The organism is Hespellia stercorisuis DSM 15480 (assembly GCF_900142165.1).
Lineage (GTDB): Bacteria > Bacillota > Clostridia > Lachnospirales > Lachnospiraceae > Hespellia > Hespellia stercorisuis.
In genome coordinates this window covers 1-57,671 of the sequence record NZ_FQZY01000015.1, presented here as the reverse complement: position 1 = coordinate 57,671, position 57,671 = coordinate 1, and the positions used below count along the sequence as shown (strand labels likewise).

57 protein-coding genes and 1 pseudogene (1 of these 58 running past the window's edge) are annotated in these 57,671 nt (G+C 38.8%); 50 read left to right on the top strand and 8 right to left on the bottom strand.

Going from position 1 to position 57,671, the window contains the following annotated elements; translation table 11 throughout:
* The 17 genes and pseudogenes from BUB85_RS06255 to BUB85_RS06160 all read left to right on the top strand — a co-directional run.
* On the top strand, window positions 1-2,569 hold the final stretch of the coding sequence (locus BUB85_RS06255) for a DEAD/DEAH box helicase family protein (RefSeq protein WP_028086449.1). It extends 4,763 nt beyond the left edge of the window; only the last 2,569 of its 7,332 coding nucleotides appear in the window; the start codon falls outside the window, past its left edge; the stop codon is at window positions 2,567-2,569.
* A gap of 81 nt (window positions 2,570-2,650) precedes the next feature.
* Window positions 2,651-5,401 carry a YodL domain-containing protein gene (locus tag BUB85_RS06250; RefSeq protein ID WP_028086450.1) on the top strand — a complete coding sequence of 917 codons (2,751 nt, stop codon included), beginning with the start codon at window positions 2,651-2,653 and terminating at the stop codon, window positions 5,399-5,401.
* 300 nt (window positions 5,402-5,701) lie between these two features.
* Window positions 5,702-5,917, top strand: a complete 216-nt coding sequence (locus tag BUB85_RS06245; protein WP_028086451.1) for a helix-turn-helix domain-containing protein — start codon at window positions 5,702-5,704, stop codon at window positions 5,915-5,917.
* Window positions 5,918-5,941: 24 nt separating this feature from the next.
* On the top strand, window positions 5,942-7,675 hold the full coding sequence (locus tag BUB85_RS06240) for a type I restriction-modification system subunit M (RefSeq protein WP_073106993.1): 1,734 nt from the start codon (window positions 5,942-5,944) through the stop codon (window positions 7,673-7,675).
* On the top strand, window positions 7,672-8,949 hold the full coding sequence (locus BUB85_RS06235) for a restriction endonuclease subunit S (RefSeq protein ID WP_073106989.1): 1,278 nt from the start codon (window positions 7,672-7,674) through the stop codon (window positions 8,947-8,949). The genes BUB85_RS06240 and BUB85_RS06235 overlap by 4 nt, the downstream gene beginning before the upstream one ends.
* A 3-nt stretch (window positions 8,950-8,952) precedes the next feature.
* Window positions 8,953-12,030 carry a type I restriction endonuclease subunit R gene (locus BUB85_RS06230; RefSeq protein WP_073106987.1) on the top strand — a complete coding sequence of 1,026 codons (3,078 nt, stop codon included), beginning with the start codon at window positions 8,953-8,955 and terminating at the stop codon, window positions 12,028-12,030.
* 12 nt (window positions 12,031-12,042) lie between these two features.
* Window positions 12,043-13,245: a DUF6361 family protein gene (locus tag BUB85_RS06225; protein WP_073106984.1), complete on the top strand. Its 1,203-nt coding sequence runs from the start codon at window positions 12,043-12,045 to the stop codon at window positions 13,243-13,245.
* A complete protein-coding gene (locus BUB85_RS06220) occupies window positions 13,238-15,085 on the top strand; it encodes a phospholipase D family protein (RefSeq protein WP_073106981.1) in 1,848 nt (615 codons plus the stop codon). The genes BUB85_RS06225 and BUB85_RS06220 overlap by 8 nt, the downstream gene beginning before the upstream one ends.
* A 12-nt stretch (window positions 15,086-15,097) precedes the next feature.
* Complete coding sequence (locus BUB85_RS06215) at window positions 15,098-18,019, top strand: DEAD/DEAH box helicase family protein (protein WP_231301769.1); 2,922 nt, start codon at window positions 15,098-15,100, stop codon at window positions 18,017-18,019.
* On the top strand, window positions 18,000-18,374 hold the full coding sequence (locus BUB85_RS06210; protein ID WP_001129922.1) for a TnpV protein: 375 nt from the start codon (window positions 18,000-18,002) through the stop codon (window positions 18,372-18,374). The genes BUB85_RS06215 and BUB85_RS06210 overlap by 20 nt, the downstream gene beginning before the upstream one ends.
* A 366-nt stretch (window positions 18,375-18,740) precedes the next feature.
* Window positions 18,741-20,660: a tetracycline resistance ribosomal protection protein Tet(O) gene (tet(O), locus tag BUB85_RS06205; protein ID WP_055159350.1), complete on the top strand. Its 1,920-nt coding sequence runs from the start codon at window positions 18,741-18,743 to the stop codon at window positions 20,658-20,660.
* A 51-nt stretch (window positions 20,661-20,711) separates the two neighbouring features.
* On the top strand, window positions 20,712-20,885 hold the full coding sequence (locus BUB85_RS06200) for a cysteine-rich KTR domain-containing protein (protein ID WP_002779755.1): 174 nt from the start codon (window positions 20,712-20,714) through the stop codon (window positions 20,883-20,885).
* A 490-nt stretch (window positions 20,886-21,375) separates the two neighbouring features.
* A complete protein-coding gene (locus BUB85_RS06185) occupies window positions 21,376-21,885 on the top strand; it encodes a sigma-70 family RNA polymerase sigma factor (RefSeq protein ID WP_105116765.1) in 510 nt (169 codons plus the stop codon).
* A 94-nt stretch (window positions 21,886-21,979) separates the two neighbouring features.
* Window positions 21,980-22,405 carry an RNA polymerase sigma factor gene (locus BUB85_RS06180; protein WP_000323895.1) on the top strand — a complete coding sequence of 142 codons (426 nt, stop codon included), beginning with the start codon at window positions 21,980-21,982 and terminating at the stop codon, window positions 22,403-22,405.
* A gap of 83 nt (window positions 22,406-22,488) precedes the next feature.
* Window positions 22,489-22,963 (top strand): annotated as a pseudogene (locus BUB85_RS21985) (RNA polymerase sigma factor).
* Between the two features lie 248 nt (window positions 22,964-23,211).
* Entirely contained in the window at window positions 23,212-23,781 is a 570-nt protein-coding gene (locus BUB85_RS21980; protein WP_081017131.1) for an SseB family protein, read from the top strand.
* A complete protein-coding gene (locus BUB85_RS06160) occupies window positions 23,765-24,433 on the top strand; it encodes an SIMPL domain-containing protein (RefSeq protein ID WP_026648895.1) in 669 nt (222 codons plus the stop codon). The genes BUB85_RS21980 and BUB85_RS06160 overlap by 17 nt, the downstream gene beginning before the upstream one ends.
* 66 nt (window positions 24,434-24,499) lie before the next feature.
* Here the strand turns inward: BUB85_RS06160 and BUB85_RS06155 are convergent, their stop codons facing one another.
* Both BUB85_RS06155 and BUB85_RS06150 read right to left on the bottom strand, forming a co-directional pair.
* Window positions 24,500-25,858 (bottom strand): relaxase/mobilization nuclease domain-containing protein, encoded by a 1,359-nt coding sequence (locus BUB85_RS06155; protein ID WP_073106977.1) that lies wholly within the window; start codon window positions 25,856-25,858, stop codon window positions 24,500-24,502.
* Window positions 25,825-26,148, bottom strand: a complete 324-nt coding sequence (locus BUB85_RS06150) for a MobC family plasmid mobilization relaxosome protein (protein WP_026650133.1) — start codon at window positions 26,146-26,148, stop codon at window positions 25,825-25,827. Before BUB85_RS06150 ends, BUB85_RS06155 begins: the two co-directional genes overlap by 34 nt.
* 282 nt (window positions 26,149-26,430) lie before the next feature.
* Between BUB85_RS06150 and BUB85_RS20960 the strand changes: the two genes are divergently transcribed.
* Window positions 26,431-27,186, top strand: a complete 756-nt coding sequence (locus BUB85_RS20960; protein WP_049946956.1) for an 8-oxo-dGTP diphosphatase — start codon at window positions 26,431-26,433, stop codon at window positions 27,184-27,186.
* A 72-nt stretch (window positions 27,187-27,258) separates the two neighbouring features.
* Here the strand turns inward: BUB85_RS20960 and BUB85_RS06135 are convergent, their stop codons facing one another.
* From BUB85_RS06135 to BUB85_RS06125, 3 genes are all read right to left on the bottom strand, one after another.
* Window positions 27,259-27,552 (bottom strand): hypothetical protein, encoded by a 294-nt coding sequence (locus tag BUB85_RS06135; RefSeq protein WP_026650130.1) that lies wholly within the window; start codon window positions 27,550-27,552, stop codon window positions 27,259-27,261.
* A 33-nt stretch (window positions 27,553-27,585) separates the two neighbouring features.
* Window positions 27,586-28,140 carry an ImmA/IrrE family metallo-endopeptidase gene (locus BUB85_RS06130; protein ID WP_026650129.1) on the bottom strand — a complete coding sequence of 185 codons (555 nt, stop codon included), beginning with the start codon at window positions 28,138-28,140 and terminating at the stop codon, window positions 27,586-27,588.
* A 77-nt stretch (window positions 28,141-28,217) separates the two neighbouring features.
* Entirely contained in the window at window positions 28,218-28,670 is a 453-nt protein-coding gene (locus BUB85_RS06125; RefSeq protein ID WP_026650128.1) for a helix-turn-helix domain-containing protein, read from the bottom strand.
* 194 nt (window positions 28,671-28,864) lie between these two features.
* Here BUB85_RS06125 and dinB point away from each other — a divergent pair, with 194 nt between their 5' ends.
* From dinB to BUB85_RS06090, 7 genes are all read left to right on the top strand, one after another.
* A complete protein-coding gene (dinB, locus tag BUB85_RS06120) occupies window positions 28,865-30,109 on the top strand; it encodes a DNA polymerase IV (protein WP_073106973.1) in 1,245 nt (414 codons plus the stop codon).
* Window positions 30,110-30,129: 20 nt separating this feature from the next.
* Window positions 30,130-30,369, top strand: a complete 240-nt coding sequence (locus BUB85_RS06115; protein ID WP_026650126.1) for a hypothetical protein — start codon at window positions 30,130-30,132, stop codon at window positions 30,367-30,369.
* Between the two features lie 275 nt (window positions 30,370-30,644).
* Window positions 30,645-31,190 (top strand): hypothetical protein, encoded by a 546-nt coding sequence (locus tag BUB85_RS06110; RefSeq protein ID WP_026650125.1) that lies wholly within the window; start codon window positions 30,645-30,647, stop codon window positions 31,188-31,190.
* Between the two features lie 331 nt (window positions 31,191-31,521).
* Window positions 31,522-32,082, top strand: a complete 561-nt coding sequence (locus BUB85_RS06105) for a sigma factor-like helix-turn-helix DNA-binding protein (protein WP_026650124.1) — start codon at window positions 31,522-31,524, stop codon at window positions 32,080-32,082.
* A 105-nt stretch (window positions 32,083-32,187) separates the two neighbouring features.
* Window positions 32,188-32,493 (top strand): thioredoxin, encoded by a 306-nt coding sequence (gene trxA, locus BUB85_RS06100; protein ID WP_028086464.1) that lies wholly within the window; start codon window positions 32,188-32,190, stop codon window positions 32,491-32,493.
* A 12-nt stretch (window positions 32,494-32,505) separates the two neighbouring features.
* Window positions 32,506-32,826: a rhodanese-like domain-containing protein gene (locus BUB85_RS06095; protein ID WP_028086465.1), complete on the top strand. Its 321-nt coding sequence runs from the start codon at window positions 32,506-32,508 to the stop codon at window positions 32,824-32,826.
* 1 nt (window position 32,827) lies between these two features.
* Entirely contained in the window at window positions 32,828-34,519 is a 1,692-nt protein-coding gene (locus BUB85_RS06090; protein WP_073106970.1) for an FAD-dependent oxidoreductase, read from the top strand.
* Window positions 34,520-34,637: 118 nt separating this feature from the next.
* On the opposite strand, the gene BUB85_RS06085 is transcribed toward BUB85_RS06090, so the two are convergent.
* A complete protein-coding gene (locus tag BUB85_RS06085; RefSeq protein WP_044924472.1) occupies window positions 34,638-35,321 on the bottom strand; it encodes a Crp/Fnr family transcriptional regulator in 684 nt (227 codons plus the stop codon).
* Between the two features lie 110 nt (window positions 35,322-35,431).
* Between BUB85_RS06085 and BUB85_RS06080 the strand changes: the two genes are divergently transcribed.
* From BUB85_RS06080 to BUB85_RS06045, 8 genes are all read left to right on the top strand, one after another.
* Window positions 35,432-36,352 (top strand): response regulator, encoded by a 921-nt coding sequence (locus BUB85_RS06080; protein ID WP_028086467.1) that lies wholly within the window; start codon window positions 35,432-35,434, stop codon window positions 36,350-36,352.
* Between the two features lie 91 nt (window positions 36,353-36,443).
* Entirely contained in the window at window positions 36,444-36,770 is a 327-nt protein-coding gene (locus tag BUB85_RS06075) for a hypothetical protein (protein WP_222891074.1), read from the top strand.
* A 119-nt stretch (window positions 36,771-36,889) separates the two neighbouring features.
* Entirely contained in the window at window positions 36,890-37,090 is a 201-nt protein-coding gene (locus BUB85_RS06070) for a 4Fe-4S binding protein (RefSeq protein WP_222891075.1), read from the top strand.
* Complete coding sequence (locus tag BUB85_RS06065; protein ID WP_055195153.1) at window positions 37,087-37,671, top strand: 4Fe-4S binding protein; 585 nt, start codon at window positions 37,087-37,089, stop codon at window positions 37,669-37,671. The genes BUB85_RS06070 and BUB85_RS06065 overlap by 4 nt, the downstream gene beginning before the upstream one ends.
* A 98-nt stretch (window positions 37,672-37,769) precedes the next feature.
* Window positions 37,770-38,543: a NifB/NifX family molybdenum-iron cluster-binding protein gene (locus BUB85_RS06060; RefSeq protein WP_073106964.1), complete on the top strand. Its 774-nt coding sequence runs from the start codon at window positions 37,770-37,772 to the stop codon at window positions 38,541-38,543.
* A 189-nt stretch (window positions 38,544-38,732) separates the two neighbouring features.
* Entirely contained in the window at window positions 38,733-39,119 is a 387-nt protein-coding gene (locus BUB85_RS06055; RefSeq protein ID WP_044924454.1) for a helix-turn-helix domain-containing protein, read from the top strand.
* A gap of 139 nt (window positions 39,120-39,258) precedes the next feature.
* The gene (locus BUB85_RS06050; RefSeq protein WP_073106959.1) at window positions 39,259-40,695 is read left to right on the top strand and encodes an AlbA family DNA-binding domain-containing protein; all 1,437 of its coding nucleotides are present in this window, start codon (window positions 39,259-39,261) and stop codon (window positions 40,693-40,695) included.
* Between the two features lie 49 nt (window positions 40,696-40,744).
* Window positions 40,745-40,924 carry a hypothetical protein gene (locus tag BUB85_RS06045; RefSeq protein ID WP_008705291.1) on the top strand — a complete coding sequence of 60 codons (180 nt, stop codon included), beginning with the start codon at window positions 40,745-40,747 and terminating at the stop codon, window positions 40,922-40,924.
* Window positions 40,925-41,237: 313 nt separating this feature from the next.
* Here BUB85_RS06045 and BUB85_RS06040 read toward each other — a convergent pair whose 3' ends face one another.
* Window positions 41,238-41,795, bottom strand: a complete 558-nt coding sequence (locus tag BUB85_RS06040; protein WP_073106955.1) for a helix-turn-helix domain-containing protein — start codon at window positions 41,793-41,795, stop codon at window positions 41,238-41,240.
* A 196-nt stretch (window positions 41,796-41,991) separates the two neighbouring features.
* Between BUB85_RS06040 and BUB85_RS06035 the strand changes: the two genes are divergently transcribed.
* The 16 genes from BUB85_RS06035 (at window position 41,992) to BUB85_RS05965 (ending at window position 56,409) form a co-directional block, all read left to right on the top strand.
* Window positions 41,992-42,171, top strand: a complete 180-nt coding sequence (locus BUB85_RS06035; protein ID WP_073106951.1) for a helix-turn-helix domain-containing protein — start codon at window positions 41,992-41,994, stop codon at window positions 42,169-42,171.
* A 15-nt stretch (window positions 42,172-42,186) separates the two neighbouring features.
* A complete protein-coding gene (locus BUB85_RS06030; protein WP_073106948.1) occupies window positions 42,187-43,272 on the top strand; it encodes a site-specific integrase in 1,086 nt (361 codons plus the stop codon).
* Window positions 43,265-43,594, top strand: coding sequence for a plasmid mobilization protein (locus BUB85_RS06025; RefSeq protein ID WP_073106945.1), 330 nt, complete (start codon window positions 43,265-43,267; stop codon window positions 43,592-43,594). Before BUB85_RS06030 ends, BUB85_RS06025 begins: the two co-directional genes overlap by 8 nt.
* Window positions 43,585-44,721 (top strand): AAA family ATPase, encoded by a 1,137-nt coding sequence (locus BUB85_RS06020; RefSeq protein WP_073106941.1) that lies wholly within the window; start codon window positions 43,585-43,587, stop codon window positions 44,719-44,721. Before BUB85_RS06025 ends, BUB85_RS06020 begins: the two co-directional genes overlap by 10 nt.
* Before the next feature lie 9 nt (window positions 44,722-44,730).
* Window positions 44,731-44,904, top strand: a complete 174-nt coding sequence (locus tag BUB85_RS21420; protein ID WP_159434619.1) for a hypothetical protein — start codon at window positions 44,731-44,733, stop codon at window positions 44,902-44,904.
* Between the two features lie 129 nt (window positions 44,905-45,033).
* Window positions 45,034-45,267 (top strand): complexin-2, encoded by a 234-nt coding sequence (locus BUB85_RS06015; protein ID WP_073106937.1) that lies wholly within the window; start codon window positions 45,034-45,036, stop codon window positions 45,265-45,267.
* Between the two features lie 104 nt (window positions 45,268-45,371).
* Entirely contained in the window at window positions 45,372-45,596 is a 225-nt protein-coding gene (locus tag BUB85_RS21700; protein WP_073107010.1) for a hypothetical protein, read from the top strand.
* A 279-nt stretch (window positions 45,597-45,875) separates the two neighbouring features.
* On the top strand, window positions 45,876-47,432 hold the full coding sequence (locus tag BUB85_RS06005; protein WP_073106933.1) for a MobA/MobL family protein: 1,557 nt from the start codon (window positions 45,876-45,878) through the stop codon (window positions 47,430-47,432).
* Window positions 47,422-47,838: a TnpV protein gene (locus BUB85_RS06000; RefSeq protein WP_330392244.1), complete on the top strand. Its 417-nt coding sequence runs from the start codon at window positions 47,422-47,424 to the stop codon at window positions 47,836-47,838. The genes BUB85_RS06005 and BUB85_RS06000 overlap by 11 nt, the downstream gene beginning before the upstream one ends.
* Before the next feature lie 195 nt (window positions 47,839-48,033).
* Window positions 48,034-49,896 (top strand): HsdM family class I SAM-dependent methyltransferase, encoded by a 1,863-nt coding sequence (locus BUB85_RS05995; RefSeq protein WP_073106925.1) that lies wholly within the window; start codon window positions 48,034-48,036, stop codon window positions 49,894-49,896.
* Window positions 49,886-50,968, top strand: a complete 1,083-nt coding sequence (locus BUB85_RS05990) for a restriction endonuclease subunit S (protein WP_073106922.1) — start codon at window positions 49,886-49,888, stop codon at window positions 50,966-50,968. The genes BUB85_RS05995 and BUB85_RS05990 overlap by 11 nt, the downstream gene beginning before the upstream one ends.
* A gap of 62 nt (window positions 50,969-51,030) precedes the next feature.
* The gene (locus BUB85_RS05985; protein WP_073106919.1) at window positions 51,031-52,998 is read left to right on the top strand and encodes an ATP-dependent nuclease; all 1,968 of its coding nucleotides are present in this window, start codon (window positions 51,031-51,033) and stop codon (window positions 52,996-52,998) included.
* A 14-nt stretch (window positions 52,999-53,012) separates the two neighbouring features.
* Window positions 53,013-54,758, top strand: coding sequence for a UvrD-helicase domain-containing protein (locus BUB85_RS05980; RefSeq protein ID WP_073106915.1), 1,746 nt, complete (start codon window positions 53,013-53,015; stop codon window positions 54,756-54,758).
* Window positions 54,759-55,080: 322 nt separating this feature from the next.
* Window positions 55,081-55,647, top strand: a complete 567-nt coding sequence (locus BUB85_RS05975; protein WP_073106910.1) for a hypothetical protein — start codon at window positions 55,081-55,083, stop codon at window positions 55,645-55,647.
* Between the two features lie 18 nt (window positions 55,648-55,665).
* A complete protein-coding gene (locus BUB85_RS05970) occupies window positions 55,666-56,061 on the top strand; it encodes a hypothetical protein (protein WP_073106906.1) in 396 nt (131 codons plus the stop codon).
* Window positions 56,062-56,409, top strand: a complete 348-nt coding sequence (locus BUB85_RS05965; RefSeq protein ID WP_073106900.1) for a hypothetical protein — start codon at window positions 56,062-56,064, stop codon at window positions 56,407-56,409.
* A 44-nt stretch (window positions 56,410-56,453) separates the two neighbouring features.
* On the opposite strand, the gene BUB85_RS05960 is transcribed toward BUB85_RS05965, so the two are convergent.
* Window positions 56,454-57,440 (bottom strand): hypothetical protein, encoded by a 987-nt coding sequence (locus tag BUB85_RS05960; RefSeq protein ID WP_073106895.1) that lies wholly within the window; start codon window positions 57,438-57,440, stop codon window positions 56,454-56,456.
* A 74-nt stretch (window positions 57,441-57,514) separates the two neighbouring features.
* Between BUB85_RS05960 and tnpA the strand changes: the two genes are divergently transcribed.
* Window positions 57,515-57,671 (top strand): IS66 family insertion sequence element accessory protein TnpA (gene tnpA / locus BUB85_RS22420; RefSeq protein ID WP_143160666.1); only part of this gene is annotated, 157 nt, incomplete at its 3' end.

Genomic DNA, 57,671 nt, shown 5'->3' with positions numbered 1-57,671 from the left:
GAACCCGGAAATTGAACTTCGCCCACATCAGAAAAATGCTGTCGCACATCAGCTTTACGGGGATAATGTGCTTCTGGCTCATGTAGTAGGAGCTGGGAAGACCTACGAGATGGTAGCGGCTGCAATGGAGAGCAAACGTCTGGGATTATCACAAAAGAATCTATTTGTCGTGCCGAACCATCTGACAGAGCAGTGGGGAGCCGAGTTCCTGCAGTTATATCCGGGAGCCAATATCCTGGTGGCAACCAAGAAAGATTTTGAACCGGCGAACCGGAAAAAGTTCTGTGCCAGAATCGCTATGGGAAACTATGATGCGATTATCATCGGTCATTCCCAGTTTGAGCGTATCCCAATCTCTGATGAGAGGCAGGAAGCCATGCTGCGGAAGCAGATTGACGATCTGGAAATCGCAATCCAGAGTGCAAGATATGAGCAGGATGGCGGCCGCTATACGGTAAAGCAGATTGAAAAGACCAGAAAAACGCTGATGACAAGACTGGAGAAGCTGAATCAGAAAGAGAAAAAGGATAATGTAGTTACCTTTGAAGAACTGGGAGTGGATCATCTGTATGTAGACGAGGCACACAGTTATAAAAATGCGTTCCTTTATACAAAAATGAGAAATGTAGCCGGAATTGCCCAGAACGAAGCACAGAAATCAGCAGATATGTTTAATAAATGTCAGTATCTGGATGAGATTACCGGTGGAAAAGGCATTACCTTTGCAACGGGCACACCGATCAGCAACAGCATGACGGAACTTTATGTCATGCAGAGATATCTGCAGAACAGCAAATTACAGAATATGGGCTTGGGATTATTTGATTCCTGGGCATCCACGTTTGGAGAGGTTGTGACCAGCATTGAACTTGCACCGGAAGGAACCGGATACCGAGCAAAATCCAGATTCGCCAGATTCTATAATATCCCGGAACTGATGAATATGTTCAAGGAGATTGCAGATATCAAGACTTCGGATCAGTTGAATCTTCCAGTACCGGAAGCGGAATACGAAACTGTAGTATTGAAACCAACAGAACAGCAGAAAGAAATCGTAGCAAGCCTAGGAGAGCGTGCGGAAGTGGTAAGAAACGGTGGCGTAGATGCTAGTGTAGACAATATGCTGAAAATTACCAATGACGGAAGAAAACTGGCACTGGATCAGCGATTGGTCAATGAACTATTGCCAGACGATCCGGGCAGTAAAGTGTCGGTCTGTGCAGAAAAAAGCTATGAAATCTGGAAAGATACAGTTGTACAGAAATCGGCGCAGATCATTTTTTGTGACTTGAGCACACCGAAAGGCGATGGCAGTTTCAATGTTTACGATGACTTGAAACAGAAGCTGATGGCGAAAGGTGTACCGGAAAAAGAAATTGCATTCATTCATGATGCAAATACCGAAGCAAAGAAGACGGAGCTGTTTGGAAAAGTAAAATCTGGGCAGGTTCGTTTTTTGATTGGTTCAACAGCAAAGATGGGTGCCGGTACCAACGTGCAGGATCGTCTGATTGCTCTGCATCATCTGGATATTGGCTGGAAACCGTCTGATCTGGAGCAGAGGGAAGGACGTATCATCCGGCAGGGAAATCACAATAAAAAGGTTCATATCTTTCGGTATGTGACAGAATCCACCTTCGACAGCTACATGTGGCAGTTGATCGAAAATAAACAGAAGTTCATCTCCCAGATTATGACGAGCAAAGCACCGGTCAGAAGCTGCGAAGATGTGGACGAAGCGGCACTGTCCTATGCAGAGGTTAAGGCACTGGCAACTGGAAATCCGGCAGTAAAAGAAAAGATGGCACTGGACGTGGATGTGGCAAAACTGAAACTTTTAAAAGCCAATCACATGAATAACCAGTACCGTCTGGAAGATGATATTGCAAGAAATTTTCCACAGCAGATTGCAAAATTGACCGAGACTATTGATAGCTACAAAGCGGATATTGCCCATTATCAGGAGCATAAAATCACAGATCCAGAACAGTTTTCCATGGAGATCAGCGGCAAAGTATTTACAGAAAAGAAAGAAGCAGGAGCGGCACTACTGGCAGTCTGCAAGGACATGAAAGCAGTCGATGCAGCAATGGATATCGGAAACTATCAGGGATTCAACATGAGAATCCAGTTCGACAGCTGGAGTAAGGAGTTTATCCTGTCTGTGAAGCATGAATCGGTATCGAAAGTTCATCTGGGAGCAGATGCCCTGGGAAATATCACCCGTATCAATAATCTTCTGGAAAGCTATCCGGAGAAACTGGCAGAAGCGGAGCAACGATTGGAAACGGTACAGGAGCAGCTTACAAATGCCAAAGAGGAAGTTGGAAAGCCATTCACAAAAGAAGAGGAACTGAACCAGAAACTGGAGCGACTGTCAGAACTAAATGCCCTTCTTAATATGGATGAACGGGAAGACACAGAAGCAGAGCAGTCAGAATCGAAAGAGAAAGAAGAACGACCGGCACGTGGTTCTATCCATGAGAAATTGCAGATTTATAAAGAAAAAAGCCAGCGGGAAAGCGAGAATGGCAGGGAAGATAGAAAAAGGGACTTCGGTCTGGAATAAGAAAACAGGAAAGATGGCATAATTTGGTAGAAAGAATGTTCTGCCGGTTATGCCACTTTTGGGAATACAGGAGGAACTTATATGGCGAGAAACATGATAACAGGAATAGAAACGCAGAAAATGCAGGAATATACACAGGAACAAATAGACCGTGCAGAACACATGGGAATAGCAATTCCAGCGGACGTAAAAGAACAGATTTTTGAATATGCAAATCTGGTTGGCGAAGAAGAGAAAGTAAGGACGCTGGTAAGAAATCTGGCAGATGCAGTCAATCGGTCAGATGAAGATAGAGTAGAGGAACTTCTGGATGATGCCCAAATGGATATTCAGGACTTACCAGATCCAACCATAGGCAAGCTGGAACTTCGGGATTATGGATATACAGCAGAGGATATGGTGCCGCTTAGAAAAGCAGCAGCCCTGGATTATCACAGAATGGGTTCTAAAATCTATTGCCTGGGTAGTGATGGCAGCAAGGGAGAGTATGCAAGTAAAGAAATGATACAGGCACATGAAGGGCTGTTTGGCATGGAATCACAGATGTGGGAACGGATAAGGGATCAGGATCTGGATTATGCAGATGAAGATTTTGGAGCATTTCAGGAGCCGATGAATGTGATTGGACAGGAAGAAGCTCTGAAATTATATGATGCCGGAGCAGATATCTATCTGATTACCAATTTTTCATCACCAATCTATGTTACAGAGCGAATGGAGATTGAACGAGGTCCGGAGCATTATCAGATGTCTACAGAAGAACTGGAACGATTCCGCAATTTGGAATGGGAGATGCAGAAATATCCGCAGATTCAGTCTTTGAAAGAGGCAAATCTGCTATTAGGGACAAGACGAACATTCGGTATTTATCAAATAAGAGATGGTTTGCCAGGTGAAAACTATGCGTTTATGAATATGAGCTTCATTGAAAGTCACGGGATGCAGATTAAAAAAGAAGACTATGAACTGGTCTATGTGGGAGAATTATTTGGAAATATGTCGCTAGATGATATATTTGAACGATTCAACATCGACAGACCAGAAGACTTTCGAGGACATTCCCTGTCTGTCAGTGATATCGTAGTTCTGAATGAGGGGGGAAAGGTAACCGCTCATTTTGTAGACAGTATCAGTTTTGAACAGCTAGATTCTTTCCTGAATCTGGAAGAACAGGTTCTTAGTGAACTGGCATATGAGGTAGGAGAACGTTACTTTGCTATTCAGAGAACAGAAGGAGGATATGATTATTCCTTTTACGATGAAGATTTCCGCCTGATGGATGGTGGCGTCTATGAAAATGGTGAAATTTCTATTGAAGAAGCGGCAGAGGAACTTTTGGAAGACGAAGGATGGACTGGAGAACGCATCCGTGGGGATTATGATCAGTTGATGGAAAAGGTAGAAGAAATGGATGAGGTTGTAATGGCAGAGATTCAGAAAAGCCAGGGCGAATATAAGCCATTGGCAAAGGTAGAAGAACTGGAAGAGGCAAATTATAACATGATTGATAATGTCCTCAATAATATGCCACCGAAGAAAGAACCGTATCTGGAATACTTTGCCGCAGAATGTGATGAGTTCCATGATATGGGAGCTTATGAAAAAAGTACCGATGTTAATCAGATTGCTGCGGTTTATGAAAAATATAGGGAGAATCCTGAGAATGCCTATCGAGTATGCAGTATGGGGATTATCTATCGTGATCCGGAAGACAGTTACTATGATGATGCTGAATTTGCAATCGTAAAAGGAAATACAGTACTTGGAAATCTGATGGACGATGTTCGATTTTATGGAGAACTTGCACTGATACGGGAAGGGATTGAGAAAATTCATGATGCATTGCCGGACTATAAGTATGTACCAATGCGGGATGTTCGGGAAGCAATGTATCCAGAGAAGATGACCACAGAACAGTTGGCAGAGGCATTGGATGAGATTGCAGAAGCTTTTGATCCGTATGAGTATCGAGATAATGTGGAGACGGGAGAAAATACGGTACAAGAGGTGATGTTGGATTTGCAGAGTGGCAATACACATTCTTATATTTCTTATCTGAAGGATATTGTAGACGAAGAATGTGACCAGTCTGTGCGTGCAGGTGTATTGATTGAAAGACTGAAAGTCTATGAGCCGGAGTTTCCAAAGAATCTGGAACCAATGGTGTATGTAAACTATTGTGAAGAAAGTGCTCTCATGAATCCAAGATGTCAGAAGTTATCCGAGCTGGATGCAAAAACAGCAGAAATGGATAAAGAATGGTATGCAAAACGTGATTCGAAGACAGAGGAACCTACAAAAATCACAAAGATATATGTGACTGTATATTATGCGGAAAAAGGTGAACAGATGCTGCATCATTTCAAGAAGTCAATAGATATTGGAAATGGACATGGCGGTATTGTGAGTCAGTTGAAGTATGATAATGAAATGAAGCTTACAGATGAGTATTGGATCAATTACCAGAAAGGTAAAGGAAGTGAAGAGTTCCAAAAATATATGGAAGATCTGACAGACATGCAGAATCATGTGCTTCCGTATCTGCAGAGCTTTTGCAATCTGGAAGAAAAAGGTGTGAAAGAGAGACGAGAACAGCAGATAACGGAAAGAAATGAAGGAAGAGCAGATGAGCGGGGAACAAGTACCGAAGCGAATGCAGTGGTCAAGGATGCAGGAAAAGCAGATAGGAAACAGGTACAACAGAAGCAGGCGGTAGTTGGAAAAGATAAGAAATTATCCATTCATGAACGGCTTGAGATTAATAAGAGGATTATTCAAGAAAAGCAGGGAAAAGATAAGCCGGAGAGAGGGGCTGATCGGGGTGTGAGATAAGTATAATATTATAATTCTAATGAAGGATGTAGGGAGTCAATCCCTGCATCCTTTTTTAATGCGTAAATATGGATTGAACGTTATAATGAAAGCAGATTGGAGATGTTTTTCTTCTAACCACATCAATTAGGAAAAGAGTATCTGTAGCAGATAAATTCAAAAGGTTTGTGAATAAATTAAAAAAGATATTCAATATTTGAAAAAAGATATGTGATATTTGTAAATGCGAATTGTACAAGGAGTTTTTTGTGTGATAAAATAATTTTGATATTGATTGCACATTAAACGGAGGAAAAGAGGATGGCAATTAGTTATAATGGATTATGGAAACAGTTAATTGACCACGGAATGAAAAAAGGAGATTTGTGTGCCAAGACTGGTCTTAGCTCCAGTACAATAGCAAAGATGACAAACTGCGAGTCGGTGAAACTATCTGTTTTGGAAAAAATCTGCAAAGAGTTGGATTGTAACTTTGGAGATTTGATTGACTATGTACCAGATAACAAAGAAAAGTAAATTACCTTATGGAGGAAAATGTAAATGGCTACGAGAAGTGCAAAAATAGATCAGAAAGCAGACCTAATATGGGCAATAGCAGATAAGCTTACCGGTGTATATAAACCACATGAATATGGAGATGTTATATTACCACTTACAGTAATCAGACGTTTTGACTGTATTCTCTCAGATACGAAGGATGCGGTATTACAGAAATACGATGAAGTAAAGAATCTTCCAATGAAAGATATTTTACTTCGTAAGGCTTCAAAAAAGGATTTTTACAATACAAGTAAATATACATTTGAAAGACTTATGGATGATCCTGACCACATTGAGGAGAATTTTAGAGAGTATCTGAATAAATTTTCAGCAAATGTGCGGGATATTCTGGAAAAATTTAAGTTTGATGGACACATCACAACGATGGCAAATAAGGGGATTCTGTATATTGTTTTAAAGGAATATACAACAGACAGAGGAAATCTTCATCCGAATGAAATCTCTAACCTTGAAATGGGATATATTTTTGAAGAAATTATAAGAAGATTCTCTGAGTCTCATAATGAAGATGCAGGACAGCATTACACTCCAAGAGAAGTTATCCAACTTATGGTTAATATTCTCTTCTATGATGATAATGACATCCTTTCTGGCAATAATGTGGCAAAGACGATTTATGATCCTGCCTGTGGAACCGGAGGTATGCTTTCTGTAGCAGAGGAATATTTACATAGTCTGAATGCATCTACAGAGCTTGTATCGTTCGGTCAGGAAATCAATGACCAGACATTTGCAATCTGTAAGGCTGATATGCTGATTAAGGGTAACAATGCTGATTACATTAAGGATGGCAACACATTATCGGATGACCAGTTTGCAGGCAGTACATTTGACTATATCCTTTCAAATCCTCCGTTTGGACGTGAGTGGAAGAATGAAAAGGCAAAAGTAGAGGAAGAGGCAAAGCTTGGCTTCGGAGGAAGATTTGGAGCAGGACTTCCGGCTACAAGTGACGGACAGATGCTTTTTCTTATGACAGCAATATCAAAGATGAAAGATATTGATAAAGGTGGAAGCAGAATTGCAATCATTCATAATGGTTCCCCACTTTTTACAGGAGATGCAGGAAGCGGACCTTCTGAAATCAGAAGATATATTCTTGAAAATGATCTGCTTGAGGCAATCATTGCTTTACCGAATGATATTTTCTATAACACAGGAATTGCAACCTATATCTGGGTATTGTCAAATAAAAAGGCAGGTACAGTCAGAGAAGGAAAAGTGCAGCTGATCAATGCCAATGAGATGTTCGTGAAGAGAAGAAAGGCATTAGGAAATAAGCGAAATGATATCTCTAAGGAAGATATTGCAGAGATTACAAAGATATATGGTGATTTTAAAGAGAGTGAAATCAGCCAGATTTATGATGACGAGGATTTTGGTTATACCAAGATTACAGTAGAAAGACCGCTTCGTGATGAAGAAGGCAATCTGGTATTGAAAAAGGGAAAGAAACAGCCGGATACCAGTCTTCGTGATACAGAAAATGTTCCGTTAAAAGAGGATATCAAAGAGTACTTTGAAAGAGAAGTACTTCCATTTGCACCGGATGCATGGGTAGATGAGAAAAAGTCAAAGGTGGGATATGAGATTCCGTTTACGAGATATTTCTATAAGTATGAAGCTCCAAGACCATCAGCAGAAATTATGGCAGAGATTATGGATTTAGAGACAGAACTATCTGGAAGTCTTGAGGAGGTATTTGACCTATGAGAGAGATGAAGGATAGTGGAGTGGAATGGATTGGGAAGATACCAAAAGATTGGGAGATTGTTCCCTTAACAAAGCAATTAGATTCAATTGTCGATTATAGGGGAAAAACACCAGAAAAAACAGAAGAAGGAACTTTTTTAGTAACTGCAAAGAATATAAAAGATGGGAAAATATGCTATGAGTTATCAAAAGAATACGTTCGTGAAGCCGATTATGAGGAGATAATGCATCGAGGAATACCACAAATTGGCGATATACTATTTACTACAGAGGCTCCATTGGGGCAAGTGGCTAATGTAGATAGAACTGATATTGCCTTAGCACAACGTATTATAAAATTTAGAGCATTAAGTACTGTTAATAACTATTATTTGAAGTATTGGATGTTGAACGAGGGATTCCAGCAGTTTTTACATTCATTATCTACTGGTTCAACAGCAACTGGAATAAAATCAAGCAAGTTATTTTTACTTCCGTTGGTTAGACCAAATATAGAACAACAAAATAAAATAGTTGAATATCTGGATGCCAAGTGTTCAAAGATTGATGAAATTGTAGAAAAGCAGAAGGTGATAATTGAAAAATTAGAGGAATACAAATTATCAATTATTACGGAAGCAGTAACCAGTGGAATAAATCCAGATGTAGAGATGAAGGATAGCGGAAGTGTATGGTTTGGAAATATTCCTATAAATTGGGAAATGAAAAGATTAAAGTATGTATTCCATATTCAGAAAGATATTGCAGGAGAAGAAGGACATACTGTTTTGTCAATTACACAAAGAGGAATAATTCCTAAAGATTTTTCTAACAATGAAGGACAGTTTGCAAATAGCTATGCAAATTATCAGTTAGTCCATAAAGGTGATTTCGCAATGAATCATATGGATTTGCTGACCGGTTGGGTAGATATTTCAAAGTACGAAGGAGTTACAAGTCCTGATTATAGGGTTTTTGTATTAAATGATAAGAATGGTATGTGTCCAAAGTATTATTTGTATATGATGCAAATGTGTTATAGTGCACGAATTTTTTATGGATTAGGACAAGGTGTAAGTGGTATGGGAAGATGGAGACTACAAGCAGATAAGTTTTTGAATTTTTATATTCCTATTCCACCATATGATGAGCAGAAGAAAATAGCTGATTACATAACTGATAAGGTAAATCATATTGAAGTTGAGATTGATAAAAGAAATAAACTTATTAAGAAATATCAAGAATACAAAAAATCCCTCATTTACGAAGTTGTCACAGGCAAAAAGGAGGTGTAGCTCATGTCTGATTTTGATGTAAAAGAGAAACGATTTGAGGAAGATATCGAAGACTATCTGACTCATCATGGTGGATATACCAAAGGTGATCCAAAGAAATTTAATCGTGAATCAGGACTTGAAGAAGATACTTTTGTTGAGTTTATTAAGACAAGTCAGCCTAAGAAATGGGAAAGATATGTAAAAATTTATGCGGAGAATTCCGAGAAACAGATCATCGAACGTTTTAAAAGAGAAGTAAAGACAACGAATCTTTTGAATGTGATGCGGCATGGATTTATGGACAGAGGAATCAAGTTTTATCCGATTTTCTGGAAGCCGGAGACCTCTTTGAATGAGACTACACAGATGCAGTATGATGCGAATATCCTTCATTGTACCAGACAGCTTCATTATTCTGTACATAATGAAAACAGCATTGATATTGTTCTTTTTGCAAACGGCATTCCGGTGGTATCTATGGAATTGAAATGTCAGTTTACAGGACAGGATACAACAAATGCGATTAATCAGTATAAGTTTGATCGTGCCGGTAAGGATGCGATTTTTGCCTTTAAGGAAAGGGTATTGGTACATTTCGCTGTAGACCTTACCAATGTTTATATGACTACAAGACTTGAGGGCGCACACACTTATTTCCTGCCATTTAATCAGGGAAGTAATGGCGCCGGAAAAGTAGGTGGCAAAGGTAATCCGGTAAATCCAAATGGATATGATACAGCTTATCTTTGGGAAAGAGTACTCTGCAAAGACAGTCTGATGGAAATTTTACAGAAATATATGCACTTGCAGCAGGAGTACGATAAAAATGGAAATCTTGTGAAAGAGACTATGATTTTCCCAAGGTATCATCAGCTTGATGTTGTTACAAAGCTGTTGGAAGATGTAAAAAAGAATGGTTCAGGTAAGAGTTATCTGATCCAGCATAGTGCAGGCTCAGGAAAGTCCAATTCGATTGCATGGCTGGCACACAGACTTACCGGACTCCATGATTATGAAGACAATAAGATTTTCCAGTCAGTAATCATCGTTACTGACAGACGAGTGTTGGACAGTCAGTTACAGTCTACAGTATATCAGTTTGACCATGTGGAAGGTGTGGTTAAGAAAGTAGATAAAAATTCGGGACAGCTTAGAGATGCAATCAATGATGGTGTAGGCATTATTATTACTACATTACAGAAATTCCCGGTAATCTATAAAGAAGTGGATTCTGCAAAAAAAAGATTTGCGATTATTATTGATGAGGCACATTCTTCGCAGACCGGAGATGCAGCGAAAAAGTTAAAAAGAGCATTAGCTGATACTGAAGAAATTCTGAAAGAGTATGCCGAGATGGAAGATGAGGACGAGAGAAACCGCAAGGATGATGAGGACAAGCTATTAGACGAACTGGCAGCACAGGGGATGCATAAGAACTTATCATTCTTTGCATTTACAGCAACGCCAAAAGGAAAAACATTGCAGCTGTTTGGTCAGAAGGATGCGGAAGGAATCTACAGACCTTTCCATATTTATTCTATGAGACAGGCAATAGAGGAGCATTTCATCTTGGATGTTTTGCAGAACTATATGACCTACAAAATGTACTATAAGATTGCCAAGATTATTGAGGATAATCCGGAATTTGATACAACAGCTGGTTCAAAGGCAATTATAAATTATGAGACACTGCATCCACATAATATCTCTCAGAAGACTGCCATTATGCTGGAACATTTTATGAATGTCACAAGACATAAGATAGGTGGCAGAGCGAAGGCTATGGTTGTTACACCATCCAGACTTCATGCAGTACGATATGTGCAGGAATTTAAGAGACAGATAAAAGAAAAAGGACTGAATGACCTTGAAGTGTTAGTCGCTTTTTCCGGTGAAGTGAAAGATAACGATGATGTGTTTACCGAAGAGGGAATGAACAAGGATAAAGAAGGCAAGACAATAAAAGAAAAGGCTTTGCCGGAAACATTCCATGCAGATGATTATGGAATCCTTGTTGTTGCAGAAAAATATCAGACAGGCTTTGATGAACCACTACTTCACACCATGTTTGTGGATAAGAAATTGTCCGGTGTAAAGGCAGTACAGACTTTATCAAGACTGAATCGTACTACAAGAGGAAAAGTAGATACCTTTGTACTTGATTTTGTGAATTCAGCAGAGGATATCAAAGCATCTTTTGAGCCATTCTATGAGGAAACTGTGCTCTTGGAGGAAACAGATCCTAATGTTGTATATGATATGAAGAATACCTTGGATGATTTCAGGGTATATCAGAAATCAGAAGTGGATAAATTTGCGGATATTTTCTATCAGAATGAGAATCAATCAGCTGGTGATCTTGGAAAGCTTCAGGGACAGTTAAGACCAGCAATAGACAGATATGAAGTGCTTGAGGTTGAAAAACAGGATATATTTAAGTCTACCTTGGCAAGTTTTAACCGTGTGTATGCCTATATTACACAGGTATGCAGATTATTTGACAAGGATATTCATAGATTCAGTATTTATTCAAAATTCTTATACACAATGCTTCCTAAGGGACATGGTGGAGAGAAGATAAATATTGATGACAAAGTTCTTCTTGAATACTATAAGCTGGAAAAAGACTTTGAAGGTCCGATAGAGCTTGAAAGCACAGAAGGCGGATATACACCTATCTCCGGTGATTCCGGTCATAGAGAGCCTAAGAAAGACCCGTTGACAGTAATCATTGATAAGATAAACGAAAAGTATGGCACTCATTTTACAGAGATGGATAAAGTTCTTGTTCAGATGGAAAATGATTATGCCAATCAGGAGAAATGGCAGAGCTACGCAAAGAACAATGACAGGGCAACATTTATGCTGTTATTTGAAAAGGATTTTCCGAATATGGCAGCAGACAGATATGAGCAGAATGACCAGTTTTTCAGAAAACTGTTTGATGATCCTGATATGATGAGGCAGGTAATGGAGACTGTAGGTTCTGTATTGTATGAGAGATTGAAGAAGAAATATATCTTTGATCCAAAGTCGGGAGTAATTGAAGAGGCGACACCGGAGACTTATGTGGAAGATACATATTTGACGAAGAAATAAGGAAGTGAAAACATGCAGTTAGGATGGATAGATTTTTCAAAAGAAGACCGGCAGAAGGCATTCGATGTGATTAACCTTCTGAGTGAACAGGGAGCAGTCGATGAACTTGGAATCGGCGTTATTCGTGATGCTTTTGCCAATTATTTCTTTCCGGGGACATCTACCATCCAGACTAGAGCAAAGTACTTCCTTATTGTTCCATATATGTTAAGGGAGGCTGTTGATGGCAGGTATGGAAAGGATGCAAATAGAGTTTTAAGAGCTATAGATTCTGCTGAAAAAGATTGTGGCATCAGATTGTTAGAAGCAGATCCCAAGGCAGAAGGTGTTATTGGAAGTCGTGTATTGCCAAAGGGCTGGGTGGCAAGAAAACCATCAGATATCTACTGGAATGGAATTCGTACCTTTGGAATATTCTGTGATTATGGTCTGTCTATACCGGAGTATGTTTCATTGGCGGTAAAGCTAAAAGAACAGAAGTCTGTCAGCCGGTTGGGAAACAGGAATGATGATGCAGAGGAAAATGATAAGGATGATTCGGATGCAGGAGACATCGGCAATATTAGATTCTGGAATCTTCCGATTTATCATGATGATTGGAGAGACAACCTTACAATAGAGCTGACGCAGGAGGAAGCATTCTATCTGGATAAGCAGATTCAGAAGTCAACGAAAGGGTCTCTTTTGGAATATGTATTGAAAAATCGTATTGATTTGAATGAATATGATGATTTTGCTTCTTTAACGGCTGAACTATCGGAAAAAGTAGGTGAAAAGCTGGCATATATGATGAAGCTTGCCTGCGATTTTAATAATCTGGTGTATATGGCGAGAGTAAGATACAATGTCATGCTTTCAGAAGACGAGAATACATACGCAAATGATGAATGGAGCAGGTTGCTTCCGGATATAAGGCATAATGCGACAGTAGATCTGGATGCAGTGTTTGGAGAATTCCAGTTGATCAATCCAAGGGCAAAGAGCTTTCTATGTGGGATACAAGCAGCATTTATTACATTAGATATTGATATGGCTGATGAACTGATTCGCAAGAGGGAACGGAGCCTGAAAGGAGCAGCCAGAGCGAAGTTAAGCAGAACAAAGGAATTTGATCATTCAAAATGGGTAGGCGGTGGAATGCTCGATTACAGATTCTCGAATGCCAGAAGAATTGTGAATGACATCTATGCCGGGGAGGTGAGTGCTGATGTTTAGACCGGATTCAAACCGAGATAGAACGGATTACAGCGGTATTTTGATGCCTCCGGACGGATATAGATTGGACAGAGCAGTAGGCACTACATATTCACTTGACCTGGAAGCACTCACAGCTGTGGCGATATGTCTTGGATTATCTGAAGAAACAGATAGTAAGCTTATGCAAAATCCAATTGGTATGCTGAATGCATTGCAGAAGGTATCAGATAAAATCGTGCTGTTTTGTGAAGCAGGACAGATTAAAGTGCCAACAAAACCGACTGCACTATCTATTTTATTAGAGAAAATGGTAGTAGAGGTCGCACTGCCAAAAGATAGACAGCTTGGTCGATATCCGTCATTTCATCCGAAAACATGGGTATTAGCATATGTAAACGCTGATGGAGATAAAAAATATCGTTTTGTGGTAATGAGCAGAAATCTGACTTTTGACAGGAGCTGGGATATCAGCTTTGCAATGGATAGCAGTAAAAATGTCAGACAGAAGAAAAAGACTCAGCCTATCTGTGATTTTCTGGATTATCTTGTAATGAATGTGCATAATACCAGCAATAATGCCGGAAAGAAAAGAAACCTGATTCGTGGATTATGTGCAGACATTAAGGATGTATCCTTTTCACTTGATAGTAAAATATTTGGAGAGGATTTTGAAGTGCTTCCACTTGGTATTGGAAAAAATGCTTACCGGATGCAGGAGGATATCCTATTCTGCAAGGAAAGAGGAAATGCCAATTCGACATTTAATGAGCTTGTAGTGATGTCTCCGTTTTTATCAGAAAGTGTGATTGCAGATTTTAACCTGACAGACAGGGCATTGTCGGACTGTAAGAGAACACTTGTTACGAGACGTTCTGAGCTTGGAAAACTCAAAGCATCAGATGTAGATAATTTTACCATCTATGCATTAAAGGATGAGATTATAGATGGTGAGGAAGAAATTTCAGATGAACTCGCAGATAAAAAGAAACAGGATATTCATGCAAAAATCTATCTGAGAAGGAAATATTCAGATGTTGACCTGTATCTTGGTTCCATGAATGCTTCCTATTCTGCAATTAATAAAAATGTTGAAATGATGCTGTGGCTTGGTACAAAGAATATGTATCTGAATGGGGATAAATTCTTAGAGGATATATTCTGTGGACCGGTAGGAGATGCAAAGAATCCATTTGAGCAGGTTACAGTAGCGGATGCTGTTTTGGAAACAGAAAGTGACAATAGAAATCTGCTGGAGCAGAAAATTAAGGACTTGTGCCGAGTGAAAAGGCAGGCTGTAATTTCAGAAGATAATGAGAATGCTGGAAAGTACAAGATAGAGGTTGAGTTCAGTGGTATTGAATCTGATAGTGAGGTTACAGTATCACCATTTAATTCAAAGCAGGAGCAGACATTGTCAGAACATATAGAGTTTTCAGAGCTTGAGATCTTGCAGTTATCAGAGTTCTATGAGATTACTGCAAGATCAGGTGATGATACAATTCGCAGAATTATTATGATCCCTACAAGTGGTTTCCCGGATGACAGAGAAAGTGCTGCAGTAAACAGTGTGGTAAAAGATAGGGCATCATTTGTTGAGTACATAGCGTTTGTACTTGGTGATGATTATGTAGCATCTATGCTTGAAGGAAAGCAGATGGGAGAATCCGGCTTTTTTGCCAATTCGAGTGATGCAATGCCGGCACTCTATGAAAAGATGTTAAAGACATCTGTAGAAGGGCCGGAAAGAATAAAAGACATTGGATATGTGCTTAAGATGGTTACAGATAAGGATATTATACCGGATGAATTCCGTGAACTGTATGAGACTTTTTGTAATACTTTGAAAATCAGAAGATAACGAGGTGATGTCATGTTACAATTTAATATAGATGAAATTGAAAAGCGTACCCTTTCCGGTCTGAAGGATTTTCAAAGAGCGACTGTGGAGAGAGTGGATTATCTGTTCCGGCATAATCAGAATCGTGTGCTTGTAGCAGATGAAGTGGGTATGGGAAAAACTCTTATTGCCAGAGGAGCAATTGTAAAGACAGCAAGACTTAGAATCGAAGAGAAAGATGATCTGTTTAAGGTAATTTATATCTGCTCTAATCAGAACATAGCAAATCAGAATATCAGAAAACTTGATGTAACAGGAAAGAATGCCATCGGCTCAGTATCAGATACCAGACTGTCTATGCAGCATTTAAAGATTACTGAGCAGGAAAATGATCCGCAGATAAAGGAAGGTTTTATACAGCTTATCCCACTTACACCGGAAACATCTTTCCGCATGACCACCGGAGGTGGAAGTGTGCAGGAAAGAGCACTTATGTATGCCATTTTAAGGAGAATGCCGGACTTTAAAGGACATGTAACTTCTCTTGAAAAATTTATGATAATGGATGCTGTAAAAGCATGGGATGGATGGGCAAAATGGAACTTTGAAAATCGTGTGGCAGAATGCGAAAAGATGACGAAGGGTGTCTATCCACAAAATGTGATAGAAAAAATCCTTAATTATCAGGAGTATGAAAGTATAAGGGACATGCTGCTTAATCATTTGCATGAAAGAAGATACAATAAACAGCTTACATATTCCAATTACTATGTGATGAATAAGCTTCGTGTGATGTTTGCGAGAATCAGTGTATCTATGCTTGAGCCGGATCTGGTAATCATGGATGAGTTTCAGAGATTTAAGTTTCTTTTGTCATCCGATGACAGTGAGCTTGGTATTCTTGCACACAGTTTCCTTAGTGGACATGATACAAGGGTACTTCTGTTGTCGGCTACACCATATAAATTGTATTCTACCCTTGAAGAGATAGATGAAAATCAGCTTGATGAGCATTATGCAGAGTTTTTTCAGGTTATGAACTTTCTTTTTGATGATGAAGTCAAAGACATTAAATTTAAGGAAGTGTGGAAGAATTATTCCCATGCTCTAAGTGAGTTGAAGGCAGGGGACAGTGCAATTATCCGTATGAAGGAGCTGGCAGAAAATGCCATGTATCAGGGAGTCAGCAGGACAGAGCGTATATCTGTCATGGATTCCGGTGATTATACGGATGACAGCAGCGTGAAGCATCATTTGCAGATAGATGAAAATGACATAAACTCCTATATACAGATGTCACGATTGTTGTCAAAAACGGATTCAAATCATTCTTTACCGGTAGATTATGCAAAGAGCTGTCCGTATCTTATGTCCTTTATGAAGAAATATAAGATTAAAGAGCAGATTGAAAAATATTATATAAAACATCCAGATGAATTTGGAAGTGAAAGAGAACAATGTCTCTTGTGGCTGAATCGCAATAAAATCAATAAATATGATGAACTGCCGAAAACCAATGCAAGGCTTGAGGCACTGAAAGAAAAAGCATTTACCGGCGGTGCAGAAAAATATCTGTGGATTCCTCCATCACTGCCATATTATGAGATGCAGGGAGCATATAAAAACAGCAAAGGCTTTTCAAAAATACTTGTATTTTCTGCATGGGAGATGGTTCCACGAATGATAGGTGCGCTTGTTTCCTATGAGGCGGAAAGACTTACAGTTGGAAAACTGGTACATCAGATAAAGAATCAGGATAAGAAGAATACGGGGTATTTTGCGGATGGTTCGAGACGATACCCGGTGGCAAGGCTCAGGTTTAATGTTTCAAATGGAGAAGTAAGAGGCATGAGCCTGTTTGCACTGCTTTATCCTTCAAAGACACTTTCTGATATGTATTTACCGATTGAGTCATTGAATAATCATGAATCATTAGAAGTAATAGAGAAATCTGTACGGCTGAAACTGAAAGAGAAGCTTGCGATAATCGAAGAAAAGTATGGTGATTCGGGTAACAATAAGGAAGATGCCAGGTGGTATTATCTTGCACCGATGCTCATGGATGGAGTCATCTATGCAAAGCATTGGATAGAGGATATTGTGTGGGAAATGAATACAGACGAAGAGGATACAACATCTGAGGTCAGAAGCAGTTCAAAGGATAAGAGAAATAAGGGCTTTATTGCTCATATTGATAAGCTAAGAAGTTATTTGGATGCCCCGGAGGAGATTCATCTTGGAAGAAAGCCGGAGGATCTTCTGGAAACATTGGTAAATATGGTACTGGGTTCGCCAGCAATATGCATTTATCGTTCTAATGGAAGAAGCACAGCCAGAGCAACATCGCTTGCAAAGGTATTTGTCAATAATTTCAATTTGCCGGAGTCAACAGCTATCATTGATCTTGCTTATGGCAGATGCAGGGATGATAATTCCCATTGGCAGAATGTACTTAAATACTGTAAAGATGGCTGTTTTCAGGCAATGATTGATGAATATATCCATATGCTGAAAGAAACAGCAGGTTTTCAGTCGGATGGAAATCAGTATCAGATTGTGCATGACATGATGATGGATTCATTGAAGATACATACAGCCACCTATATCGCTGATACTTATCCTGATTTCAAAAAACGTATTAACGGAGCTGACAGGAAGAGTGATGGATGTCGAATAAGGTCGAGTTATGCAGTTGGATTTACAAAGGATGCAGGAGATAATTCCAAGGTAGTCATGCGTAAAGAAAATATCAGAAATGCCTTTAACTCACCAATGCGTCCATTTGTGCTCGCTACAACATCAATCGGACAGGAAGGATTGGATTTTCATAATTATTGTCGTGTGATTATGCACTGGAATCTTCCAAGTAATCCCATAGATGTAGGACGGATTTTGCGGACATTCAAAATAAAAAAGAATGTGGAGGTAACAGACAATGGCAAAATCATTATTTGAGGAACTGGGCGGCAAATACGAAAGGCAAGGGGATTATTTGATACCGTGCTTAACTGTACCCGCCGAAGAAGAACAGGCAATAGGCATCTGGGGGCAACGGCATTTAGATTATCTAAAACAGTACCGTAAAGTTACATACACCAATCTTCTTACAAGCGGCAGGCTAAACGCCTACCTTGCCGACATCAACAGACAGGCACAGGAACGCTTTGAAAGGCTCATAGAGGGTATGAAACAGGCACAGGGCATAACGGAACAGCTAAAGGCAGAAAACGCCTTAGAATGGACAGGATGCCTCAATAACATAAGGGCTTGTGCGAGGGAGATTGTGGAAAAGGAAATTATTTTTGCATAAACAGATGATTAGTGGCAGGGGGAAATCCTGCCGCTTTTTCTGCTTTAGTTTGTCAGCTTGACAAATAAAGGGTTAAGGAATATAATTAGATTCAGTATTATACAAGGAGTTAATAAATATGCGGCAAGGTATTCTTAAATAAACTGTCAATTTGATAGTGGGAACAAAAAGTAGCAGTCCCGTTTCACTTTTAATATGGGGCTTAGTTTTTTGTACCCAGTTTAAGAATACTTTTATCATGTAATTTTATATGCCCGAAAACATATAAGTGTTTTGGGGCTATTGGAGTTATTTACCCAGTGATAGGAGTATTTATCACTGGGTATTTTTATGCCCTTTTTTGGGTGTTGATAGGAGGAAAATCACATGAAAATAATTAACTTAGGCATTCTGGCTCACGTTGACGCAGGAAAGACAACATTAACGGAAAGTTTATTGTATACCAGTGGTGCAATTGCAGAACTAGGGAGCGTAGATGAAGGCACAACAAGGACAGATACAATGAATTTGGAGCGTCAAAGGGGAATCACTATCCAGACAGCAGTGACATCTTTTCAGTGGGAGGATGTAAAAGTCAACATTATAGATACGCCAGGCCATATGGATTTTTTGGCGGAAGTATACCGTTCTTTATCCGTATTAGACGGAGCAGTATTATTAGTTTCTGCAAAGGATGGCATACAGGCACAGACCCGTATACTGTTTCATGCACTACAGATAATGAAGATTCCGACAATTTTTTTCATCAATAAAATTGACCAAGAGGGGATTGATTTGCCAATGGTATATCGGGAAATGAAAGCAAAGCTTTCTTCGGAAATTATAGTGAAGCAAAAGGTTGGGCAGCATCCCCATATAAATGTAACGGACAATGACGATATGGAACAGTGGGATGCGGTAATTATGGGAAACGATGAACTATTAGAGAAATATATGTCAGGGAAACCGTTTAAAATGTCAGAACTGGAACAGGAAGAAAACAGGAGATTCCAAAACGGAACGTTATTTCCCGTTTATCACGGAAGCGCTAAAAACAATCTGGGGATTCGGCAGCTTATAGAAGTAATTGCCAGTAAATTTTATTCATCAACGCCTGAAGGTCAATCTGAACTATGCGGGCAGGTTTTTAAGATTGAATATTCAGAGAAAAGGCGGCGTTTTGTTTATGTGCGTATATATAGCGGAACATTGCATTTGAGGGATGTTATTAGAATATCTGAAAAAGAGAAAATAAAAATCACAGAGATGTGTGTTCCGTCAAATGGTGAAATCGTCCCGGCTGACCATGCCTGTCCGGGAGAAATTGTTATTTTAGCTGATGATACTTTGAAACTGAACGACATTCTGGGAAATGAAAAACTCCTGCCTCACAAAACATGGATTGATAATCCCATGCCATTACTTCGGACAACGGTAGAGCCGCAAAAGCCGGAGCAAAGGGAAGCCCTGTTAAATGCCCTCGCAGAGATTGCTGATACAGACCCTCTTTTGCATTTTGACATTGATACTGTTACACATGAGATTATACTTTCTTTTTTGGGGAATGTGCAGATGGAAGTCATTTGTGCCATCCTTGAGGAAAAATATCATGTGGAGGCAGAAATAAAAGAGCCTACTGTTATATATATGGAAAGACCGCTTAGAAAAGCAGAATATACCATCCACATAGAAGTCCCGCCAAATCCTTTCTGGGCTTCTGTCGGGTTGTCCATAGAGCCGCTCCCTATTGGAAGCGGAGTGCAGTATGAAAGCAGAGTTTCACTTGGATATTTAAATCAATCGTTCCAAAATGCGGTTATGGAGGGGGTTCTTTATGGCTGCGAGCAGGGGCTGTATGGATGGAAAGTGACAGACTGTAAAATCTGTTTTGAATATGGATTGTATTATAGTCCTGTAAGTACCCCCGCAGACTTTCGGCTGCTTTCCCCTATCGTATTGGAGCAGGCTTTAAAAAAAGCAGGGACAGAACTATTAGAGCCATATCTCCACTTTGAAATTTATGCACCGCAGGAATATCTCTCACGGGCGTATCATGATGCTCCAAGGTATTGTGCAGATATTGTAAGTACTCAGATAAAGAATGACGAGGTCATTCTGAAAGGAGAAATCCCTGCTAGATGTATTCAAGAATACAGGAACGATTTAACTTATTTCACAAATGGGCAGGGAGTCTGCTTGACAGAGTTAAAAGGATACCAGCCAGCTATTGGTAAATTTATTTGCCAACCCCGCCGCCCGAATAGCCGTATAGATAAGGTTCGGCATATGTTCCACAAGTTAGCTTAACAGCTTGCAAAAGTCATATAAAATGAGATTTGAAAGGATTAGAGACTAATTATGATGAAATGCGAATGGATATTGTGTCCTGTTTGTGGGAGCAAAACCCGTAATAAAATTAGGAAGGACACTGTTTTGGAGAATTATCCCCTTTATTGTCCAAAATGCAGACAAGAAAGATTGATTAAAGTTGACAACTTGAAGATAACTGTCATCAAAGAGCCAGACGCTTAAGACGCAGAGCCGATGAAATTGTGGAACAATTCACGAATCATCGGCTCTTTTTGTTTCGTATTTGAAAGAACAAACTCACCAAATAAAAAAAACGATATTCGGGTGGGTTATTTTGTTATACCCTAAATTACCCTCTGAATTTGTTTTTAAATTTGGAGGGATTTTTTTATGTCCTTTTTTCGGGCAGTTATCTATCTGCTCATACGAAGCAAAATTTATCAATACATAGCATATCAGAGAACGGCAGGAAACCAGTTAAAAAAATTTCTGCCAGTGCAACGGTACTTCTCACCTTGAAAGTAGAAGTACAATCTCCATACAATAGAATTACTATTTCCTATAACCGTAAAGGTCACAGAGCCTTTGCGGTTTTTCTTTTGTCGATTTTTGTTGGAAAGTGCCGTAGGGCTGTTTCTGATATGCGGTGTCGTTCTCCGCCTCTCCATCTGGATTTTTTACATTTCAAAAATTCAGATGGGAGGTATTTATGGTGAAATATGCACCAAGAAAGGTATATATCAGAGAAAGTGGCGGCTATGTGGAATTATCCTACACGGAGTTCTGCCGTTGCAGGGAATCCGACCAGACCTATATGGACAAGCTGTTTATCCCCATTCAAGGCTGTCTGCTTGAAGTCGTGAGGGAGCAATACACAGACTTCTACCGTGACAAGGAACGGTGGCGTTATCTGCAAAAATTAGATACAAAGAATAGACTGCTATCTCTCGACGGATTTACGGACAGCGAGGGGAATCCTCTGGACTTTATCACTGATGAAGCGGTGGACATTGCAGAAACCGTTGTCAATGCGGTCATGGTGGACAGGCTGAAAGCCGCCCTGCCTTTGCTGTCGGATAGTGAACAGGAGCTGATACAGGCAATCTTTTTTGACGGACTTTCCGAGCGTGAAGTCGGGGCGAGGTTGGGCATAACCCAGAGCGTTGTAAACAAACGCAAAGCCAGAATCCTAATAAAACTAAGAAAGATAATAGAAAATTAAAATTTAAGGCGTTCAGCCCCCTTGTTTTTTCCTTTGGGAAGATGAGGGGGCTTTTCTCTGCCCTCTCAATCAATTCTGATTGGAGGAAGTAAGAATGGCATACAACCACGGACGGGAGGACAGGAAATGGCGTATCTGGAAAGAAGCGGAGGAAAAGCTGCTGCGTGAGTGCGGCGTTGATGAAGCGACCATTGAGCAGATACGCATGGCGGACAGGGCAGACTTCAATTCCAACAGGCGGTTTTACCGATGGACGAATGACGTTGCGGAATATCTTGAGGACATGGCAGGCAGGGAGCGGCAGGCGGAAGTGGGTACGGTTGCGGAGTTACTGGAAGAGATTGAGAGCGAAAATCTCTATCAAGTATTAGTCACGGTGGACGGGCGTACCTTGAAAATCGTCCTGCTGAAAATGCAGGGGTATTCCACAAAGGAGATTGCCCCGCTTGTGCATTTGACGACTGGTGCCATCTATGCGAGGTTAGACCATCTGCGGAAGAAGCTGCGGAAAATTTTATAGCTTCTAAAACAGCCTGCCATCCTGCGGGCTACTGGGTGAGGGATGGAAATCCCCTCACTCATTTTTTGCAGGAGGACAACAGGATGGCATACAGGGTTAAGGCATACACGCTTCGGGAGGAATCCACGGAAAGCGGCACAAGGTATTTTATCAGCTTTAAGGACGGGCAGGGCAAATCCCACGAGTTGGAAGTGTCGGAACAGTTCTTTATGGAGTTTCGGCAGATGGAGCGCAGGAACAGGAATCTTTTCTAATGGGACGAGCGGCACAGGGAGTTTAACGAGGTATGGGACGAAACCCTTTACAGACGGGCGTTGCGTGTGCCTAAGAGCCTTGATGAACGCATGGTTGAGGAAGAACGGAATGAAACGCTCTATAAGGCGGTTGGGAGCCTTCCAGAGATACAAAGGCGGCGTTTCCTGCTCTACTACGAGTATGAGTTCAATTTTTACCAAATCGCCGCTATGGAGCATTGCACCGCTTCGGCAATACAGAAATCTGTTGCGATTGCAAAGGAGAAAGTAAAGGCGGAAATTGAAGAAATATCTCCAACCGTGACCGACACCGCCCGAAAAAGAAATCTGTTTTTTATTTGTGTGGGATTGGCGGCATTACATACTCTCACTTTTTTCCGTGGGAGTAAATCTATTTTTAAGGAGGTCAACGCCTATGTGCAACGAAAACAAAGACACCGCCCGAAAGGAGGAAAGCCATGCAGAAGTTACAGACAGTCAACGCCGAAAGCATTTTATGGGATCCCAGCTGTGCTGATTGCAGAGTGTAAAAGCCGGATTGATAAGGGACTGATGACGGATGTTCTTGATGAATTTGATCATGTACTTGGCAGGAGCGTGGATACTTATTCAGATGAAGTGGATGAGACACAGGCAAATCAGATGATTGAGGCAGCAATCGACCAGTATTATATTCAGCAGGATAAAAATGGAATGCTGTTATTTATGGAAGTTATGGTAACAAGAATGCAGCAGGCAGGAGAAGTTATTGTTCCATATATCACGGAAAATCCTTTTATGTCGGAAGAACAGATAAGTAAAGTAAAGGCTGGTGACACGATTTCGCTTGACCATGATGTAAGACTTAAAATAGAGACTGTAAAAGATGCTGATGAAAAAGAATGGATTGGAGTATTTACATCTTCTGAAGAGATGCATAAGGGTTCTGCTGGAAATGTGCAGATGAATCAGTCTATTGAATCAATACTTCGTCTGGCACTTAATTGGGAACAGGTGAATGGAATTGTGATTAATCCGTTTGGTAAGTATATTCAGATGACAAAGAAGATGATAGAGCTTTTAATCAATGGGTATGAATATAATGAGAATGAAAGGAAGAGCAAAGATGATGAGAACAATTAAAGTTACAGGAAAAGGGAAAATAGCAGTAAAGCCGGATAAAATCCGGTTATATGTCAACAAGGAAGAACTTTGCAAAGAATATGAAGATACTCTCCGAAGGTCAACAGAAGATACAGAGCTTCTCAAGGATTTGTTTGAGAAACTTGGTTTTCAGAGAAAAGACCTTAAAACAGTATATTTTAATGTCGATACAGAATATGAAAGCTATCAGGACAGAGATAAGAGCTGGAAGCGAAGATTTAAAGGTTATAAGTATAATCACCATATGAAAATAGAGTTTGCAGCTGATAATAAAAGATTAGGGCAAGTCCTTTACGCTTTGGCTCATAGCTCATTAAGGCCAGAGTTTTCTATTGAGTATACAGTGGCAGATGTAGAAAAATGTAAAAATGAGCTGTTACATAAAGCAATCGAGGATTCCATTCAAAAGGCACAGGTGCTTACAACAGCAGCAAATGTGAAATTGGGTGAAATACAGGCAATTGATTATTCTTGGGGAGAGATAGATTTTGTAACAAAGCCATTGAATGAAATGAGATTAATGGAGTGTACGGAATGTGAAATGAGTGCACCGGGAGCATATGATATAGATATTGAGGCAGACGATATTAATGTTACTGATACGGCAACTGTAATATGGGAAATTGCATAAAGAGGAAGATATAAATAGATTAGACGAAAAGCAAGAGGCACCGTTAAAGTAGGTACCTCCTTCTTTTTAGAGAGTTAGCTCTTTTTCTGATATGGGAATTTGCATCTCCGGAGCATTAAGTAGTGCTGTGAAATTCTGTCTAATGATATTCAGTGTCTTCTGCTTTTTCTGCAATTCTTGTTTTTCCCGGACAGTAGCAGCTTGTTCAGATTCAAGATTTTCTATCCTCTTCTGGATTTTATTAGAGCTTGGGATTTTGGTAACACCGAGATCCTGAAGCTCTTTTTTTAGTGAATCGTGCAGTTGGTATTCTGCTTGATGTTTGGTTCGGTATGCTTTTGGATTTTTAGCAGATTTGCAATCTTCAATCACTTTTCGGCAGAGACGGTAAGAATCACAGTGTTTTTGAATGATTTTCTGTGTGCTCAGCTCACTGTTGATTTGCGTTATTCTTTGATCAGCCGCTTTAACAGAAGCATCAACATCAGAAACATGCTGTTGGAAATCTTCATAATTCAGCAGGTTATTTTCGGAAAGATAGTTGAAGGTGCGTGCCGCTTCTTTCAGGTTATTTAGTTTTGCCCATCGTTCAAATCCTTCTCGATTGCCGGTCGTAACATAAGTGGAGATATTGATATACAGGCGAGCTTCTCTGGACAGATGCCTTGGAGCTTTTATTTTGTTACGGTTTTTTGCCAAACGGATGCGGACATTTTCTTCTGAATAATAGCTTCCAAGAGATTTCATATAAGTGAAGTTTTTCTGTTCCGGTGCACGGAAGGACAGGTGTTTTCCCTGTCGGACTTCATATCCGGCTAACTGCATTTTTTGTAAAAATTCCTCATAGTTGATGGAAGTCCAGATTGCTTTATCAACTGCAACACGTAGCTTGGCTTTCCAGCTGGTGCCACGATGATATTCCATGTTCTCCTTATAACTTTTGCCTTTTTCTCCGGTTGGCATACTGGTGGCAAGTCCATTTTCATGGCAGATACGATTACTGATCCGGCAGATTTTATGGTAGCTCCGCTTATTGGAAACATACTTGTGATGATCAACAAAACTTGCTGCATTAAAGATGATGTGGTTATGGATATGATTTTTATCAACATGGGTGCTTATCACATATTCATATTTTCCTTTCAGTACTTCGTTTGCAAATTGTTGCCCTAAGCGATGGGCAGTTTCGGCATCAACTTCTCCAGGTTTAAATGACTGGATCAGATGAAATGCCAGGTTATCACCTTTGTCCATTCCATTCTTTTTTGCCATTTCTCTTGTCATAGAAAATTCAAGATCTGCAGTTTCCGGGGAACAGCCAAAACTGGAAACTAACAGTTTTTCTTCTGTTTTATCTGGATTCGTGATGTAGTCCAGAGCTTTCTTGTCTGTTACTTTAATTGGGAAGATCTTAAGATACGCCATAATTCTTTCACCATCTCTTTTAATTCTTGCTTTTCTTCCGGATACAGATCACCGGTGCTGTTTACTTTTTTGGCAATCTGATTAATATTCACACCGATCTTATGCATTTCCTCATACTGTTTCTTCAGTGGAGTGGTATCGGTGTTGACGATGTAACCGTCGATTGCCATTTTACGAAGATAAGCTCCCATATTTTTTGTCTTTGATTCAATCATCTTTCTACGAATAAGCTTTTTTTCTTCTGGGGAAACACAAAACAAAATCTGTATATTTCTTTTTCTCTTTGCCATAGGCAGATTCTCCTTTCTTTGGTTCTTCGAAGTAGTGACTTCTGTGTTTTTAATTTAGGGCAGGGTTCCCTAAATTGCTGGTTTTCCGGAAGTGTATATACACTTCCTGTCCTTGCTATTTACCGGTGGCACAGCCTCCGGAAGAGAGTCTTAAAAAAGAACCCTCTATAAATAAGGTACTGAGAGAAGAAAAAGAGGACATCGAAGCTCAGAAGTATGACGCAAGCATGATTCTGTGGTATAGTAAAATCTGAATGAAAAAGAAGAAAAGAGGTCAAACCGATGTCACGGAAAAACCATAAGATGATAGATGGGAGATTACTGCAAACGAATAAGAAGTATTCCCAGTTAAAAATGAAGCAGAAAGAAAAGATTGCGGAATGGATGTTTCAGGCAACCAGAGATTATTATATGAAAAAATGTACTTTTCCGAGTGACAAACATCTGGAAGAAGTGGTGGATTCTGTTTATGAAAAAATTGAAGATGCAGAAATCTGGATTCCGTATGGAGAGGTCTTCAAGCATTATAAATCCAAACGATCGGATATCAACAAACGTGTCAGAAAATCTCTGAATGAAAAAGAAGAGAGTCAGATTGAGAAGGTCTGTTTTATGAATATGTGTATGATTCAGGATCATAAAGGGAATGTACTGGCTCTGGATAAAGTAAATGATAGCTATACCGGTACAACTTTTCCAGGCGGTCACGTAGAAGCAAATGAGATTTTTCAGAAATCTATGATTCGGGAAGTCTGGGAAGAAACAGGACTTACGGTTGAAGCACCGAAGCTTGGAGGATTATATCATTGGCATAAGAGCGGAGTGCACTATGTTATTACCTTGTATAAAGCGGATAAGTTTACCGGAGAATTAAAGAGTTCTGAGGAAGGAAGAGTTTATTGGATTCCGCTGGAAGAGTTAAAAACAAAAGAACTTGCTACAGGTATGGAACACGTTTTGCGGATTCTGGAATCAGAGAAGGTGGACGAGTGCTATATGCATCTGGAAGCAGATGGATATGTGGGAGACTTGTATTAAAGAATTACATGAGAAATGGCTGCCTGCTCATTGGAGAAAAGACAGCCATTCTTTATAAGATACATCATTCATCTATTCTGTTTTTTGCGGTTCGTTTTTGGAAGTGAAATTAATATATTTGGCACGTTGTAAAATTGAAATAACTGCATCAATGCTTTCAGGATTGGAGAAGCTCATGATAAAAGGTTCTTCTTTAAATTCCATGGGTTCGAACCCAGGATTCTGATCTGGATTCTTGAGTATATGGATGGGACGTGCACTCTGATTATAAAATGCCAGTTGTGCGGAATCTGTAGTGTTACCGATGACACCAATGCCTACATCCCCTTTTCCAAAGTCTATTCTATGTTTATTTAAGTTGATCATTTTCAAAAATCTCCTTTTTCAAAAATAGCATATTTAGTAATTTTCTATTATTCCCGAAGTAGGGATATCTTTTAAAAAGTCACTGTTGGAAGTAATCGGAGAATCTACAATCTGAACGCCGCTTCGTTTCATCATTCGGAATTTGAAATCAAGAAGTTCCGGTGGAACTTTCAGTTCTGCGGCAGCCTGGAAAAAGGACATATCAGCGTTAAGCATCTCCAGGACATCTTCATCTTCCAGAAGATAATCAGCGGCAAAGCAATTCGCTTCATATTCACATTGTGACACTCCATCGAATAATTCAAAATCATGAAAACACTTGATCTGAAGGGGTTTCTGATGAAGGAGTGCGTGACCGATCTCGTGGATCAGGATAATCTGCTGTATGATTTCCGGTAGGTCGCAGTTAATGACGATGCAGGTCTTTCGACATTCCCGCATACAGAAGCCTTTGCAACAGTTTGGATCAGTTCCAAGCGGAAGCTTTTTAACAATAATATGCATAGCGGCTGCAAGGCGGTACGGATCACTTTCCTGATATTTTGCTTTTACTTTATTAACAGTGTCTCTTATACATTTTGAACTCATAAAAACACCTCGATATTTCATAAGATAGTTTGCTGCAAGTATAGAGTAGCAAAAGTGCTGTACGAAAATACGGACACCTATGAATCACTTTCCATTTCAGTGTTTTTCTTTTTCCGTCCAAATGTCTTTTTGGCTTCCATCTTACAGGAAAGATATGCTTTGGTTACAGCCTGATAGAAAGCATCTTTTGCTTCTTCGTCGAGTTCGCCACCAGCAAAAAGAGCACGGTTGGCTTCGAGAATCTCATTGATGTCCCTGGCTCCTTTTTCACCAAGCTGTCCATTGACTTCATCAATATAATCCATTTTTTCAATTCCGTAAGAAGGATCTGTGATCTCATCATGTTTCAAATAATCGTAAGAGACATTCAATGCATGAGCGAGCTTTCTCATAGTAGAGATTCGTGCGATGGTGCCGGAACTTTCATAAGCTGCGATCGCACGCTGGGATACGCCGACCAGTTCTGCAAGTTCTTTTTGTGTCAGATGATTTTGTTCTCGTTGATATTTAATCTTGTCTGAAAAATTCATAGTGGGATCCTTTCCAAGTTTTTGAAATCGTAACTTCATCAACTTTATAAAAACTATTGACAGAGTTCATTATCACGTATAAAATACAAACAAATGTTCGTGAAGTTAGTAGAAATTATAATCTATAAACTTCACAAAGTCAATATGAAGCAAAGAACTTTTATTATGATTTTTAAGACTGGTAGGTGAATGTTATGAGCAGGACAATTCTTCATTCAGATATGAATTGCTTTTACGCAAGTGTTGAGATGCTGCATCATCCAGAACTTGCCGGGAAGCCGATGGCAGTCGGTGGTGATCCGGAAGCAAGACATGGAATTGTGCTGACTGCAAACTATATTGCGAAGCGAGCCGGAGTAAAAACAGGCATGGCATTGTGGCAGGCAAGACAGGTTTGCCCAGAAATAATCTTTGTACCGCCTCGCATGGATCTTTATTTGAGGTTTTCCAGAATGGCACAGGAGATTTACAGTGAATACACAGATCAGAGAGAACCATTTGGGATTGATGAAAGCTGGCTGGATGTGACCGCCAGTACTTCTATCAAGGGAGACGGAATGAAGATTGCAAAAGAGATCAGCAGTCGGATTAAATATGAACTGGGGGTTACCGTAAGTATTGGTGTTTCCTGGAATAAGATATTTGCAAAGCTCGGTTCTGATTATAAAAAGCCGGATGCCATTACAGAGTTTTCCAAAGACAATTACAAGGATATTGCATGGAAACTTCCAGTAGGTGATTTACTCATGGTCGGAAGAAGCACTGAACGGACGATGAAGAAACTAGGTATTTGTACAATCGGAGATCTGGCAGGAGCAGAACCTTCTATATTAGAAACATATCTTGGAAAGATAGGATTGGTACTTCATACCTTTGCAAATGGATGGGATGAAACTCCAGTTTTGGTAGAAGGATATAAAGTACCGATCAAGTCTATCGGGAACAGTACAACAACGCCAAGAGATCTTGTTAGTGAATTGGACGTGAAGATTATTTTGATGGCTCTTTCAGAAAGTGTAGGAGCCAGGCTTCGTGAAAATGGTTTTCAATGCAGGACAGTAGAAATCTCGATTCGGGATAATGGATTGTATCATTTCACGAGACAGTGCAAGTTGGACAGGGCAAGTAATCTTACAGAAGAAATTGCCAGAACTGCATTTGAGTTATTCCAGAAAAACTATAATTGGGAACATCCAATTCGTAGTCTTGGTGTTCGAGGATGTGATCTGGTATCAGAAGAGATGCCGTATCAGCTTGATTTATTTATGGATGAAACGAAGAGAGAAAAAATCAAAAAGATGGACCAGGTGGTAGATGAGATCCGTGGAAGGTTTGGCTATCAGAGTATTCAGAGAGCATTTATGTATCAGGATAAGATACTGGCACAGCTGAATGCTAAGGAACATACGGTTCATCCACAGGCATATTTTCATGGATAGGAGAGAGCAGGTGTTTTGTAATGACAGCTAAAGTGTATGTAGATGTCCTGGCAGTATTCAGCCGGGAAGGAGAATTGATCCCTACAGCGTTTGTCTGGGAAGATGGACGTAAGTATGCGATTGATAAGGTTTCAAAACCGGAGCGTTGTGCCAGCCGAAAAGCTGGCGGAACCGGATATCGTTATACCTGTCAGGTGGGTGGAAAAATCTGTCATCTGACTTATGAAGAAAATTATAAATGGTTTATGGAACGTAAATAACGGCGTCCTAAAAGGGAGCCCTGAATCAGGGCCCCCTTTGGAGAGATAGATATTCGATGAGAACATCAGCAGTCGGGGATACATCCTTTCCCGTGAGAACCGATTGCTTTCAATAGATCATACAGTTGCCGATCAGCCAGAAATAGAAGCTATCCCACAGCGGATATTTCTGCGGAATCTGCATGAAGAGATGTTAGGACAGTGACAGACTGTGAATGGAACAAACAATACAATGATTGGTCTGGCTGCGGAAGCGGTCGGGAAGGAGGACAATTATGCAGAGAATACAGGATATGTTTATCAATATGGAAGAAGTGGCAGAGGATGCTTATAAGAATACGGAATTATTGCTGAGTCAGTATACTAAAGTAATGTTCCGTATTGAGAAGAACCTTGTGGATATAGATTATGAAATGTATGCAGAGGAAGGGAAGCATCTGAAGGAAATGTTATATGATCTGGTAGATTTCGATGCGACTGCAGAGAAACGCAGAATCCAGGAAAAGCTTCTGAATAATGATATGAATCTCTGTTTGCTGGAAATCATGAGAGATTCCCTGATAGCTTTGAGGGATTATCCAAAAAATGGACAGCTGTATTATCGGCTTTTGAAATATAGATATTTTGAAGCAGGAAATACCAATGAAGATGTGATGCTGATGCTGGATGATATGCCAAGCACTACTTATTATCGAAACCGTAAGAAAGCAATCCGTTTGTATGCAACAATGCTCTGGGCATTTACACGTCCGGAAAAGATACAGAATAAGATGGAGGAAATAAACTGGAAGAAAAGTGGAAGTAAAGTGGCAGTGAACTGACAGTAAACTGGCATGTGAATGGTATTACAATGAAAATACGTGCATGTTAGAATTGATATGCTGAGAGAAATAGACCTTCGCAGACGTAATGTTTGCGGAGGTTTTTCTTTTCTCAAATTTTAAGGCGTCAGGCTGTGCCCGGAAGGGCATGGCCTTTTTTTATACCCAAAAACAGGTTGCAGATTTGAAAAAGCTTCCTTTTTAACAGGTAGATGCCGGAAAGGAAGAGCATATCAAGATGCAGGGAAGAGGCAGGCATTATGCCAGATATCCATGATTTTCGATTTGTCACAAATCAAATCAACAAAAACGACAAATCGGAGAAACAATCATGGAAGAAAGAAAATACACATTTTACGACAGATATCAGAAGGTGAAATACGCTAATATTACAGCAGAAGAGCTGGAAGTTCTTAATATTTTTTATAATAAGGAACATTATATGTTTGATCAGCAGCATCAGAGAAATAATACAGTATTATTTTGTGGATTAGAATCAGAAAACGGTTGTGCGACAGACTTTATCGCAGATAGTGGACGTGACATTGCATCGGATATTACAACTGAGATCTTCTTTAAAGAACTCTTCAGCGATCTGACAGAGAAAGAAAAGAAAATCGTGAGCGATTATTTTATCATGGGAAAACAGGTTAAAGAAACAGCAGAGGAACTGGGCATCAGCACACGTCAGGTGAGTAGAGACAAGAACAGTGCTTTGGCAAAAATGTTGAAGAGGATGAAAGCAGCTGGATATGAATCATATGCTGAGGCGGCAGGTGCATTTCTGCAGGAAAGCGATTATATTCCAACACAGATGGAGACACAGAACTCGATTATGAAGAAAAGGACCGGAGAAGTGAGACTGCCATCAGATCATAAGATGAAAAAATAAATTAGTTAAAAATTAATCATGATAATAATGTGATGATATCACAGAAAACAAATGAATTTCAGATTATAATAAAGCCACAAAAGAAAAAACAAGGAGGACTGTAAAATGTCTGCTATTAATATCAATAAAAATAATTTTCAGAATGAAATAATGGATTCCGAGAAAACCGTTCTTTTAGACTTTTGGGCTCCTTGGTGTGCTCCTTGTCGTATGGTGGCTCCTATCATAGAGGAGATAGCAAGTGAACGCCCTGATATCAAAGTTGGAAAGATCAATGTGGATGAGCAGCCAGAACTGGCAAGTAAATTTGGTATTATGAGTATTCCAACTTTGGTGGTTATGAAGAATGGGAAGATTGTAACAAAAGTTTCAGGGGCAAGACCTAAGAAGGCAATCTTAGAGATGCTTTAAGGAGGTGCGTTAATGGGATTTTTTGATTTTTTAAAACAGGCGAATATTAATCAAGGGATAGAGGAATATAAAAAGACTGCTGGTGCAGTTCTGCTGGATGTTCGTACGCCGCAGGAATATCAGGAAGGGCATATACCAGAAAGTAAAAATGTGCCATTGCAACAACTTAACAATGTTGTTTCGGTAGTGAAGAATACAGAAATACCGCTGTTTGTATACTGTTATTCCGGAGCCCGAAGTCGTCAAGCAACTGGGATGTTGCAACGAATGGGATATTCTAAAGTAAATAATATTGGTGGCATTGCTGCTTATTCAGGAAAGGTGGAAAAATAAGATGAAGGTAATAATCGTAGGCGGTGTAGCCGGAGGAGCTACAGCTGCAGCAAGAATACGAAGATTGGATGAACATGCAGAAATTACTGTGTTTGAAAGATCCGGATACATATCCTATGCGAATTGTGGGCTTCCATATTATATCGGAGACGTGATCACAGACCCGGAAGAACTTACACTACAGACACCAGAGAGTTTTTTTAAACGATTCCGTATTAACATGAAAATTCATCATGAAGTTATCTCCATACATCCGGAACGAAAAACGGTTTCAGTGAAAAATTTAGAGAATGGTGAGATATTTGAAGAAAACTATGATAAGCTGATCCTCTCTCCAGGTGCAAAGCCAACACAGCCGAGACTTCCCGGAGTAGGTATGGATAAACTTTTTACACTTCGTACTGTAGAAGACACTTTTCGGATAAAGGAATATATAAATAAGAATCATCCAAAATCGGCTGTATTGGCAGGTGGCGGTTTTATTGGTCTGGAATTGGCAGAAAATTTGAGGGAGCTTGGCATGGATGTTACAATTGTCCAGCGGCCTAAGCAGCTGATGAACCCATTTGACCCGGATATGGCATCCATGATCCATAATGAAATGAGAAAGCATGGGATAAAACTGGTACTGGGCTATACAGTAGAAGGATTTAAAGAAAAGGACAATGGAGTAGAGGTTCTATTAAAAGATAATCCATCCCTTCAGGCTGATATGGTGGTGCTGGCAATCGGAGTTACACCAGACACAGCATTAGCAAAAGAAGCTGGTCTGGAACTTGGCATCAAGGGAAGTATCGTAGTGAATGACAGAATGGAAACTTCTGTACCGGATATTTATGCAGCAGGTGATGCAGTTCAGGTAAAACATTATGTTACGGGTGATGATGCGCTGATCTCTTTGGCCGGACCAGCCAACAAGCAGGGCAGGATCATCGCTGATAATATTTGTGGTGGTGACAGCCGTTACCTGGGCAGTCAGGGAAGCTCCGTTATCAAAGTATTTGATATGACAGCAGCCACTACAGGTATCAATGAAACCAATGCCAAAAAGTCAGGATTAGATGTAGATACAGTAATTCTTTCTCCTATGAGTCATGCCGGTTACTATCCTGGTGGAAAAGTGATGACCATGAAGGTGGTTTTTGAAAAAGAGACTTATCGTTTGCTTGGTGCTCAGATTATTGGATATGAAGGAGTTGATAAACGTATTGATGTGCTGGCAACAGCAATTCATGCAGGGCTGAAGGCAACCCAGCTGAAAGATCTGGATCTTGCATATGCACCGCCGTATTCCTCTGCCAAGGATCCTGTAAATATGGCAGGATTCATGATAGACAATATAGCAAAAGGTACCTTAAAACAATGGCATCTGGAAGATATGGATAAGATTTCTAAAGATAAAAGTGTTGTATTGCTGGATGTGAGAACTGTAGGTGAGTTTAACAGGGGGCATATGGATGGATTCAGAAATATTCCTGTAGATGAACTAAGGGAACGTATCAATGAAATTGAGAAGGGAAAGCCTGTTTACTTGATATGCCAAAGTGGTCTGCGCAGCTACATTGCCAGCCGTATTCTGGAAGGAAACGGTTATGAAACATACAACTTCTCCGGTGGATTCCGCTTCTATGATGCAGTGGTTAATGACCGTGCGTTGATTGAAAGGGCATATGCATGTGGTATGGATTATTAAAAAATAATCACAATAATTTTATAATTTACTTGTAGCGTAAAAAGATCCCCCATTTATTAGAATGACTTTCACAATTCTGATAAATGGAGGATTCTTTAGATGTCATAGAAAAACAGTTTTATGATCTTTGTAGTGTTTCCAGTCTTTTCGAATCAAGGATGGTGATTTTGCCGCGTGAGAGTTTGACGAGACCATCGCCCTGAAAGTATCGAAGCATTCGAGTGATCACTTCCCTGTGGGAACCAAGATGGTTTGCGATAGTTTCGTGAGTGATTTTCAGTTCATTTGTTCCTTCGATAGAGGTCTCTTCTAAAAGAAATGAAGCAACACGCTTATCCAAACTCTTCCACATGATCTGTTCAATCAGCCACATGACATCAGAAAAACGGCTAGCCATTAATTCATTGGTATAGTTTGCGACGGGAGCCGATTCCTTCATGATGTCCTTATAGATTTCAGCAGGGATGATCCAAAGATCAGTATCTTTTTCTGCTTCAATGGTTACTTCAAATTGAATGGACTGCATGATACATGAGGCGGATAAAAGACACATATCCATATCGAACAGGCGGTAAAGTGTAATTTCTCGTCCTTCATCTGAAAGTATGTAAGTTCGAAGCTGCCCGGATTTAACCAGTAATAATCCAGTACAATCCAGGTTTCCGTTGTGAATGATCGTTCCTTTTTTTACATCCCGTGTAATCAAATTGTCTGAAATTACTTTTTTCTGTGCTGTATTTAAGTCATTCCATAGTGGAAAATAATTTTCGAAGCTCATAACAGTTATCTCCTTTACGAACATAGTATACTTACTTTTTTTAGATGCGTCAATTATATAATTGACATATGCCATAAATAAAAATATACTGACTATAGTACATGACTGTTGTGAATATGAGGGAGGGATAAATAATGCAGGGAGATGTCAGTTTTACATTTTTGGACCGAATTGAAGAAGTAGAACTGAATATTGTAGATAGACGATGGCAGTCTGCACTGGCATTGGCATTGACTTTGCCAGATATTTGCGGAGGTATTGCTTTCCCGGAAATTGTTAAACATTATCGAGATGGCCGGGTTATGCTGGATCGGCAAAAGAATCCGACCCGTGATGTGGGAACCCAGTATATTCGCTGGTTTGATGAATATGCAGGGGACTACTTTAAACTATCTCAATCCGATGAAAAGCCATATATTTGCGGAGAACGCTGTTGGCAGCTTCGATGTGAATATCTTCATCAAAATAAAGGATTTTTGAATGATGAAAATAATATACGCTTTCATCTTGGACTAAACTGTGGAATGTCAGTTTGTCAGTTGGAAAGTATGAACATACAGGAGAACGGAAACGATATTCGTATAGACATAGAACAGTTTTGTCTGAGGATGTGCAAGGCAGCAAAGAGTTATTATGATAAAGTTCATTTGGAAAAAGACTTTAGTCTCTATAATACACCAGTTTTGGATTTTATTCAGGTAACACAAAAAAAGAAAGCTGCTTCTATTATTGCACTGGTCTGTGGCAGTGAACGTTATGCAAAAGGATTAAAAGAAACATTGCAATTTATTTCAGATCAGATCATGCTGTTTTACACACCGGAAAGTGCTAAAACAAGATTAGGCAGACATAAGCCGGATCTTTGGATTGTTACCGAAGATATGACGAGCCAACCGAATCAGCCATGGCGTGCGGACAGGACAACACCTGTAATTTTAATCACAGGCAATCCTGATGCTGTTGAAATTAAAAAGAATTCAGGAAAACTAACTGTTCTTTCTATGCCATTATCAATAGTTGATTTGCGGAAAACCGTCGAAATATATGTGTCGTGAGGAGAAGTTTATGCTGTACATAATACTATTATTTGTATTTGTAGTTGTAGTTGTATATTTGATGATGCTTATGCGGAGACAGAAAGAAAAGATGAGCGAAATTAAAATACAAATAGATCAACTGCAAGCACAACATGATCGATTGCAGAAAGAAAGGGATCAGTTACAAGAACGGATGAATCATCTGGAAGAGCAACGAGAACACTTGCAAATGCAAACAGACCAGGCATTTCGGAGTGCTGATGAAATCGAGAAAATTTACGATGAGATATGGAATCATGCTAATACCATTCACCTTTACTCTTCGTTAGCTGAAGAAGAAAGCAAATCTATAACAATGAAAGAAAAACAAAAAGAAATTATTCGAACAACTGAGGAAATTCTAAACATCATATATAAATATAAAGGTAATGTATAATAAAAATATGTCATTGTAATGATTAGCGTTCAAGGTAAATTCTTATGTAATAATATCACAGAAGGATTTACCTTTTTCAGGTACAATAGAGATACAAAATTTGAAAGGGGAACAAAGCATTGGCAAAAAGAATGGCAAGTGTCGATAAAAAAAGATGTGTTGCCTGCGGAGTATGTGAAAATACTTGTCCGCTGGCAGCTGTCAAAGTTTACCATGGATGTTATGCTGTGGTAGAAGAAACAGTGTGTGTAGGATGTGGAAAATGTGCAAAGTCCTGTCCGGCAGGTTGTATTGAAATGAAAGAGAGGACAGCGATGTGAAGAAAAAGAAACATTGGTATGATTATTTATGGATATGGGCGATCCTTTATTTTGCTCTCGGTTTTTTTAATATTTTGTTTGCTTGGTTTGGGATGATTGATTTCCTGTTGCCGTTAGGAATAGCGATATTCGGTGAAAATAAATTTTTCTGTAATCATTTGTGTGGACGTGGCCAGCTTTTTAGTAAGCTCGGTGGGGATTTAAAATGCTCAAGAAATAAACCAACCCCGCGATGGATGAGTTCAAAATGGTTCCGATACGGCTTTTTGATATTTTTCCTTACAATGTTTGGGAATATGGTATTTCAGACATATTTAGTTGGTGCCGGATCATCATCCTTGCGTGAAGCCATCAAATTATTCTGGACCTTCCGTGTTCCGTGGGGATGGACATACACTGCCGGAACAGTAGCTGATTGGGTGGCACAGTTTAGTTTTGGATTTTATAGTTTGATGCTTACATCTTTGTTGTTAGGGTTGATCGTAATGGTGTTATATAAGCCACGAACCTGGTGTACATTTTGTCCAATGGGAACAATGACGCAGGGTATCTGTAAATTAAAAAATAATGAAAAGAAGTAATACTATAAGGTGATTCATAAAAGGCATATGTCAAAAACATTATTGACATATGCCTTTTATAGGGCTATTATATAGGAAAAGCGAGAAAGGAGCAGTTTATGCCGAGACCAGTAAAATGCAGAAAAGTCTGTCATTTCCCCAATGTTTTAGAATTTCTTCCGGCAGATGATACTGAGAAAAAAACACCCATTGTTCTAACGGTAGATGAGTACGAGACAATCCGTCTTTTGGACAAGAAAGGTTACAGTCAGGAGCAGTGTGCAGCATCTATGCAAGTCGCAAGAACAACGGTCCAGCGAATTTACGAGATCGCCAGGAAAAAGATCGCAGATGCACTTATCGACGGGCATCCACTCAAAATTGAGGGCGGAGATTTCAGAATCTGTGACGGTCAGAGCGGCAACTGCAGCTTTGGAGGATGTTACAAACAGGAAATTTACAAAAAATATGCAGCAGAAAAAGGAGAAGGTATCATGAGAATAGCAGTAACATATGAAAATGGACAGATTTTCCAGCACTTTGGACACACAGAGACATTTAAGATTTACGATGTAGAGGAAGGAAAAGTAGTACATTCAGAAGTAGTAGATACGAATGGAAGTGGACATGGCGCATTGGCAGGAGTTCTTAATGCATTGAATGCAGACGTTTTGATTTGTGGCGGAATTGGAGGCGGCGCACAGACAGCGTTAGCGGCAGCAGGCATCAAGCTTTTCGGAGGAGTTTCCGGAGATGCGGATGAAGCAGTAGAAGCTTTTATCAATGAAACACTTGAGTATAATCCGGATGTGAAATGTTCTCATCACGAGCACAACCACGGGGAAGGACATACATGTGGCGAGCATGGATGTGGAAGCCACAGTTGTCATTAAGAAGTGAGATTGCCATCGGATCATAAGATGAAAAAATAAAAGGTATTGATCTATAAAGAGGGAAGGGAACCCGCATCATCAAATTTGCTTGTGATGTCGGGTTCTCTTTTTATTTGCATAATGATATACTTTTATTGTGGTTAGAAAAATAAAGCATGTACAAAACTCATAGGAGAAAGATGTATACTTATGACAACATTTGGTGATAAAATTAGGAAGTTGCGAAAAGAGAAAAAAATGACTCAACAAAAGCTGGGTGATATGGTGGGCGTTTCTCATAGAACAATTCGATCTTGGGAAGTTGAAGGACGATATCCGAAGCAGAGTAGTTTATATCAAAAACTGGCAGATGCATTTCAGTGTCAGGTTTCTTATCTTATGAATGATAATGAAACCGTGTGCTTGGGTAATGATGAGCCAAGTGAATATGCTGGTGCTAAACAGGCAAGGCAGATTCTTGAACAGGTAGCTGCTTTATTTGCCAGTGGAACTATGACCAATGAGGACAAAACTATTTTCATGGATGAGATGACGAGACTTTATCTGGCATCAAAAAAGAACAGAAGAAAATGGTAAGAAGAAATGAACTGTTTTGTTTTCTTGCTTGATAGAAAAGAAGAATAGAACGTATAATAGTGTTAATGATCCAGAGAAGATTGCTCTGGAAATAGAATTATTCGTACCAGTGGTGCGAGTATAGAGTAGGAGTGAAAGAATGGTAGAAGATACTATGTTTTCCGGGGAATCGAAAAATATTGAGTACAAGGTATCCTTACCTGATAAAAGTGAAAAGTACATGAAGACAATCGTAGCTTTTGCCAATACACAAGGTGGCAAGCTGATTGTTGGAGTAGATGATAAAACACACCAGATTGTTGGTGTGGAAAATGATGTGTTGTTTCAGCTGATGGATGGAATTGCCAATGCAGTTTCTGATTCCTGTGTGCCACAGATCATTCCTGATATTGAGCCACAGACAGTAGACGGGAAAACGGTCATTGTTGTATCAGTAGAAGCTGGAAAGAACAGACCGTATTATCTAAAATCAAAGGGAAAAGATAATGGCACTTATATCCGTGTAGCAGGTACATCAAGACAGGCATTTCCGGAGAAGATAAAAGAACTGGAAATGGAAGGGGCCAGAATCTCATGGGATGAGCTTACTTGTGTGGGTTATCCTGTTTCAGAGGAAGCAACAGAGAAACTTTGTCAGGATATTGAAAAGTTCCGGAAGAAAGCAGGAATGTCAGAACATTCTGTAAAGAAAGAGCAGCTGATAAACTGGAAAATTTTGAAGCAGAGCGAGGGACAGCTTCTGGCAACGAATGCCTATGCGTTGCTGACATCAGATTATTTTTCATTCTCCAAAACACAATGTGCGGTATTCAAGGGAACAGATCGTGCAATGTTTCTGGATAAGAGAGAATTTACAGGACCAATCTATACACAAATCGAAGAAGCAGTAGATTTTGTATTGAGAAATATTCGGCTTGGAGCAACAATTGACGGATTGGTGCGAAAAGAGAAATATGAGTTACCACCGGAAGCAATCAGGGAAATGATTATTAATGCCCATTGTCACCGTAACCTATTAGATGAATCCTGTATTCAGGTCGCAGTTTATGATGACAGATTGGAGGTGACATCTCCGGGTGGATTATATAACGGATTAACTTATGAGGAAGTCATGAATGGTCATTCGAAGATCAGGAATAAAGGCATTGCCAATATATTCAGTCAGATGGGACTTGTAGAGGCATGGGGAAGCGGAATAAAAAGAATCCTTAATGCTGCAGAAGAGTATGGACTTCCAAAGCCGAGATTTCAGGAATTTGATAATATGTTTCGGGTAGAGTTGTTCCGAGTCAATCCAATAACTGACCAAGCTAACCAAGCTACTAACCAAGCTAACCAAGATTTAGAGAGATTAGACCAAGTGGAAGATGAAAATGTACTGAGTGAGAAAGAAATAGAAATTCTGAATCTTGTACGTATGCAACCTTCAATCACGCAGAAAGAAATGGCTAATGCGTTAGATTGGAATCTTGCTAGTGTGAAGTATTATATAACCAAATTGAAGGAAAAGAATTATCTGAAGAGGCAGGGAAGTAGCCAAAAAGGGAAATGGGTGATATTAACAAAACGAGATTGACACTTGTATCAATTCGTGTTAAACTATGAAATGTAAGGAGGAGAGAAAGATGCCTAGAAAACCATCATTAGACGGCAAAGATTCTAGTCTGAGAATTAGGATGTCACCAGAGCAAAAAGAAAAGCTAGTATCTTATGCAGAGAGACATTATCAGACTATGAGTAATGTAATATTCCAGGCGTTGGACATTCTTTACGCAAGAGAAGAACAACAAAATAATAAAGAGTAAAATGGAGTTATTTTGGAGTTTATTTCTTCATAAGCGGTGCGAAAAACACAAAAACAGAACGCACGTTCGAAATATAAACCTCTAATAACAGCCTTTGCGTGTCATGAAACGCAGTCCGCAAAGGAGTTTGAGTGATTTAGACACTTCAAAGAACCAAGTGTTTATACGACTTCCAAACAAATATGTTTAAGTCGTGGCAACAATTTGGCAACATTTGGCTCTCATTCAAAGAATAATTTTATCTTAATATAGCATAAGAAAAACCTTACTGATTTTCAGATTAAACTGAATATCGGTAAGGTTATTTTTATGCTTATTTCTTTTTCTTTCTAGCGTCTTTTTTTTCTTGCTTTTCAATTTTCTTCATTTCATCCATAAGCATATCACTAAGACCTTGAGGAATGACTTTAGCCCAATGCTGTGTAGTATCAAGTTCTGGGTACTTATACCGCCATTCATCATATTCTTCTTGTGTGATTTCCCCATTTTTCAGTTTATCAGCCTGTATCTGCCATGCATGAAGCATATCGTACATAGAGGAAAAAGTTGAACCGTTGTTCCGGTCAATACGCAGACAAAGTTCGCCATTGATCGTGCCGACTTTCAGACCATACATATCCTCTATGGCAAATAGAGTGTGCATAAGCCCGATATAGCTATCTATATCAGGAACGCTGAGTGCGTGAGTGCTGACATCAAAGATGTTTGCCATTTCTTTTACTAAGTCGTGTTTGGGTGTTCTGGCTTCGGATTCATACTGTGCCATACGCACGTCAGAGGTCTTTCCAAGAAAACCGAGTATTTCGCCTAACTGTTTTTGTGTCATTCCTTTTCTATTACGAAAAAAGCGGATGCGTTGACCGATTGCCATAATTATTCTCCTTTACATGTTAAACATATTTGCTATGGCTAGTATAACACAGGAGAAAATAGATAGCAATTAGAACTTAAACAAAAAAAGTTAATTATTTTCTTGCAAACCTCTTGACTTAACTTAAAATGTTTAGTATGATACCAACACAAAGACTTAAACAAATAAGTTTAAGAATAATAAAGGAGGAAACAAGATGGAAAACAAAACATTTATGACAGTACAGGAAGTAGCTGATGAATTGGGCGTTTCAAAGTCCTATGCCTATAAGGTGGTAAAACAGCTTAATACCGAGATGCAGAAGTTAGGGTATCTAACTGTAAATGGCAGGGTAAACACCCAGTATTTTCAGAAGAAACTATGTTACAGCGAATAAGAAGGGAGTGATTAGATGGCTGTATATAAAGATGGAGACAAATGGCGTGTCGTATTCCGCTACACAGATTGGCAGGGCGAACGCAAACAGACACAGAAACGTGGTTTTACCACCAAAAGAGAAGCCCAGATGTGGGAACGAGAGGAATTGCTAAAGAAAGGTTCTAAACTGGATATGACCTTTGAGAGCTTTTTTGAAATCTATGAGACAGATAAGAAGAAACGTGTGAAAGAAAACACATGGGAATCGAAAGGTCATGTGATACGAACCAAGATAGTTCCCTACTTTGGGAAACGCAAGATGGAAGAAATCGAGCCAAAGGACATTATCGCATGGCAGAATGAACTTCTTGCATATCGGGATGCATCGGGCAATCCATACGCTCCCACCTATCTGAAAACCATTCATGCACAGCTAAGTGCCATATTCAATCATGCAGTAAGGTTTTACCACCTTACCAGTAATCCAGCCCAGAAAGCAGGCACAATGGGTTCAGAGGAACACAAGGAAATGCTGTTCTGGACGAAAGAGGAATATCTGAAATTTGCAGATGCCATGATGGATAAACCACAATCCTATTACGCATTTGAAATGCTTTACTGGTGCGGTATCCGAATGGGAGAACTGCTGGCACTTACCGCAGAAGACTTTGATTTTGACAAATGCACTTTGACGATTAACAAGTCGTACCAGCGATTAAAGGGAAGGGACGTGATTACTTCGCCCAAGACACCAAAGAGCAATCGAACCATCAAGATGCCGAAGTTCCTGTGTGATGAAATGAAGGAGTTCATCGGAATGCTTTACGGAGTTAATCCGAAGGACAGGCTGTTCCAGATTACGAAGTCCTACCTACACCATGAAATGGATCGTGGGGCAAAGGAAAGCGGTGTGAAAAGAATTCGAGTTCACGACCTGCGCCATTCGCATATTTCGCACCTTATCGAATTGGGATTTTCAGCACTGGCAATCGCTGAGCGTGTGGGACATGAAAGTATTGATATCACATACCGCTATGCACACTTATTCCCAACAAAACAGACGGAAATGGCTGATAAGTTGGAGATTGAACGAATGGGAAAGGAAGAAAACTATGGATAAGAATTTAGACAGTAAAGGACGTTGGAGAAACAGAACTGTAGCCTTTCGGGTATCAGAGGAAGAAGCAAAGCTCTTAGATGATTGTGTTAGCTTATCAGGGCTTACCAAGCAGGATTATATTATCCGCAGACTGCTTCACAGAGAAGTGGTGGTGCAGGGCAATCCGAGGGTTTATAAGGCACTTAGAAATCAGATGGCTGGCATTTATGCAGAACTACAGAGGATTGGACAGGAAAGCGAAATCAGCGATGAATTTCAATACACACTCCAGCTTGTAGCGGAAACACTGAATGGACTAAAGGAGGAAAGCGAATGGGAGTAACTAAAAAAGCGACTGCTCCAGAACCATCTATTGGCGTAGATGTGGAACAGCCACTAACAAAAAATACCAATCAAATTATAGCAAATATCACGAAACAAAACAATCTGCAAGCCACAAAAAGCCCAGTTAATTCTGGGCAGAGTGGTCTGGAAACTATCTCAATGGATGAACTGTATGATGCAGTTTATCCACCCAAGATACCGATTGTAGATGGATTGATATACAACGGAACGTATCTCTTTGTAGGAGCACCCAAAGTAGGCAAATCGTTCTTCATGGCACAGTTAGGTTATCACGTCAGCAAGGGGCTTCCATTGTGGAATTTCCCAGTGCAGAAAGGCACAGTTTTGTATCTGGCGTTGGAAGATGATTATGCAAGGCTTCAAAAGCGTTTATCAAGAATGTTTGGCATGGACAGCACAGATAATTTCTACTTTGCTACCAAGTCCAAGAACTTAAATGAGGGATTGGAAGAAGAACTGAACCAGTTTGTAAAAGAGCATAAAGACGCAAGGCTTATCATCATAGATACCTTACAAAAGGTCAGAGAAATTGGCGGAGACAAGTTCAGCTATGCCAACGATTATGACATTGTAACCAAGCTGAAAAAGTTCAGTGACGAGCATGGTATCTGTCTGCTGGTAGTGCATCACACAAGGAAGATGGAATCCTCTGACAGCTTCGATATGATTTCGGGGACAAATGGTCTGCTGGGGGCTTCGGACGGAGCATTCATCATGCAGAAAGAAAAGCGAACCGAGAACAAGGCTATTCTGGAAGTTGCAGGACGTGACCAGCAAGACCAGAGACTGGAACTGAACTTCAATCGGGAGTTATGTGTATGGGAACTTATCAAGGCAGAAACAGAATTGTGGAAAGAGCCAGCAGATCCTATGCTGGACTCCATAGTCAAAGTAGTTACAGAGGAACAGCCACAATGGAAAGGCACAGCATCGGAGTTGCTGCTCCTGCTACCAGAACTTGATATTGCACCCAATATTCTGACCAGAAAATTGAATATCAGCGTGGAAAATCTACTTCTGGAATATGGTATCCGCTATGAAAGTTCCAGAGAGCATGATGGCAGAATGATAACGCTGACCTTGCAACAAAAGTCAGAGGAATAGGAGCAGATTATGACAAAGCAGGAAGTATGTACAAAGGTATTTAAGGCATTGTTAGATGAAGAACTGTTAAACGAAGCTGACGCATACGATATCGCAAATTTACAGATAGATGTGGAACGTGTTATCAGCAGAGTTTTGGAAGATTATACACTGGTCTATACGACAGGAATAATCAGCGAATAACCAAGAAGCGAAGCACAAAAACAATAAGTGCGTGACGATTGGTGACGGTTGTGACGGTATTTTCTATATAGGTAAATAACCGTCGCAATCGACGCAACCGTCACGCAGATACACAGAAAGGGATTGAAAATGAAGCAGATACAGATACCAGAGGAACTATTTATAGCACTTATGAAATACCATTTTCTTAATATGCAGGAAGTTGAACCAGAGATAAAAAAAGGATTAGAGGATAAGATGGATTCAATTTCCATGCGACTGCTCTACTCAAAATATAAGACCGCACCAACCGAGGAAGAAAAGCAGAAAGCAAGACAGGAATATCTGGATAAACGTGGAGTGCCGGAAAGCTTTCGATGGTAATTTTCCTTCGTGATATTAACAGGAGCGTGGCACGCCCCTGTCTATGTAGCCAAGGAGAAATGTTGATTGTGAAGCCGATAGTTTGTCGGCAGAAAGGAGCACTTATGATTAAACAGCCAGCGTATGGAACTCGGAATGTGAACGATGCGTATTACAAATTTGAAGCAAGAATGATAGAAAAAATGAATGCCGTCATGGGAGATATTGAACTGACCAAGGCAGAAGAAAAAACATTGATATGGTTAGCTGGATGGGAAGAAAGCACCGTAGACCATCTGGTGTCAGTGATTGAAAAGGTGGCTCGGAAACGAGCCGAAGATTTGGTATGAAAAATGTGATACAAATTGAAGATTGGTATGAAAGATGTAAGACATTCTTCAAAATGGTATGAAAAAGTGGTAGCAATCAGAGCTTTATCAGTTCCTGCAGGGGAAGCACTCTATAAGCCCTCGGCGTATGAGAGCGAAATACACCCATCGCACAAACTTCGTTTGTACTCAGGGTATTTCGCCCTTGCAGGGAGCATTATCGCCGACAGGCGAATGAGTTCGTAAACGGATACCCTATGGTATCCACTCACAAAAAACAAAAGAAGGAGGACGTGCCTATTGCAGAGAAATTCATTTGTGAAAATGACAAAACTGCCAGAAGTGAAAGGCAGAATTTATTATATATCCAGTCCAGTCCGACAGGAAAATCTATATGCAGTTTACGAGACTACCGACAGAAAATTTTGGACGAAATTGGCGAAATGCAATCAAGCAGAATTTGTGAAAAGCGGTACAGAGGGAAAGTGCATTGAAGCACGAGAATTGATTATTGCCTTACCAGAGAGTTTCGTGGATTATGAGCCAAAGGCATTGCTGAAACTTTTCACAGAACACATGAAACAGAATTATGGGACAGAGTGCATCGCAGCATTGCACCATAACAAACGCAAGACCAATTATCATATCCATCTTATCTTCTCTGAACGAAAGTCATTAGAAGAACCGATAGAAAAGATTGCTACCAGAAATATGTTCTATGATGAAACTGGTAAGCACGTCAGAACCAAGAAAGAGATATTGGGAGAAGATGGACAGATAAGGGCAGGGTGTAAGGTTGTTACAAAGGGCGAGGTCTATGAACGCAATTTATTCACAACAAAGAATGCACGTTTTAAGAATGAGGGCTTTCTGGACGAAGTGAAGCGGTCATACACAGACCTAATCAATCTTTATGTCAAAGATGATAAGCAGAAGCTAAAGGTATTTGATAGAACTGGTGTGTATCTGCCAATGAAAAAGATTGGCAAGAACAACCCAAAAGCGGAGCAGATAGTAGTAGACAATCAGATACGAACCAAATGGAATCTGACCGTAGACAGTGCATTGGTGGTTGGTGTTCCAGAGACACAGATCATGGAGGTTAAAAGAACACAGATTTCACAGCCAGCGAGTAAATCCATAAAGCAGAATGGTAGAAACCCAGAACTGTTTTCGCAGTTGATAAAGCTGGCAGTCAGCACGTTGGAAATGCTTATCCGAAGAATACTGGATATAGTTTCTGCAAAGGAAAATCTACTTCCAAAAGAAGGAGCAAGTGTTGGTGAAAAGGCAACTAAGGAAGTGGCAGAACCGACAGTTCCAGAAGGCAAAAAGGAAAATGTCAACCCAGAGCATAGGGCAGAGAAAAAGGTGGTAATACAAGCCCCAGAGCGACCAAAACAATCAGTTTTGGCATCCAAGTATCTAAGACTGCAAGAAGTCCATGAGAAGCTTGTAAAACAGTCCAAAGTCATTCAAAGCAAGAAGATTGATATTGAAGAACTGGAAGAAGAAAAGTCAAAGCTGAAAGGTATTCTGCAAGGCAGAAAGCGGAAAGAGGTAGAAGGAAAGATTGAAAAAGCAGAGGTACAGCTTGCCAACATGGAACAGAGTAGGTCAGCCATTGTGAAGTCTTATGGATATAAGAATATACAGGAGTTTATGAAAGACTTCCATGCTTCTAAATCAGAGTATGAAGCCTATCAGCAGGCGTTAGTGAAATATGAGAAAGGTGTTTATGGAAAGCCAGCAGAGAGTATCAAGGAAAGGTTGGAACGATATGACAAAGAGGTTAAGGAACGAGAAAACAGTAAACAAAACACACCTGTCAGACCAAAGGACAGAGGTGGCAGATAAGGAGCAGATGATGGAAAAACACATTGTAGGAGAAAACGGAATAAGCTACACATTGGGAGCGGATGGTCTTTATTATCCAGACTTCGTGCTCCCGAAAGGGACAGATTACCGGATAGGCAGATATGGGAGAATGAGGGCTGATTATATCAAAAAGCATCATCATTCCATGTATCTGGAACTGCTATTTACAGGGAAATGGAACGAATATCTGCATGGAGTAGATGAAGAATGCTATCAGAGGTTGGAGCTTCTTGTGGAGCAGATGAAAGCAGGTGCAGGAGTTACAGAAAAGTTGAAGGCAACCGATCAGATGAAATGGGTTGGGCTGATGAATAATCTGAAATCCTGTGCGGAAGAAATTGTGCTGAAGGAATCAGTGTATGGTGGTTTATTTGAAAACGGGTAAACTTCAAATATTAACGGGGAAACTTCAAATATTAGCGGTGGTTATTTGAAATAAATTATGTTAAAATTGGTATGGATATTGGAGCAAAATAAAGTTAACAATCTTATTTAAAATAACTGGATATGAGAGAGTTTTATTGGACAGCCTATGCAGTATATTTTATAGGAAATAAAAAATGAATCCAAAGGAGAATTTATGAATAGATTTGAAATTATTAGCAGAATTGGCGATAAATATCATCGCGGAAATACAGAAAATGGAGAGTTTAGTTATTCTCAAGCACTGAAGTCTGTAGGAAAAGATATTAAAGAATATCAGAAATCCACATCTGGTACACAACATCAGTTCCTAGATATTCGATTTGAAAATGACAGATTAGCCATTTTAGTAGAAACTAAGAATAAATTTAGTCGTTGGGACAAGAAAAAAATTCAAAGTCAATTGCAGGATTACGTTCGCTTTGAAAAGGCTTACTCAGAAAAAAAGATTGTTGCTATTCTCGCAGAAACAGACGGAGATGATGTTTGGACGTGGTATGGACAGTCCGTAATTATTGATGATACACACAAATCAGATGAATCGGTGATAAAAACTTTTGAAGAGTATGAAAATTTATGTTTTGGAAAAATCAATGATAAAATCAAAATAGTAGATTCTATTAAAGCACTTAATGAGAAACTACATTCAGACGGAATTAATGAAAAACTTCGAAGTCAATTTGTTGGGACTTGTCTTCTTTCTCTCAAGAATGGTTTGATGTACAAGGATATTAAAGAGTCAATAAATCCCGAAACGGGTAAGAAAATGCCACCAGAAAAAATAGTTTTAAAAAACATGAAAGATATTTTAGAAGGACTGCTTACAAAAAGCGGAAGCTTGAATAAAGCCAGCAAACTTGCAATTCTCAATAATAAAGTGCTCGGAGATCAAGATGTATCAAGTCTTACATACGTTGAACTTAAAGAGATATTGGCATATATTGATGATAATGTTGTCCCATATATTAATGATAGAAGTACTGCTGGGCAGGATTTGTTGAATCTTTTTTTTACGACGTTTAACAAATATGTTGGAAAGTCCGATAAAAATCAGGCATTTACACCCGATCATATATGTGATTTTATGAGCAAAGCTGTTGGCGTTAATAAAAAGTCAAGAGTTTTAGATCCGTGCTGTGGAAGTGGTGCTTTTCTTGTAAGAGCAATGACGGATGCAATGGATGATTGTGACACAGAAGAAGAGCGTGATCAAGTAAAGAAAAATCAGATATTTGGTATTGAATACGAAGAAGGGGCATTCGGATTATCATCAACTAATATGCTTATTCACGGTGATGGTAATTCTAATGTTGTTCAAGATTCTATGTTCAATCGTGCAAAGTGGATTGAGGAAAACAACATAAATGTTGTTTTAATGAATCCACCATATAATGCTACAAAAAAATGCTGTGATCTTGATTATACTAAAAATTGGGATGCAAAGAAAAAAGAAGATCCCTCTAAAGGCTTGCATTTTGTTGAATGGGTTGCTCGGCATGTCCCTTCCACTTGTAAAATGGCAGTCTTGCTTCCAATGCAAGCTGCTATTGGTAACAGTGGCGATATAAAGATTTTTAAAAAGAAAATGTTAGATAACTATACTTTAGATGCAGTGTTTTCACTTCCGACAGAAATGTTCTATCCAGGAGCTGCGGCGGTAGCTTGTTGTATGATATTTGACCTTTCACAAAAACATGAAAAGGCAAACCGAGACACTTTCTTTGGCTATTACAAAGATGATAAGTTTATTAAGCGTAAGGGGTTAGGGAGGATCGAAAAAACTGATACATATGGAAATAGTCTTTGGGTAAAAACAAAGGAACAGTGGCTTGAATTATATAAAAATAAACGTGAAGTCCCTGGTTTATCTGTAATGCACAGGGTAACATGGAAAGATGAATGGCTTGCAGAAGCCTATATGGAGACTGATTATAGTACACTAACGGAGACTGATTTTCAAAACGTCATAAATGATTACTTAGCGTTTTTAGTTAAGGAGGGGCATATATATGAAGCTTGATGTTTCTGCATGGAAACCTTTTGTGTTGTCAGATATTTTTTGTATTTATAATGGAAAAGGCATTACGAAAGAAGAAATAGAAAATAATCCTGGAGAAATGTATGCTATTCAGAGTGGTGCGGAAAACAACGGGTGTATTGGAAAAATTGATAAGTCATATTGTATGGAAATGAAGTATACATTGGTTGAAATTCCGTGTCTTACTGTGGCGAGAACAGGAACAGCAGGGTATGTCTGTTTTCAACCATTTGGCTGTGTGGTAGGCGATTCCGCAAAAATATTACTATTAAAAAATGAAAAACAACGAAAAACAAATATTTATTTATTTCTAAGAACAATTTTGATGGCAATTAAGTATAAATATGATTTCGGAAGGAAAGTTACAGAGCAATTATATCTTTCGGAAGTAATAATGTTACCAGCATTGGATGAAAAGACGCCAGATTACAATTATATGAACCAATTTATTAATTCTCTTCATCATAAAAGAGTGACTACAAAAAATAGTAACTCGAAAAAAATAATGATGGATTTTAATAAGTGGAAAGAATTCAATTTACATCGCATTTTGAATTCTGAGATGGGAAATGGAATTGATGCGGTGCAAACAACAAATGATAATCCAAAGTATAACTATGTTTCTCGCAACAGTAATGGAAATGGTGTTGTTGCATTTGTTGATGAAATTGATGGTGAAGTACCCTTTCCAGCGGGATCCATGTCATTAGCTTTAGGAGGAAGTTTTTTAGGATCTTGTTTTGTTCAAAACAAACCATTTTACACGGCACAAAATGTTGCTGTGTTACGAGAAAAAGTACCACTGTCTATTTATACAAAACTATTTATTGCAACATTAATAAGAAATGAGTGTAAAACTAAGTATCAAGCGTTTGGGCGAGAATTAAATTCACATTTTAGAAAAGACTTTACGTTGAAGCTTCCAGTTTTACATGACGAACATGGTAAATTGATTATTGATGAGTCATATGACTATTCTGACCAGGGATATATTCCTGATTGGCAATGGATGGAGAATTATATTAAAGCACTGCCTTATAGTGATAAAATATAAATGAGAAAATGTAGAAAAAATGTAAATACCATTTTACATTCGAATAAAGGAAGGTACAAAATATGCAATTATCAAAAATTAGAATCAAAAATTATAGATTGCTTATTGATGCAGAATTGGATGTTGATGCAAAAACCACACTGATAGTTGGTAGAAATAATACTGCGAAAACATCGTGTTTTGAATGCCTTGCGACCGTATTGACAGGAAGAGGTTTTTCATATGATGATTATCCCTTGCAAAAACGAGATGAACTATATAGCAAAATAATGCAATTCATGGAGAAAAAAATCAATTATGAGGAGCTATATGAACAGTTAGAAAAGATATCACTTGAGTTCTTGGTTGATTATTCATTGGATAAACCAGAAGACAATCTTGGGGCATTGTCACCATTCATTATCGACGTTGATGAGAATACAGCGGTAGCAATAATTCGAGCTGAAAACAGACTGATAATGGATGAAAAATCATTATGGAAATTCCTTGAGAATGGTTATTATAAAGATGGAGTTTTTGCACCAGACGATGAGGAAGTACATGATATAATTAGCAGTGGATTTAATAAGATGTTTGAAATGTCGATTTATGCTATAAATCCTAATAGCAAAACAGATGTACAGATTAAAAGTCATAAAGAATTAAATGAACTATTCCCGTTTTATGTTATTCCAGCAGAGAGAACACTTGGTGAAGATGGTTCTCAAAATGGCAACTCACTGGGAAAACTAATTTCAAATTATTTTGATATTAGCGAAGATGAGTTAGATGCTACTGTTGCGGGAGAAGTCAAAAAATTACGTGAAATAGTGGGAAAAGCTAATAAAGATGTTCAAAAGCGTAGTGATAATCTTCTGAGTGCAATTATTAGTAAGGCGGTTGGATTTGGATATCCTAACGGGGAAGAGTTGCAGTTAGGAGTAACTACCAAATTGAAAATAGATGACCAGATAAAAAATCAATCTATTCTTTCGTATTCGTTGGGAAAGGATATGGAAAGTTTACCAAGCAAGTATAATGGGTTGGGATACAAAAATTTAATTAAAATGGAATTTATGCTTGCAGCATTTGCAAGGGATATTGAAAAATATGGTACTACTTGCATTCCATTGTTATTGATTGAAGAACCAGAATCACATATGCATCCACAAATGCAGCATACATTTGCAGAGTATTTGGAAAAATTTTTAGCCACTATTTCTAATGTGAGTATTCAAACGTTTTTGACTTCACATTCTGCTCATATAGCAAACACAATGGACTTTAGTAAAATTCGCTATGCACAGAAATCAAAATTTGGTGTAGTCTATAAAAATTTAAATGTATTTGCACAAAATAATGCGGAAAGTATGGATTTTATTAAGAAATATCTTACACTTAGTCGATGTGATTTATTCTTTGCTGATAAAATAATTTTTGTAGAAGGTGCTTCTGAGCGTATATTATTGCCAGATATGATTGATAAATGTGATAAAAATGGTGAGTTCGGTTCACAAATTTGCAGGTTGCCAGCGCAGTACTATGCACTGATTGAGATTGGTGGTGCATATGCATACAAATTCATTCCTTTTGCAGATTTTTTAGATATTCCCTGTCTTATTCTTACGGATTTGGATTCTGTATTAAATAAAAAATCTGTTCCAGTGAGCCAAGGAGAAACAACGTCAAATGCAACAATAAAATGGTGGATGAGAAAACACATGGGACTTCAGGAATCAGATAAAGTTAAAATAAAACTAACAGACATTACTTCGTTGAGTTTAAAAGATAAAACAAGAGGAAAATGTCATATTGAGTTTCAAACAGAAGAAAATGGACTTTGTGGACACTCGTTAGAAGAAGCGATTCGGAACGTTAATAGGATATATTATAATTTAGAGGCCAATAGTACAGAAGAAAATTTAGAATTCAAAGAAAAATGCAAAACCGATTTTGCACTTAATCTAATTTGCGATAATCCCAATTATATCATTCCGGATTATATAAAAAGTGGTTTGATATGGCTTAATAATCAAAAAGTTTTTGAGTAAGAGGGTGATAGATTATGAATAAATGTCGTGAAAATAGTAATTATAATACAGCCAAAGAGGAAGCGGATAGGATTGATAAAATAATTATGAATACGCTTCAATGCGGTCAGAGTTTTCGCGTTGAAGCAGGTGCTGGTTCAGGAAAAACATATTCATTGAATAAAGCAATTGAATGGATTCAGCAAAATAAGTGGAATGAATTTAGTCAAAAAAAGCAAAATGTAGTTTGTATTACATATACAAATGCAGCAGTAGATGTGATTTTAGAACGATTATCTAAAGACTCATTTATTATCCCATCTACAATTCATTCATTTGCGTGGAATGCAATTAAACAGTATCAAAGTTTTTTGATAGATATAATTAAAAGTGATCCAGAATTTGTTTCTGATGAGGGTGACTTTTCAAATCTTGCCGAAGTGGCTTATACATTGGGACATCGGTACATGGATAACGGAGTACAATATCTTTACCATGATGATGTGCTTAAATTATTTGGAATCTTATTAGATAATAAGAAATTTCGTAGAGTGTTTGCTGATAAATATCCACTAATTCTAATTGATGAGTACCAAGATTCATACAAACCAATTATTGATCGGTTTATAGATTATTTTATTTCAACAGGACAGGGACCGCAATTTGGATTTTTTGGAGATGCATGGCAAACCATCTATCAATCTAATAAAGCCTGTGGATTAATAGAACATAAAAATATTGAGGTAATAAAAAAGGTGTCAAATTTTCGTTCGGCACCCCAAATTGTTAAATTGCTAAATGATATTCGTCCAGAGCTACCACAGCAGTCAGCTATAGATGATTTCGACGGAGATGTGACAGTAATTACTTGTGATGATTATATTGGTCAACGCCGAATTGAACGAAATTTTAAAGGGGAGTTGCCCTCTGACGAACTGAGAGAGCGGTTGAATAAAGTGTCAGATTGTATTAAGTCATCTACTCCTGCTGAAGAAAAATTGAAGGTGCTGATGATTACACACAAAGTACTTGCAAAGCAACAAGGGTATGAACAACTTTTGAGCATTCTGGACGATGGATTACGAGATAAACAAGATTTATTTTTGATGTATTTTATGAATACAGTAGAACCAATTTTTAAGGCACTTCAATCGTCGGATATGAAGTCACTTTTTGATGCACTAGGCATAAAACGCTATCCTATCTCATCTAAAAACGAGAAAAAAGAATGGAAAAAGTTACAACAATGTATTAAACGAGATCGAATGAAAAGGTGCATAGATGTTCTTAAAACTGTAATTTATTCAAAACTAATTCCAGTACCACCACAGATATTAGAGTATTATCAAGAATATTTAACAACGCCGGATTTGGTATATTCAAATGGTGTTACAATTAAAGATTTTCTAGAGCTGGAATATAGTCAATTTTTATCAGCAATTTATTTTTTGTATCCAGAAGCGGAGTATTCTACAGAACATGGAGTAAAAGGAGAAGAATACGACAATGTTATTTTTGTGATCGGCAAAGGCTGGAATCAATATCAATTTGAGGTTTATGCACCAATGATAACGGGTGTAATTCCGATACCTAGAGGAAAGGAGTCATCGTTTGAACGTAATAGAAATCTTTTTTATGTTTGCTGTTCTAGAGCAAAGAAAAGACTGATTTTTTTGGTTACGATTCCTATGGACTCGTCTTTCGAAAAGTTTTTTTTGGATTTGGTTGGAGAAAAAAATATATACTCATATAGTCAATATCTAAAAAAAATTGAAAATTAAAAAGTGAAGATTGAGTTGGAATAGACTTAAGTGGTTCACGGGTGCAATTCAACCCCCATATTTTAAGCTATTTACAGCTCGAAACCTTGCAGAAATGCATTGTTTCGGGCTGTTTTTTTGTTGGGTGATACACCTATGATACAAGGAGATTTTTTTTATCTCTTTACTCACAACTAACAAGAATAATTCCAAAACCTGTCTCTATTTTCATTTTTTATCAATTATTTCAATTCTGAAAGAAAAATTCAAAAAAGTTTAGCAATCAGCAAAATTTCAACCCAAATACATTATGTAAGAAAAAAACAGAATAGGAAGGTGACACATGAATGAAATGATGAAAAAGAAAGAGGCAGGAAGTGCCATTGGTTATGTAGTGATGTTTACTGTAGCATTACTGATGGTGGTGCTGACATTGTATTTAGCTCAAGTGGCAAAGCTTATGACACACCAACATCACATAGATGATTCGCTGGCAGATGCTGTGCTTGCAAGTCTTGTAGCAGATGATGTGTATTATTTTGAGACAGGGGAGATGACCGGTACGCCAGTTATCAGATTCCAAAGTGTAGACGAATCCCATAGAATCTTTATGGACTGTATGAATGATGCCATAGCAGATACCAATGGATTTTATTACAATTTTGCATTTGATGAATTCATCTGTTATGAAGTAGAAGGTGGCAGTATCAGAATTACCAGTTATTCAGGAGCGGCAGGAACCAGAAATGTAAGAAGCGGAAGTGTAGGAAGTGTAAGAACTCCGAATGGAGAAGTGGTAAGAGAAACTTCTGCCTATGGAAGAGTGAAGTTTGATATTGAGAATATCATTGATAAGAGTTTACTGACAAAATCTAAGGACATCTACTGTACCTTAGAAATCAACAATTAACGGAAGGAGAGAAAGAATATGTTTGAGAAAAAAGTAAATGATGTAGATAAAAAACGAGTAAAAAAAGAAGCAAGAGAGGGAAAGGTGGCAAAGAAGAAGGGGGGCAAGTCCATTGGAGCATCGGTTCTTTCCATTGTGAAGGTTCTGGTAATTGCGGCTTTATTTGCAGGAATTGTATCTGTGATAATCTTCATGACAATGGAAAATAAGGCAGAGGAAGCGCAGCTTAAGACCAAGGTGGTCGTGATGAAGGAGAATGTAGCACAAAATACCTTGATTAAGTCAGATGAGTTTGATAAGTATTTTGTGGAGATGTCTGTGGAATTAACCGCAGTTCCAGAATCAGCCTATCATTCTATAAAGGAGCTACCAAAAGATGGGCTCTATATTGAGAATGCAATGGGAAAATCATAAATGGTCTTAGCGGATGACATCACAAAGACAGATGAAGTGATGGACAAATACTTAAATGGGTATCAGGTAACATCCTTTGCAGCAGAATCATTTCCGGGTGGTGTAAATGGTAGCCTTAGAAAAGGGGATATTGTGAATGTGTACGCCCTTGATCCGGCAACAGAGGTACTTACACTGATGGCAGAGAATGTGTATGTGGCAGATGTATATGATAATGCTGGCAATAAGGTCAGCACACCGGAAGAGATTGCGACTTCCTTTACCATCTATGTAACGGATGAGGAAGTGGAACAGATTAACCTGGCAGTTGTGTATGGGGGAGTACAGATGTATTTGATTGTGGAGTAAGGGAAGAGGGGTGCAGAATTTTGCATCCCTCTTTTAAAAGAAAATTATTTTGTATCTCTAAAGCGATGCGTTGCAGCTGTTCTCGTATGAGATCTGCAACAATAAAGTTTTTTCATATTTGATCTATTGGTAAGAAAATAGTTATTACATCCCTCTAGTTGACATTTTCGAAATTCTTGCTTGGTCGGGTCAAAGAATAAAAGGGATAGTAAAATTGCATTTGCTAAATCTTTTACTTCATATTCTAAATTTCTTGTATAGTAACCGGCTTTGAAGGAGGTTTTTACTATTAGTGGTGATGATTCGCAAGCTTGGGATAAATAATAGTTGCATATTTGATCTGCAATTGAAATAATTTCTTGCTCATACTTTTCATACGGAAATTCGTTTATAGATAAATAACTATGTCCATCACTGCTATTAGTTAAGATATTTATCTCTTTTTTTTGAATATGATGATAAAAAAAATCCACTATTTTCATAGATTCTTTTGAAAAATGCTGTTGAAAGTAGTCATGTAATTGAACAATTATATCTCCTCCGTTATATTTTTCAACCGAAGCATATTCATCGAATTGTTTTGAGTATGCTACTTGAATGTTTTTTAAAAGATAGAAGAGTTCTTCATTTGGATCATATTCGTGACCATTATAGTCAGTGACATTCAAATAATTAATTAGTGGAAATGATTTTAACCCAAAACGATAATCGTCAAACTCAATAAAGGTTAACTCGGTTATATATTTTAGCAATGTATTACATGTATCACTTGATAGTGGGCTTGGTAAAGCAATTAATTCATAAATATCATTTATTACATAAATCAAACGAAGAAACGAATCAATCACTGTACGATCAATTGTAGTGAGTTCAGATTGACCTTCGCGTAGAAAAAAACCATATTTATTAAAAAATGAAATTAAAGCATGATTATATGCTTCTTCTGAATTTTTATTGTAAGCGCAAAATAATTCGACGGATTGTTTTGCCCCAAAATCCAGTTCATAATTATTGTTAGAGAATGCAAGCATTTCACTTCATTTTCTTTTGATAGAAATGATAGATGCGAGTATTTTACTCTAATTATGTTATGGAGGAATTGCTCATGAAAAGTACCAGAACACCTGCACAGGAACAATACCGATTAATTATGGAATGTCGCCAAAGTGGTCTCACGGATCATCAGTGGTGTGTACAACACAATATCAAGCCGGGGACATTTTACAACTGGGTAAAAAGACTTCGCCAAAAAGGATGCGCCG

What these genes read in the sequence shown, in the direction of transcription:
- BUB85_RS20960 (WP_049946956.1), top strand. Translation starts at nt 26,431, where the DNA reads ATGTCACGGAAAAACCATAAGATGATAGATGGGAGATTACTGCAAACG.
- BUB85_RS06075 (WP_222891074.1), top strand. Translation starts at nt 36,444, where the DNA reads ATGAGCGAAATTAAAATACAAATAGATCAACTGCAAGCACAACATGAT.
- BUB85_RS06135 (WP_026650130.1), bottom strand. Translation starts at nt 27,552, where the DNA reads ATGATCAACTTAAATAAACATAGAATAGACTTTGGAAAAGGGGATGTA.
- BUB85_RS06240 (WP_073106993.1), top strand. Translation starts at nt 5,942, where the DNA reads ATGGCTACGAGAAGTGCAAAAATAGATCAGAAAGCAGACCTAATATGG.
- BUB85_RS21980 (WP_081017131.1), top strand. Translation starts at nt 23,212, where the DNA reads ATGACGGATGTTCTTGATGAATTTGATCATGTACTTGGCAGGAGCGTG.
- BUB85_RS06150 (WP_026650133.1), bottom strand. Translation starts at nt 26,148, where the DNA reads ATGGCAAAGAGAAAAAGAAATATACAGATTTTGTTTTGTGTTTCCCCA.
- BUB85_RS06095 (WP_028086465.1), top strand. Translation starts at nt 32,506, where the DNA reads ATGGGATTTTTTGATTTTTTAAAACAGGCGAATATTAATCAAGGGATA.
- BUB85_RS05980 (WP_073106915.1), top strand. Translation starts at nt 53,013, where the DNA reads ATGAATAAATGTCGTGAAAATAGTAATTATAATACAGCCAAAGAGGAA.
- BUB85_RS21420 (WP_159434619.1), top strand. Translation starts at nt 44,731, where the DNA reads ATGACAAAGCAGGAAGTATGTACAAAGGTATTTAAGGCATTGTTAGAT.
- BUB85_RS06200 (WP_002779755.1), top strand. Translation starts at nt 20,712, where the DNA reads ATGATGAAATGCGAATGGATATTGTGTCCTGTTTGTGGGAGCAAAACC.
- BUB85_RS06180 (WP_000323895.1), top strand. Translation starts at nt 21,980, where the DNA reads ATGGCATACAACCACGGACGGGAGGACAGGAAATGGCGTATCTGGAAA.
- BUB85_RS06025 (WP_073106945.1), top strand. Translation starts at nt 43,265, where the DNA reads ATGGATAAGAATTTAGACAGTAAAGGACGTTGGAGAAACAGAACTGTA.
- BUB85_RS06130 (WP_026650129.1), bottom strand. Translation starts at nt 28,140, where the DNA reads ATGAGTTCAAAATGTATAAGAGACACTGTTAATAAAGTAAAAGCAAAA.
- dinB (WP_073106973.1), top strand. Translation starts at nt 28,865, where the DNA reads ATGAGCAGGACAATTCTTCATTCAGATATGAATTGCTTTTACGCAAGT.
- BUB85_RS06155 (WP_073106977.1), bottom strand. Translation starts at nt 25,858, where the DNA reads ATGGCGTATCTTAAGATCTTCCCAATTAAAGTAACAGACAAGAAAGCT.
- BUB85_RS06050 (WP_073106959.1), top strand. Translation starts at nt 39,259, where the DNA reads ATGGTAGAAGATACTATGTTTTCCGGGGAATCGAAAAATATTGAGTAC.
- BUB85_RS06160 (WP_026648895.1), top strand. Translation starts at nt 23,765, where the DNA reads ATGATGAGAACAATTAAAGTTACAGGAAAAGGGAAAATAGCAGTAAAG.
- BUB85_RS06210 (WP_001129922.1), top strand. Translation starts at nt 18,000, where the DNA reads ATGGCAAAATCATTATTTGAGGAACTGGGCGGCAAATACGAAAGGCAA.
- BUB85_RS06115 (WP_026650126.1), top strand. Translation starts at nt 30,130, where the DNA reads ATGACAGCTAAAGTGTATGTAGATGTCCTGGCAGTATTCAGCCGGGAA.
- BUB85_RS21700 (WP_073107010.1), top strand. Translation starts at nt 45,372, where the DNA reads ATGATTAAACAGCCAGCGTATGGAACTCGGAATGTGAACGATGCGTAT.
- BUB85_RS06245 (WP_028086451.1), top strand. Translation starts at nt 5,702, where the DNA reads ATGGCAATTAGTTATAATGGATTATGGAAACAGTTAATTGACCACGGA.
- BUB85_RS06220 (WP_073106981.1), top strand. Translation starts at nt 13,238, where the DNA reads ATGTTTAGACCGGATTCAAACCGAGATAGAACGGATTACAGCGGTATT.
- BUB85_RS06250 (WP_028086450.1), top strand. Translation starts at nt 2,651, where the DNA reads ATGGCGAGAAACATGATAACAGGAATAGAAACGCAGAAAATGCAGGAA.
- BUB85_RS06090 (WP_073106970.1), top strand. Translation starts at nt 32,828, where the DNA reads ATGAAGGTAATAATCGTAGGCGGTGTAGCCGGAGGAGCTACAGCTGCA.
- BUB85_RS06020 (WP_073106941.1), top strand. Translation starts at nt 43,585, where the DNA reads ATGGGAGTAACTAAAAAAGCGACTGCTCCAGAACCATCTATTGGCGTA.
- BUB85_RS06085 (WP_044924472.1), bottom strand. Translation starts at nt 35,321, where the DNA reads ATGTTCGTAAAGGAGATAACTGTTATGAGCTTCGAAAATTATTTTCCA.
- BUB85_RS06105 (WP_026650124.1), top strand. Translation starts at nt 31,522, where the DNA reads ATGGAAGAAAGAAAATACACATTTTACGACAGATATCAGAAGGTGAAA.
- BUB85_RS06035 (WP_073106951.1), top strand. Translation starts at nt 41,992, where the DNA reads ATGGAAAACAAAACATTTATGACAGTACAGGAAGTAGCTGATGAATTG.
- BUB85_RS06230 (WP_073106987.1), top strand. Translation starts at nt 8,953, where the DNA reads ATGTCTGATTTTGATGTAAAAGAGAAACGATTTGAGGAAGATATCGAA.
- BUB85_RS06055 (WP_044924454.1), top strand. Translation starts at nt 38,733, where the DNA reads ATGACAACATTTGGTGATAAAATTAGGAAGTTGCGAAAAGAGAAAAAA.
- BUB85_RS05975 (WP_073106910.1), top strand. Translation starts at nt 55,081, where the DNA reads ATGAATGAAATGATGAAAAAGAAAGAGGCAGGAAGTGCCATTGGTTAT.
- BUB85_RS06080 (WP_028086467.1), top strand. Translation starts at nt 35,432, where the DNA reads ATGCAGGGAGATGTCAGTTTTACATTTTTGGACCGAATTGAAGAAGTA.
- BUB85_RS05965 (WP_073106900.1), top strand. Translation starts at nt 56,062, where the DNA reads ATGGTCTTAGCGGATGACATCACAAAGACAGATGAAGTGATGGACAAA.
- BUB85_RS06125 (WP_026650128.1), bottom strand. Translation starts at nt 28,670, where the DNA reads ATGAATTTTTCAGACAAGATTAAATATCAACGAGAACAAAATCATCTG.
- BUB85_RS06110 (WP_026650125.1), top strand. Translation starts at nt 30,645, where the DNA reads ATGCAGAGAATACAGGATATGTTTATCAATATGGAAGAAGTGGCAGAG.
- BUB85_RS05970 (WP_073106906.1), top strand. Translation starts at nt 55,666, where the DNA reads ATGTTTGAGAAAAAAGTAAATGATGTAGATAAAAAACGAGTAAAAAAA.
- BUB85_RS06040 (WP_073106955.1), bottom strand. Translation starts at nt 41,795, where the DNA reads ATGGCAATCGGTCAACGCATCCGCTTTTTTCGTAATAGAAAAGGAATG.
- BUB85_RS06235 (WP_073106989.1), top strand. Translation starts at nt 7,672, where the DNA reads ATGAGAGAGATGAAGGATAGTGGAGTGGAATGGATTGGGAAGATACCA.
- BUB85_RS06015 (WP_073106937.1), top strand. Translation starts at nt 45,034, where the DNA reads ATGAAGCAGATACAGATACCAGAGGAACTATTTATAGCACTTATGAAA.
- BUB85_RS05960 (WP_073106895.1), bottom strand. Translation starts at nt 57,440, where the DNA reads ATGCTTGCATTCTCTAACAATAATTATGAACTGGATTTTGGGGCAAAA.
- BUB85_RS06045 (WP_008705291.1), top strand. Translation starts at nt 40,745, where the DNA reads ATGCCTAGAAAACCATCATTAGACGGCAAAGATTCTAGTCTGAGAATT.
- BUB85_RS06030 (WP_073106948.1), top strand. Translation starts at nt 42,187, where the DNA reads ATGGCTGTATATAAAGATGGAGACAAATGGCGTGTCGTATTCCGCTAC.
- BUB85_RS06060 (WP_073106964.1), top strand. Translation starts at nt 37,770, where the DNA reads ATGCCGAGACCAGTAAAATGCAGAAAAGTCTGTCATTTCCCCAATGTT.
- trxA (WP_028086464.1), top strand. Translation starts at nt 32,188, where the DNA reads ATGTCTGCTATTAATATCAATAAAAATAATTTTCAGAATGAAATAATG.
- BUB85_RS06225 (WP_073106984.1), top strand. Translation starts at nt 12,043, where the DNA reads ATGCAGTTAGGATGGATAGATTTTTCAAAAGAAGACCGGCAGAAGGCA.
- BUB85_RS05990 (WP_073106922.1), top strand. Translation starts at nt 49,886, where the DNA reads ATGAAGCTTGATGTTTCTGCATGGAAACCTTTTGTGTTGTCAGATATT.
- BUB85_RS05995 (WP_073106925.1), top strand. Translation starts at nt 48,034, where the DNA reads ATGAATAGATTTGAAATTATTAGCAGAATTGGCGATAAATATCATCGC.
- BUB85_RS05985 (WP_073106919.1), top strand. Translation starts at nt 51,031, where the DNA reads ATGCAATTATCAAAAATTAGAATCAAAAATTATAGATTGCTTATTGAT.
- BUB85_RS06215 (WP_231301769.1), top strand. Translation starts at nt 15,098, where the DNA reads ATGTTACAATTTAATATAGATGAAATTGAAAAGCGTACCCTTTCCGGT.